55 protein-coding genes (1 of these 55 only partly in view) are annotated in these 56,115 nt (G+C 63.5%); 23 read left to right on the top strand and 32 right to left on the bottom strand.

Features of this window, described 5'->3' with window-relative positions:
* From ptsN to lptC, 6 genes are all read right to left on the bottom strand, one after another.
* Positions 1-276, bottom strand: the 5' portion of a protein-coding gene (gene ptsN, locus FJV77_RS23565) for a PTS IIA-like nitrogen regulatory protein PtsN (protein ID WP_135898701.1). It extends 189 nt beyond the left edge of the window; only the first 276 of its 465 coding nucleotides appear in the window; it begins with the start codon at positions 274-276; the stop codon falls past the left edge of the window.
* A gap of 106 nt (positions 277-382) precedes the next feature.
* The gene (gene raiA / locus FJV77_RS23560; protein WP_142869001.1) at positions 383-967 is read right to left on the bottom strand and encodes a ribosome-associated translation inhibitor RaiA; all 585 of its coding nucleotides are present in this window, start codon (positions 965-967) and stop codon (positions 383-385) included.
* A 396-nt stretch (positions 968-1,363) separates the two neighbouring features.
* The gene (rpoN, locus tag FJV77_RS23555; RefSeq protein ID WP_142869000.1) at positions 1,364-2,890 is read right to left on the bottom strand and encodes an RNA polymerase factor sigma-54; all 1,527 of its coding nucleotides are present in this window, start codon (positions 2,888-2,890) and stop codon (positions 1,364-1,366) included.
* 215 nt (positions 2,891-3,105) lie between these two features.
* Complete coding sequence (gene lptB, locus FJV77_RS23550; protein WP_023700100.1) at positions 3,106-3,924, bottom strand: LPS export ABC transporter ATP-binding protein; 819 nt, start codon at positions 3,922-3,924, stop codon at positions 3,106-3,108.
* Positions 3,921-4,505 carry an LptA/OstA family protein gene (locus FJV77_RS23545; protein ID WP_142868999.1) on the bottom strand — a complete coding sequence of 195 codons (585 nt, stop codon included), beginning with the start codon at positions 4,503-4,505 and terminating at the stop codon, positions 3,921-3,923. Before FJV77_RS23545 ends, lptB begins: the two co-directional genes overlap by 4 nt.
* Positions 4,492-5,205, bottom strand: a complete 714-nt coding sequence (gene lptC, locus FJV77_RS23540; protein ID WP_142868998.1) for an LPS export ABC transporter periplasmic protein LptC — start codon at positions 5,203-5,205, stop codon at positions 4,492-4,494. Before lptC ends, FJV77_RS23545 begins: the two co-directional genes overlap by 14 nt.
* Before the next feature lie 297 nt (positions 5,206-5,502).
* On the opposite strand from lptC, the gene sppA reads away from it, so the two are divergent.
* From sppA to FJV77_RS23520, 4 genes are all read left to right on the top strand, one after another.
* A complete protein-coding gene (sppA, locus tag FJV77_RS23535; protein WP_142868997.1) occupies positions 5,503-6,459 on the top strand; it encodes a signal peptide peptidase SppA in 957 nt (318 codons plus the stop codon).
* Positions 6,460-6,539: 80 nt separating this feature from the next.
* On the top strand, positions 6,540-6,824 hold the full coding sequence (locus tag FJV77_RS23530; protein WP_006200394.1) for an integration host factor subunit beta: 285 nt from the start codon (positions 6,540-6,542) through the stop codon (positions 6,822-6,824).
* A 55-nt stretch (positions 6,825-6,879) separates the two neighbouring features.
* On the top strand, positions 6,880-7,224 hold the full coding sequence (locus FJV77_RS23525; RefSeq protein WP_142868996.1) for a LapA family protein: 345 nt from the start codon (positions 6,880-6,882) through the stop codon (positions 7,222-7,224).
* Between the two features lie 31 nt (positions 7,225-7,255).
* Positions 7,256-8,221 carry an ornithine cyclodeaminase family protein gene (locus FJV77_RS23520; RefSeq protein WP_142868995.1) on the top strand — a complete coding sequence of 322 codons (966 nt, stop codon included), beginning with the start codon at positions 7,256-7,258 and terminating at the stop codon, positions 8,219-8,221.
* Here FJV77_RS23520 and FJV77_RS23515 read toward each other — a convergent pair.
* From FJV77_RS23515 to FJV77_RS23500, 4 genes are all read right to left on the bottom strand, one after another.
* A complete protein-coding gene (locus tag FJV77_RS23515) occupies positions 8,211-8,645 on the bottom strand; it encodes a VOC family protein (protein ID WP_142868994.1) in 435 nt (144 codons plus the stop codon). The two genes, FJV77_RS23520 and FJV77_RS23515, sit on opposite strands and share 11 nt — an antisense overlap.
* 118 nt (positions 8,646-8,763) lie before the next feature.
* Positions 8,764-9,198, bottom strand: a complete 435-nt coding sequence (locus tag FJV77_RS23510) for an EVE domain-containing protein (protein WP_142868993.1) — start codon at positions 9,196-9,198, stop codon at positions 8,764-8,766.
* Complete coding sequence (locus FJV77_RS23505; RefSeq protein WP_142868992.1) at positions 9,195-9,575, bottom strand: VOC family protein; 381 nt, start codon at positions 9,573-9,575, stop codon at positions 9,195-9,197. Before FJV77_RS23505 ends, FJV77_RS23510 begins: the two co-directional genes overlap by 4 nt.
* Positions 9,576-9,665: 90 nt before the next feature.
* Entirely contained in the window at positions 9,666-10,364 is a 699-nt protein-coding gene (locus FJV77_RS23500) for a YafY family protein (RefSeq protein WP_142868991.1), read from the bottom strand.
* Between the two features lie 127 nt (positions 10,365-10,491).
* Here FJV77_RS23500 and FJV77_RS23495 point away from each other — a divergent pair, with 127 nt between their 5' ends.
* The 6 genes from FJV77_RS23495 (at position 10,492) to FJV77_RS23470 (ending at position 17,500) form a co-directional block, all read left to right on the top strand.
* Positions 10,492-11,568 (top strand): class I SAM-dependent rRNA methyltransferase, encoded by a 1,077-nt coding sequence (locus tag FJV77_RS23495; protein ID WP_142868990.1) that lies wholly within the window; start codon positions 10,492-10,494, stop codon positions 11,566-11,568.
* 17 nt (positions 11,569-11,585) lie between these two features.
* Positions 11,586-12,443 (top strand): RNA methyltransferase, encoded by an 858-nt coding sequence (locus FJV77_RS23490; RefSeq protein ID WP_142868989.1) that lies wholly within the window; start codon positions 11,586-11,588, stop codon positions 12,441-12,443.
* Positions 12,440-12,928 (top strand): signal peptidase II, encoded by a 489-nt coding sequence (lspA, locus tag FJV77_RS23485; RefSeq protein ID WP_142868988.1) that lies wholly within the window; start codon positions 12,440-12,442, stop codon positions 12,926-12,928. Before FJV77_RS23490 ends, lspA begins: the two co-directional genes overlap by 4 nt.
* A gap of 95 nt (positions 12,929-13,023) precedes the next feature.
* Complete coding sequence (locus FJV77_RS23480) at positions 13,024-14,013, top strand: MDR family oxidoreductase (RefSeq protein ID WP_142868987.1); 990 nt, start codon at positions 13,024-13,026, stop codon at positions 14,011-14,013.
* Between the two features lie 143 nt (positions 14,014-14,156).
* Entirely contained in the window at positions 14,157-16,448 is a 2,292-nt protein-coding gene (locus FJV77_RS23475; protein ID WP_142868986.1) for an ATP-binding protein, read from the top strand.
* A gap of 164 nt (positions 16,449-16,612) precedes the next feature.
* Positions 16,613-17,500, top strand: coding sequence for a GNAT family N-acetyltransferase (locus FJV77_RS23470; RefSeq protein WP_142868985.1), 888 nt, complete (start codon positions 16,613-16,615; stop codon positions 17,498-17,500).
* Between the two features lie 129 nt (positions 17,501-17,629).
* Here the strand turns inward: FJV77_RS23470 and FJV77_RS23465 are convergent, their stop codons facing one another.
* Positions 17,630-18,262: a trimeric intracellular cation channel family protein gene (locus FJV77_RS23465; protein WP_142868984.1), complete on the bottom strand. Its 633-nt coding sequence runs from the start codon at positions 18,260-18,262 to the stop codon at positions 17,630-17,632.
* A 105-nt stretch (positions 18,263-18,367) separates the two neighbouring features.
* Positions 18,368-18,997: a nucleotide exchange factor GrpE gene (gene grpE / locus FJV77_RS23460; protein WP_112562714.1), complete on the bottom strand. Its 630-nt coding sequence runs from the start codon at positions 18,995-18,997 to the stop codon at positions 18,368-18,370.
* A gap of 239 nt (positions 18,998-19,236) precedes the next feature.
* Here grpE and FJV77_RS23455 point away from each other — a divergent pair, with 239 nt between their 5' ends.
* Both FJV77_RS23455 and FJV77_RS23450 read left to right on the top strand, forming a co-directional pair.
* Positions 19,237-19,437, top strand: coding sequence for a hypothetical protein (locus tag FJV77_RS23455; RefSeq protein WP_142868983.1), 201 nt, complete (start codon positions 19,237-19,239; stop codon positions 19,435-19,437).
* Positions 19,438-19,521: 84 nt separating this feature from the next.
* Positions 19,522-20,544: a fatty acid desaturase gene (locus FJV77_RS23450; RefSeq protein ID WP_142868982.1), complete on the top strand. Its 1,023-nt coding sequence runs from the start codon at positions 19,522-19,524 to the stop codon at positions 20,542-20,544.
* A gap of 59 nt (positions 20,545-20,603) precedes the next feature.
* On the opposite strand, the gene FJV77_RS23445 is transcribed toward FJV77_RS23450, so the two are convergent.
* The 7 genes from FJV77_RS23445 to cysG all read right to left on the bottom strand — a co-directional run bounded on the left by FJV77_RS23445 (position 20,604) and on the right by cysG (position 27,963).
* Positions 20,604-21,224 (bottom strand): DJ-1/PfpI family protein, encoded by a 621-nt coding sequence (locus FJV77_RS23445; protein WP_142868981.1) that lies wholly within the window; start codon positions 21,222-21,224, stop codon positions 20,604-20,606.
* Between the two features lie 195 nt (positions 21,225-21,419).
* Positions 21,420-23,027 carry a GMC family oxidoreductase N-terminal domain-containing protein gene (locus FJV77_RS23440; RefSeq protein WP_142868980.1) on the bottom strand — a complete coding sequence of 536 codons (1,608 nt, stop codon included), beginning with the start codon at positions 23,025-23,027 and terminating at the stop codon, positions 21,420-21,422.
* 96 nt (positions 23,028-23,123) lie between these two features.
* The gene (locus tag FJV77_RS23435; protein WP_142868979.1) at positions 23,124-23,657 is read right to left on the bottom strand and encodes a DUF934 domain-containing protein; all 534 of its coding nucleotides are present in this window, start codon (positions 23,655-23,657) and stop codon (positions 23,124-23,126) included.
* Between the two features lie 119 nt (positions 23,658-23,776).
* Complete coding sequence (locus FJV77_RS23430; protein WP_142868978.1) at positions 23,777-24,541, bottom strand: phosphoadenylyl-sulfate reductase; 765 nt, start codon at positions 24,539-24,541, stop codon at positions 23,777-23,779.
* Entirely contained in the window at positions 24,516-26,186 is a 1,671-nt protein-coding gene (locus FJV77_RS23425; protein ID WP_142868977.1) for a nitrite/sulfite reductase, read from the bottom strand. The genes FJV77_RS23430 and FJV77_RS23425 overlap by 26 nt, the downstream gene beginning before the upstream one ends.
* Before the next feature lie 35 nt (positions 26,187-26,221).
* Entirely contained in the window at positions 26,222-26,515 is a 294-nt protein-coding gene (locus FJV77_RS23420; RefSeq protein WP_142868976.1) for a DUF2849 domain-containing protein, read from the bottom strand.
* Positions 26,512-27,963, bottom strand: a complete 1,452-nt coding sequence (cysG, locus tag FJV77_RS23415) for a siroheme synthase CysG (RefSeq protein WP_142868975.1) — start codon at positions 27,961-27,963, stop codon at positions 26,512-26,514. The genes FJV77_RS23420 and cysG overlap by 4 nt, the downstream gene beginning before the upstream one ends.
* Here cysG and FJV77_RS23410 point away from each other — a divergent pair.
* The 3 genes from FJV77_RS23410 to FJV77_RS33065 all read left to right on the top strand — a co-directional run bounded on the left by FJV77_RS23410 (position 27,962) and on the right by FJV77_RS33065 (position 29,264).
* Positions 27,962-28,162 (top strand): hypothetical protein, encoded by a 201-nt coding sequence (locus tag FJV77_RS23410; protein WP_142868974.1) that lies wholly within the window; start codon positions 27,962-27,964, stop codon positions 28,160-28,162. The two genes, cysG and FJV77_RS23410, sit on opposite strands and share 2 nt — an antisense overlap.
* 212 nt (positions 28,163-28,374) lie before the next feature.
* Positions 28,375-28,824, top strand: a complete 450-nt coding sequence (locus FJV77_RS23405; RefSeq protein ID WP_142868973.1) for a host attachment family protein — start codon at positions 28,375-28,377, stop codon at positions 28,822-28,824.
* Between the two features lie 206 nt (positions 28,825-29,030).
* Positions 29,031-29,264 carry a hypothetical protein gene (locus FJV77_RS33065; protein ID WP_246691369.1) on the top strand — a complete coding sequence of 78 codons (234 nt, stop codon included), beginning with the start codon at positions 29,031-29,033 and terminating at the stop codon, positions 29,262-29,264.
* 22 nt (positions 29,265-29,286) lie between these two features.
* Here the strand turns inward: FJV77_RS33065 and FJV77_RS23400 are convergent, their stop codons facing one another.
* On the bottom strand, positions 29,287-30,096 hold the full coding sequence (locus FJV77_RS23400; protein ID WP_142868972.1) for a helix-turn-helix transcriptional regulator: 810 nt from the start codon (positions 30,094-30,096) through the stop codon (positions 29,287-29,289).
* Between the two features lie 99 nt (positions 30,097-30,195).
* Between FJV77_RS23400 and FJV77_RS23395 the strand changes: the two genes are divergently transcribed.
* On the top strand, positions 30,196-31,113 hold the full coding sequence (locus FJV77_RS23395) for a zinc-binding dehydrogenase (RefSeq protein WP_142868971.1): 918 nt from the start codon (positions 30,196-30,198) through the stop codon (positions 31,111-31,113).
* 9 nt (positions 31,114-31,122) lie between these two features.
* Here the strand turns inward: FJV77_RS23395 and FJV77_RS23390 are convergent, their stop codons facing one another.
* The 8 genes from FJV77_RS23390 to FJV77_RS23355 all read right to left on the bottom strand — a co-directional run bounded on the left by FJV77_RS23390 (position 31,123) and on the right by FJV77_RS23355 (position 38,085).
* Positions 31,123-31,875, bottom strand: a complete 753-nt coding sequence (locus tag FJV77_RS23390; protein ID WP_142868970.1) for an SDR family oxidoreductase — start codon at positions 31,873-31,875, stop codon at positions 31,123-31,125.
* A 63-nt stretch (positions 31,876-31,938) separates the two neighbouring features.
* Positions 31,939-34,206 (bottom strand): transglycosylase domain-containing protein, encoded by a 2,268-nt coding sequence (locus FJV77_RS23385; protein ID WP_142868969.1) that lies wholly within the window; start codon positions 34,204-34,206, stop codon positions 31,939-31,941.
* 357 nt (positions 34,207-34,563) lie between these two features.
* Complete coding sequence (locus FJV77_RS23380) at positions 34,564-34,944, bottom strand: hypothetical protein (RefSeq protein ID WP_112562746.1); 381 nt, start codon at positions 34,942-34,944, stop codon at positions 34,564-34,566.
* Positions 34,945-35,108: 164 nt separating this feature from the next.
* Positions 35,109-35,255: a hypothetical protein gene (locus FJV77_RS23375; RefSeq protein WP_019861232.1), complete on the bottom strand. Its 147-nt coding sequence runs from the start codon at positions 35,253-35,255 to the stop codon at positions 35,109-35,111.
* 24 nt (positions 35,256-35,279) lie between these two features.
* Positions 35,280-35,534, bottom strand: coding sequence for a GlsB/YeaQ/YmgE family stress response membrane protein (locus FJV77_RS23370; protein WP_112562748.1), 255 nt, complete (start codon positions 35,532-35,534; stop codon positions 35,280-35,282).
* Between the two features lie 107 nt (positions 35,535-35,641).
* Positions 35,642-35,848: a hypothetical protein gene (locus FJV77_RS23365; RefSeq protein ID WP_142868968.1), complete on the bottom strand. Its 207-nt coding sequence runs from the start codon at positions 35,846-35,848 to the stop codon at positions 35,642-35,644.
* A gap of 95 nt (positions 35,849-35,943) precedes the next feature.
* On the bottom strand, positions 35,944-36,564 hold the full coding sequence (locus tag FJV77_RS23360; protein WP_142868967.1) for a ribonuclease D: 621 nt from the start codon (positions 36,562-36,564) through the stop codon (positions 35,944-35,946).
* A 135-nt stretch (positions 36,565-36,699) separates the two neighbouring features.
* Positions 36,700-38,085 (bottom strand): dipeptidase, encoded by a 1,386-nt coding sequence (locus tag FJV77_RS23355; RefSeq protein WP_142868966.1) that lies wholly within the window; start codon positions 38,083-38,085, stop codon positions 36,700-36,702.
* A gap of 441 nt (positions 38,086-38,526) precedes the next feature.
* Here FJV77_RS23355 and polA point away from each other — a divergent pair, with 441 nt between their 5' ends.
* Positions 38,527-41,475 carry a DNA polymerase I gene (gene polA, locus FJV77_RS23350; RefSeq protein WP_185970405.1) on the top strand — a complete coding sequence of 983 codons (2,949 nt, stop codon included), beginning with the start codon at positions 38,527-38,529 and terminating at the stop codon, positions 41,473-41,475.
* Positions 41,476-41,496: 21 nt separating this feature from the next.
* Here the strand turns inward: polA and FJV77_RS23345 are convergent, their stop codons facing one another.
* Positions 41,497-41,901 (bottom strand): Fur family transcriptional regulator, encoded by a 405-nt coding sequence (locus tag FJV77_RS23345; protein WP_112562754.1) that lies wholly within the window; start codon positions 41,899-41,901, stop codon positions 41,497-41,499.
* A 229-nt stretch (positions 41,902-42,130) separates the two neighbouring features.
* On the opposite strand from FJV77_RS23345, the gene FJV77_RS23340 reads away from it, so the two are divergent.
* From FJV77_RS23340 to amrB, 5 genes are all read left to right on the top strand, one after another.
* The gene (locus FJV77_RS23340) at positions 42,131-44,350 is read left to right on the top strand and encodes a caspase family protein (RefSeq protein ID WP_142868964.1); all 2,220 of its coding nucleotides are present in this window, start codon (positions 42,131-42,133) and stop codon (positions 44,348-44,350) included.
* Positions 44,351-44,454: 104 nt separating this feature from the next.
* Positions 44,455-44,847, top strand: coding sequence for a hypothetical protein (locus tag FJV77_RS23335; RefSeq protein ID WP_142868963.1), 393 nt, complete (start codon positions 44,455-44,457; stop codon positions 44,845-44,847).
* On the top strand, positions 44,844-45,554 hold the full coding sequence (locus tag FJV77_RS23330) for a hypothetical protein (RefSeq protein ID WP_142868962.1): 711 nt from the start codon (positions 44,844-44,846) through the stop codon (positions 45,552-45,554). The genes FJV77_RS23335 and FJV77_RS23330 overlap by 4 nt, the downstream gene beginning before the upstream one ends.
* Before the next feature lie 12 nt (positions 45,555-45,566).
* Positions 45,567-48,590 carry a caspase family protein gene (locus FJV77_RS23325; protein ID WP_142868961.1) on the top strand — a complete coding sequence of 1,008 codons (3,024 nt, stop codon included), beginning with the start codon at positions 45,567-45,569 and terminating at the stop codon, positions 48,588-48,590.
* On the top strand, positions 48,587-50,272 hold the full coding sequence (gene amrB / locus FJV77_RS23320) for an AmmeMemoRadiSam system protein B (RefSeq protein ID WP_142868960.1): 1,686 nt from the start codon (positions 48,587-48,589) through the stop codon (positions 50,270-50,272). The genes FJV77_RS23325 and amrB overlap by 4 nt, the downstream gene beginning before the upstream one ends.
* 22 nt (positions 50,273-50,294) lie before the next feature.
* On the opposite strand, the gene FJV77_RS23315 is transcribed toward amrB, so the two are convergent.
* A complete protein-coding gene (locus tag FJV77_RS23315; protein WP_246691364.1) occupies positions 50,295-52,094 on the bottom strand; it encodes a hypothetical protein in 1,800 nt (599 codons plus the stop codon).
* Between the two features lie 186 nt (positions 52,095-52,280).
* Positions 52,281-53,360 carry a serine protease gene (locus tag FJV77_RS23310; protein ID WP_142868958.1) on the bottom strand — a complete coding sequence of 360 codons (1,080 nt, stop codon included), beginning with the start codon at positions 53,358-53,360 and terminating at the stop codon, positions 52,281-52,283.
* A 400-nt stretch (positions 53,361-53,760) separates the two neighbouring features.
* Between FJV77_RS23310 and FJV77_RS23305 the strand changes: the two genes are divergently transcribed.
* Positions 53,761-54,852 (top strand): trypsin-like serine protease, encoded by a 1,092-nt coding sequence (locus FJV77_RS23305; protein WP_142868957.1) that lies wholly within the window; start codon positions 53,761-53,763, stop codon positions 54,850-54,852.
* 87 nt (positions 54,853-54,939) lie between these two features.
* Here FJV77_RS23305 and mgrA read toward each other — a convergent pair whose 3' ends face one another.
* Positions 54,940-55,986, bottom strand: coding sequence for an L-glyceraldehyde 3-phosphate reductase (gene mgrA, locus FJV77_RS23300; RefSeq protein ID WP_142868956.1), 1,047 nt, complete (start codon positions 55,984-55,986; stop codon positions 54,940-54,942).
* Positions 55,987-56,115: the final 129 nt, after the last annotated feature.

The following is a 56,115-nucleotide window of genomic DNA, read 5'->3' as shown; positions in this document are numbered from 1 at the left end:
GTCCAGCGCCTCGAAATCAACCGGCGTCTCCAGCCGGGCAAAGACGCCGGCGATGCGCTTGACCCCGGCGAGCTTGCCGTGCGGAATGGCGATGCCGTTGCCGACGCCGGTGGAGCCCAGCCGTTCGCGCTGCAGGATGGTGTCGAACACTTCGCGCTCCGGAATGCCCGAAATCGCCGCCGCTCTCTCGGACAGCAATTGCAGAAGCTGCTTTTTGGAGTTCGCCTTCAACGCCGGCAAGATCGCCGGAACGTTGATAAGATCGCTCAGATCCATGCTTGAAAATCCCTTATTCGCCTGCCGTCGCCAGTCCTCGCCCCTCGCGCGGCCGGCTATTATCTCTGTGCGACCATTGCCGTCACGCCCGTGCGACCCATTGTCGTCACGCCTGTGCGACTTTGGTGGTGGACGGGTCGATCCAGCCGATATTTCCGTCCGGCCGCCGATAGACGATGTTGAGGTGGTCGTTTCCGGCGTTGCGGAAGACGAAGACCGGGCTCTCCTTGGTGTCGAGCTCGATGACTGCCGACGCCACCGACATGGTCTGCAGCGTCATGGTTGATTCGGCGACGATGGCCGGGGCGAAATCCTCCGGAAACTCCTCGTCGTCGTCGGCAAGCGGCGCCATCACCGTATAGGCGATGTCGGTGATTTCACCATTGCCATTGCCTGAATTGTGCGATTTCAGACGGCGCTTGTAGCGCCGAAGCCGCGTTTCGAGGCGATCCGCCGCCGCCTCGAAGGCAAGCGTTGGATCCTGAGCATCGCCGGTCGCCTGCAGCGAAGCGCCGGAATCCAGCCTGATCATGCAATCGGCCGAATAGCGCGACCCCGATTTGATGACGGTGACATGCCCTGAAAAACCGCGATCGAAATATTTACCGATCGCCTCGCCGACACGATCGGTGATGCGCGTACGAAACGCATCGCCGATATCCATGTGCTTTCCCGATATGCGCAGCTTCATCTGAAAACTGACCTTCCTTGCTCAGGCTTCAAACTGGCCAGAGTTTATACTCGTGGTCCGTGCGCACAAGCTTTGCGGCGTCAACTCGCGCCGATTTTAGATCCGAACTTTCCGGTTGATCACAATCCGCCTTCTTGGCCGTCCCGCGGCCTTCATCGTGACGGACCATCCGCATGCGGGCCGCAAGCCCGTCTCATGCGGGCGGGCTTCTAGACACTTCATTGCGGCTTGTCAATGAAGGTCTAGAGTTGCGGAAATCCAGCCATAGCAAAAGGCCCTGCCGGGCAAGCAGAACTGGAGCAATTCCAGGAAAAATGTGATCGGTTTTTCCGTCCGGAATTGCGTAAAAACAAAGAGATAGAGCGGTTCGCCGTTTCCATGAAACGGTGAACCGTTCTAACGCCCAGCGCTGGCCAGCGCGCGCTTTTCACGCCGCCGCTGCACTGATGAGGGAATGTTCATGCCCTCGCGGTATTTGGCCACCGTGCGCCTGGCAATATCGACGCCGCTTTCCTTCAACATGTCGACGATGGCGTCATCGGACAGCACGTCGGCGGGCTTTTCCTCATCGATCAGCTGCTTGATGCGGTCGCGCACCGCTTCCGAGGAGTGCGCGTCGCCGCCGCCTGAGGCGGCGATCGAGGCGGTGAAGAAATAGCGCAGCTCGAACACGCCGCGCGGCGTCAGCATGTATTTGTTGGCCGTCACCCGGCTGACGGTCGATTCATGCATGCCGATGGCATCGGCCACCGTGCGCAGGTTGAGCGGCCTGAGATGGCGCACGCCATGAACCAGAAAGGCGTCCTGCTGGCGCACGATTTCCGACGCCACTTTCAGGATCGTCTTTGCCCGCTGGTCGAGGCTGCGCGTCAGCCAATTGGCGTTCTGCAGGCACTCGGCCAAAAAATCCTTCTCCGCCTGGTTCTTGGCCTGCGGCGAGACCTGGGCGAAATAGATGTGGTCCACCAGCACGCGCGGCAGCGTCTCGGCATTGAGCTCGACCGTCCAGCTGCCGTCATTGGCCGCCCGCACCTCGACATCGGCGACAATGGCGTCGCTGGTGCCGACCGAGAACGCCATGCCCGGGCGAGGGTCGAGCGCGCGGATTTCGGCCAGCATGTCGAGGAGATCCTCCTCGTCGACCCCGCAGAGCCGCTTCAGCGTCTGGAAATCGCGCCGCGCCAGGAGTTCGAGGTTGCCGATCAGCGTCTTCATCGCCGGATCGAGGCGATCGCGCACGGCAAGCTGCAGCGACAGGCACTCGGCAAGGTCGCGCGCAAACAGGCCGACCGGCTCGAATGTCTGGCAAACGGCCAGCACCTTGGCCACCATGGCCTGATCGGCGCCCAGCCGTCTCGCGATGTCTGCCGGGTCGGCGCGCAGATAACCGGCCTCGTCCAGGCCATCAGCCAGTTCGCCGGCGATCAGCCTTGCGGCCGGATCGGCAAAGGCAAGCGCGATCTGCTCGCCGACATGCTGGCGGAGCGTGATGGCCGCGGCCGCCATGTCGCCAACGTCGAAGCTTTCGGACGAGCCGGACGAACCATTGCCGGTGGCCGACTTCCACTGCGCCGTCAGGTCGGGACCGAGTCGCTCGCTGGTGCCGGGATCGTCTGGAAACAGGTTTTCCAGCGAGCTGTCGAGCTTGTCCGAGATCGCTTCGGCGCTCCACGCCGTCTCGCTCTCGAACCAGTCGCCATCGGCGGCAGGCTCAGGCGCGGTGTCGCCCTTCTGCACCTGGTCACTTGCCGCATCTTCCTGGGGCTCGGCGCGCTCCAGCAACGGATTGCGCTCGATCTCGTCGTCGATGAAATGGTCGAGCTCGATATGGGTGAGCTGCAGCAGCCTGATCGACTGCATCAGCTGCGGCGTCATCACCAGCGACTGGGATTGTCGTAGCTGTAATTTCGCCGCCAGCGCCATGGTTTGGTTTCAAACGCCCTTCTGCACCCGGAAGCCTACACATCAGAAGCTGCCGAAAAATGAATTTTTCCGACCCTCCATAGAAACTGGCCCGGCTTTTGCTTGTCAAGGAGAATGGCAGCAAAAGGGCCCTTGCGGAGCATTATCTCACGCAAAATCGGAGAAAAAGGCCCGGCGGGGCGGCAAAAAATCGCGTCAGGAAACAAATTTCACGCTCAGAGCGTGAAACCCTCGCCGAGATAAAGCCGCCGCACATCCGGGTTCGCCACCACTTCGTCGGCGCGGCCATGCGTCAGCACCTGGCCGGCATGGATAATGTAGGCGCGGTCGATGAGGCCGAGCGTTTCGCGCACATTGTGGTCCGTGATGAGCACGCCGATGCCGCGCGCCGTCAGATGGCGCACAAGTTGCTGGATATCGGCGACGGCAATCGGGTCAATGCCGGCGAAAGGCTCGTCGAGAAGCATGTACGCCGGCCGCGTCGCCAGGGCGCGGGCGATTTCCAGGCGCCGCCGCTCGCCGCCGGACAGCGACATGGACGGTGACTTGCGCAGATGGCTGATGTGGAATTCCTCGAGCAGTTCGTCGAGATTGCGCTCGCGCACCTTACGGTCCTTCTCGACCACCTCGAGCACGGCGCGAATATTCTGCTCGACATTGAGGCCGCGGAAGATCGACGCTTCCTGCGGCAGATAGCCGATGCCGAGGCGCGCGCGGCGGTACATCGGCATCGAGGTGACGTCGAAACCGTCGATCTCGATCGTGCCTTCGTCGACCGGCACCAGGCCGGTGACCATGTAGAAACAGGTGGTCTTGCCGGCGCCGTTCGGGCCGAGCAGCCCGACGGCCTCGCCGGCGCGCACACCGATGGTGACGCCGCTGACCACCTTGCGACCCTTGTAGCTCTTGGTCAGACCCTTGGCGATCAGGGTGCCCTTGAACTTCGCGGAATCGACGGTGACTGTGGCCGGTGCAGCAAGTTTGCTGGCCGCCCGTCCCGGAAGGCGGGTCAGCAGCGAAGATACGCCAGTCATTCGGGCTTCGGCGCCTCGGATTTCGGGGGCGGTGTCATCGACATGATGACTCGCCCGCCGCAGCCATCGACCTGAGCCAGGCCGCTTTTCATCTGCACGGTGAGCTTGCAGCCCTTGAGCACATTGGGGCCTTGGGACAGCACGACTTCATTGCCCGACAGGACGAGAACCTGCGTCTTCATGTCGAACGTCGCGTTGTCGCCGGTGGCGATCTGGTCATTCGACTTGATGTAGACTTTGTTTTTGACGACCAGGTGATCGATGTTGGCCGAACCTGTCATCGCCGAAGCGCCGGCGGCGGTACCCTTGGCGGCGTTGGGGTCCTTGACGTAGTAGACCTCCATACTGCCGGCCTTGAGCAGCGTCGGCCCTTGCGTCACGGTGACGTTGCCGCTGAACAGCGCCATGCTGTCGGCTTGGCGGACCTCGAGCTTGTCGCTCTCGATCTGGATCGGCTGGTCGCCCGACAGTTTGAGCCCGGATTGGCTGCTGGCGCTGGACTGGGCCCAGGACGGCGCCATACCCAGCAACAGCAAGGCCGAAGCTGCGGCGACAAGCCGTGCCGAATTACTGGGACGCATTCGATTCTCCGCTCTTTGCCTCTGCCGCCTTCATAGTGGCCGGATCGATGTGAACGCTTACCTTATTTTCGAAAACGACAACCTTGCCATTTTCCTCGACCGACATCGAACCCGCCGTGATCCGCGAGCCGTCACGGCTGACATCGACCGGATCACCTGTCTTCATAGAACCTTTGCCCATGTCGAGGAAGACCGATTTGAACGTGGCAGCGACGCCGTCGGTGGTGGTGACGGTGACGTCGCTGGTCATGTCCATCGTGTTGGCGTTTCTGTTATAGATGCCGCGCTTGGCGTCGACGATCGCCACATTGTCGGCCGTCAGCGGTAGTTTGGCATGGATGCCTTCGAGTTCGATGATGTCCTGCTTGCCGACGTCCTGGATGGCGCGCAGCGCCGTCAGCGAATAGGGCAGCTTCTGCTTGGTGAAGCCATTGAGCTTGGGATTGGCCATCACCAGCTTGCCGTTGGCAAAGGCGGTGCCTTCTGCCTGTATTGAGATCGAGACCGGCGCCGCGAGATAGGAATAAACCGGAAAGGCTACCGCGATAGCAGCGGCAAGCACCGGCACGGCAAACTTCAGCACGCGCACGCGGCGCGAATGGCGCTGGGCGCGGTCGAAGGCGTCCCCGCGCGTGCCCGCGGGCGCCGTGGGCGCCAAGGCCGCATCGGCGTTGGTCGGTTCGTTCGATCGAGCTAGCATGACTGTCTTCTAATAAACCCTTGCCCGCCAAAACACCTGCTATAGGTGGGTTGCCGGCCCCCGCAAGCAAGCACAAGCGGAGGAAAACCGCAAAAATGTGACGACCGTTGTTTTTGCAAACGGAAATCAGGCGACACAATTTCGGCACTTCATAGCAGAAACGAACGCATCGCGTCATTTTTTCCTGAAATGCCGTACGCAGCCACGGTCGCTTCGCCGCAGGCCCGTGAGGAAGAGGTAGCCGGGCGCGGATGCTTGCTTTAAAAGCATCGCTTCCCACCGATTATGAGGCAGACCATGGCACTGAGAGCCGACGACCTGATCGACCGCCGCCGCTTGCGACGCAAGCTGACCTTCTGGCGCGGCGCTGCCATTGCCATCGTGGCGCTCGGGGTGATTGCGCTTGCAAGCTGGTTCTATGGCGAAGATCTCGGCGGCTCCTCGGTCAACCATATCGCCAAGGTCAGGATCGAAGGCACCATCACCGAGGACGAGGAACTGATCAAGCGACTGGAAACCATCCGCACATCCTCGCAGGTCAAGGGCGTCATCCTGGCCATCGATTCGCCCGGCGGCACCACGGTCGGCGGTGAATCGATCTATGAGGAGGTGCGCAAGCTCGCCGCCGACAAGCCGGTGGTGGCCGAGGTCGGCACGCTGGCCGCATCGGCCGGCTACATGATCGCCAGCGCCAGCGACCACATCGTCGCCCGCAAGACCTCGATCGTCGGCTCGATCGGCGTGCTCATCCAGTATCCCGATGTCAGTGGCCTGATGGACAAGGTCGGCATCAAGCTCGAAGAGGTGAAATCCTCGCCGCTCAAGGCCGCGCCCTCGCCCTTCAAGCCGACCAATGAAGACGAGCGCGCCATGGTCCGCAAGCTCATCCTCGACAGCTACGACTGGTTCGTCGGCATCGTCGCCGAGCGCCGCAAGATGACCCGCGAGCAGGCACTGGCCCTCGCCGACGGCTCGATCTTCACCGGCCGCCAGGGCCTTGCCAACGGTCTGATCGACGCTGTCGGCGGCGAAAGCGTGGCGATCGACTGGCTAGCGACCAAGGGCGTTGACGCCAAGCTCAAGGTGGTGGAATGGAAGGACACTGAACGGCGCGGCAGCTTCCTGTTCTCGAAAGCAGTAGCGCGCAGCGTCGGCAGCGCGCTCGGTCTGTCGGACTCGGGAAGCGACGTTCTTCACGAAATCGGCGCCGATCGCTTGTTTCTTGACGGTCTCGTTTCCGTCTGGCACCCTTGATTTGCCGTTTGGGGCGAGTAAAAAAGCAAATAAAATCATCCTGATAATTTGACCGCAGCGCTTTCACGGGGACCTTTCTGATGATCAAATCCGAGCTTGTGCAGATCATTGCCACGCGCAACCCGCATCTTTTCCTGCGCGACGTCGAAAACATCGTGGGGGCGATCTTCGACGAGATCACCGATGCCCTTGCGGAAGGCAACCGGGTCGAGTTGCGCGGCTTTGGCGCTTTTTCGGTGAAAAACCGCCCTGCCCGCACCGGCCGCAACCCGCGCACCGGCGAATCCGTCGAGGTCGAGGAGAAGTGGGTGCCGTTCTTCAAGACCGGCAAGGAATTGCGTGAACGGCTGAACGGCGGCAAATAAGCGCGGACTTGACGCGTCGGCCTTCTTAAAGGCCTGCCTTTCCCAAGGAATCTCTATGTTCAACCGTTTCATACTTATCGTGGTCTTCGTGCCGCTGGCCGTCATCCTGATTGCACTGGCCGTCGCCAACCGCGAGCTGGTCGCCTTCACGCTGGACCCGTTCAACCCCGGCAATCCAAAGCTGACGCTGAACTTGCCGCTGTTCATCTTCCTGTTCGTGGCGCTCGCCATCGGCATGGTCGTCGGCAGCCTGGCGACCTGGGTCAAGCAGGGCCGATATCGCAAGCTGGCGCGCCAGCGCGGCGTCGAGGCCGAGAATTTGCGCCAGGCGGTCAGCCGTGTGCCAGCCGCGCCGCAAGGCTCTCCCCCGGGGACGGCGCTGCCGAAGCCAACGGCCTGAAGCCGGCGCTTTTACCTTCGCGGAGTTTTGCATGCTGACCATTTCGGCCGACGCTGTCGACCAGGCGCTGACCTTTCCCGGACTGGTCGAGACATTGCGGACGGCCTTCCGCGAGGGTGCTGTACAACCTGTCCGACACCATCACGGCGTCGAGCGACCCGACGGCGCCACGTCCACGCTGCTTTTGATGCCGGCCTGGACCGACTTCCATGCCGCCGGCACCTCGGCGGGCGGCCATATCGGCGTCAAGATCGTCACCGTATCGCCCGACAACAACGCCATCGGCAAACCGGCTGTGATGGGGCTCTACCTCCTGCTCAACGGCGCCACAGGCGAGCCCGAGGCGCTGATCGACGGCCAGCGGCTGACGCAGTGGCGCACCGCTTGCGCCTCGGCGCTCGCCGCCTCCTATCTCGCCCGCGAGGACGCCTCGCGGCTCTTGGTGGTAGGCGCCGGCGCGCTGTCGCCATTCCTGGCCAAGGCGCATTCGGCGGTTCGGCCGATCAAGACCATCCGCATCTGGAACCGCACGCCCGCCAATGCCAAAAAGGTTGCGGCCGATTTGCGCAAGGAAGGTTTCAACGCTGAAGCTGCTAGCGATCTCGACGCCGAGCTTGCTCAGGCCGACATCGTCTCATCGGCGACGATCACGACGGCTCCGCTCGTCAAGGGTGCGCTGCTGAAGCCGGGCGCGCATGTCGATCTGGTCGGCGGCTTCACGCCGACCATGCGCGAAAGCGACGACGACGCGATCACGCGTGCCCGCATCTATGTCGACACCCGCGCCGGCGCCACCAAGGAAGCCGGTGACATCGTCCAGCCGCTCGCCTCCGGCGTGCTGAAGCCGGAGGCCATCGTCGCCGATCTGCATGAACTGGCGCGCGGCGAAAAACAAGGCCGGCAGAGCCCCGGTGAGATCACGCTGTTCAAGTCGGTCGGCGCAGCGCTTGAGGACCTCGCCGCCGGCATCGCCGTCTACAACGCTCTCAAGCCGTAGCGTCTGCCGCCGCTACGGCGCCAGCCTTGCGATCGAACTTCCGGATCGCTTCCGCGCTGACCGGGGTGAAGAAGTTCACCAGATTGCCGTCGGGGTCGCGCAGCATCAGCGATCGGTTGCCCCACGGCATCGTCGTCGGCGTCTGGACGAAGCCGCCGATGATTTTCGCCAGCCTGCTGTACTCCGCGTCGACATCGCCGACACGAAACTCGATGATCACTGAGCGATTGGCGGCCGGCTGCGCCACATCCGCCCCGAACAGCGCCAGCGTGCGCGTGCTGCCGATCGCCAGCGTGCAGGAGGGCGTTGCCAGCTCGGCGAAATCGTCGGTGAACCAGCTTGCGCTAAGCCCGGTGATCGTCTCGTAGAATGCCACCAGAGGTTTGATCTGGTCGGTGATGATGCGGATCGAGACGAAGTCCATATTATTCTCCTTGGGGAGGCGGCGGATCAGGTGACGATGCGCTTGTCGCACAAGGCTGCTGACAGCTTGGCGTCAGCAGCCTTGTCACCATGGCCGTGCCAATCCGGGAGCTGAAGACCTAGGCTGCCTTCGTGGTTTCGGCGCCCATCGCCTCGGCGATCAGCGAGAAATCATGCGCGGTGATTTCGAACAGGCCAAAGCGCAGCTGATAACCCCAGTTCGATTTGCCCGCGGTGAAGTCGAGTTGTTCGAGCAGCGGCTTGATTGGTGCTTCCTCAGCCTTGGCCCATGCGACATCCCTACGGAACGGCGTAAAGCCGGCGCCCATGTCGCCCTGGTAAGGTTCGCCTTCGCGCACGGTGCCGATCGCCGTGAAGGCCTGCAGGTGATCCTTCTCGCGCAGAATTGTGGTCGGCGAGTAGTAGACGATGCCGTCACCTGGCTTGATGCGGCGCAACGGCGCCGCCTTGCCGTGATTGACCTGCATGAAGCCGGCCTCGCGGCCGCGCCGCACATGTTCGGCGGAAGCCACCGCGATCCAATGGGCACTCATCCCTGTTCTCCGTCGTTCAGCCAATAAACGCGCAGCCGGTGGTTGTCGGGATCGAGCGCAACGAAGGTGCGGCCGAAATCCATGTCGGTCGGTGTTTGCAGGATGGCCAGGCCGTGCCCTGCCCAGTCCGTATGCGTGGCATCGACCGCTGCCGCGTTTTCGACCGCCAGCACCAGTTCGCCGCCACCGCCTGCCGCGGCAGCCGCCGGCTCCACCGTATGGCGCGACCAGAGGCCGAGCTTGAAGCCATTGTCGAGCACGAACAGCACAAAGGTCGGCGAAGTCTCCACCGGCTGGCGTCCCAACAGCGCGCTGTAAAAGGCGCCGCTCCGCTCTGGGCTGTCGACATAGAGGATGACGAAATTGGGGGTGTTCATGTCTGCTCTCCAGGGTTCGATTGGAGGAGCATACGCGGCCCCACTGTCAGATTCTGGCAGCAGCGGGTTTGCGAGCGCATGGAAAAAGTATCACGCGTCAGGCTGGCGCTTTGGCGCATCCAGCGTGACGCGCCATTCCTTCAGCATCGCCTGGCGGCGGCGCGGATAGCGGACGTCGGTGGCCTTCAGGTCGGACATCCGGTCGGCACGAAAGTGGCGGAAATCCTGGCGCGTCTCGCACCAGGCCACCATCACCCGCACCTTGTCGAAGAAGCCGATCGCAAACGGCCAGACCATGCGCTCGGACGCGGCGCCACCGGCATCGCGGTAGACAAAGCCGAGTTTTCGCTCATTGCGGATCGCCTGACGCACCACACCGAGGTCGATGCTCTCGACGGCATCGCCGCGCGGCCCGACGAGCAACGTGGTGGCATCGAGGTCTTCACGCAGATCGTCCGGCAGCACCGCGGCGATCTTGGCCAGCGCGTCGGTGGCGGCCGCCGACAGCCGCTTGTCCGGTTGTCTGGCAACCCAGCGCGATCCCAGCACAATGGCCTCGATCTCCTCGTCGGTGAACATCAGCGGCGGCAGCATGAAGCCGGGTTTCAGCACATAGCCCAGCCCCGCCTCGCCCTCGATCGGCGCGCCCTTCCCTTGCAGCGTTGCGATGTCGCGATAGAGCGTGCGGATCGACACATTCATCTCGCCGGCAAGCGTGTGGCCGCTGACCGGCCGGCGATGCCGGCGCAGGATCTGGATCAGGTCGAGCAGGCGTTCGGAACGGGACATCGCCCAGATTTGCCTGTTTCCTCAGGCGAGGTCCACCACCTCGGACATTCGTATGTTGGACCATTTTGTTTGCGCAGCCGGTGACCCTATGTCAAAAGCGGCCTGCCGCCTCCGGAGACGTTCCTGCTTGAAGTCTTTTCGCGACAAACGCCGCGACAACCGTCCGCCCGCAAAGGGCAGGGCCGAACACGTGCGGCCGCAGCCGGCCGCTGCGCCAGTCCGACCGGAAGCCAAGCGCCACGAAACAAACCCGGACGACCGGTCTGAGCCCAAGCCCGTGCCGCGCATCCTTGCGCGCCGCGACGGCGCCCTGCCCGCCGAACGCCTGCCGGTGATCCTCGAGGTGGCGCCCAATCAGGATTATGCGCTGCTCGACAGCGGTGCCGGCGAAAAACTCGAACAATACGGCCCTTATCGCATCGTGCGGCCCGAAGGCCAGGCGATCTGGCAAAAGGCCTTGCCGGCAAGGGACTGGGACCGCGCCGACGCCGTCTTCACCGGCGACACCGACGAGGAGGGAATCGGCCGCTGGCGTTTTCCGAAAATGCCGCTTGGCGAGACCTGGCCGATGAAGCATGACGGCATTGATTATCTCGGTCGCTTCACCTCGTTTCGCCATGTCGGCGTCTTTCCCGAGCAGGCTTCGCATTGGGACCATATGGCCGGCCTGATCGCGGCGGCGAAGCGCCCGGTCAAGGTGCTAAACCTGTTCGGCTACACCGGGCTCGCTTCTCTCGTGGCAGCCCGCGCGGGTGCCGAGGTCACCCATGTCGATGCCTCCAAGAAGGCGATCGGCTGGGCGCGTGAAAACCAGGAAATGGCCGGCCTCGGCAGCAAGCCGATCCGCTGGATCGTCGACGACGCGGTGAAATTCGCCGAGCGCGAGGAACGCCGCGGCAGCCGCTACGACATCATCCTGTTCGACCCGCCCGCCTATGGTCGCGGCCCAAAGGGCGAGGTCTGGCAATTGTTCGAGGATTTGCCCGGGCTGACCGACCTCTGCCGCGCGATCCTGACGCCGAAGCCGCTGGCAGTGGTGCTGACCGCCTATTCGATCCGCGCTTCGTTCTTCGCCATCCACGCCCTCATGCGCGACACCTTCGCCGGCATGGGCGGCACGGTTGAATCGGGCGAACTGATCATCCGCGAGCAATCCGCCGGCCGGGCGCTGTCGACATCGCTGTTTTCGCGCTGGGTGGCCTGAGTGCCCGGGAGTCATAAATGAATGAGCGGCACGCCGGCGCGCCGGGGCAGGTGAAGGAAGTCACCAGCCTCGCCAATCCGCTGATCAAGGACATCAAGGCGCTGGCGCAGAAGAAATTCCGCGACCAGCAGAATGCCTTCATGGCCGAAGGGCTGAAGCTGGTCATCGACGCGCTCGATCTCGGCTGGTCGATCAAGACGCTGGTTTTCGCCAAGGCCGGTCGTGGCAATCCGGCGGTCGAAAAGGTTGCGGCGCGCACGGTTGCCGCCGGCGGCACGGTTCTCGAAGTCTCCGAAAAAGTGCTGGTCGCCATCACCCGCCGCGACAATCCGCAAATGGTGGTCGGCGTTTTCCAGCAGAAACTTCTGCCGCTGAAGGACATCCGCGCCCGCGACGGCGATGTCTGGGTGGCGCTCGACCGGGTGCGCGATCCCGGCAATCTCGGCACTGTCATCCGCACCGTCGACGCCGTCGGCGCCAAGGGCGTCATCCTGGTCGGCGAAACCACCGACCCGTTTTCCGTCGAAACCGTGCGCGCCACCATGGGCTCGATCTTCGCCGTGCCGGTAACCAGGGCCACGCCGGACGCGTTCCTGGCCTGGCGAAACAGCTTTTCGGGCCTCGTCGTCGGAACCCACCTGAAAGGCGCCGTCGACTACCGCTCGGTCGATTTCTCCAGGGGTCCGGTGCTCCTGATGATGGGCAACGAGCAGCAAGGCTTGCCCGACAACCTGGCGGAAAGCTGCGACCGGCTGCTCCGGATTCCGCAGGCCGGCCGGGCCGATTCACTGAACCTGGCGGTCGCCACCGGAATCATGCTGTTCGAGATCCGGCGCGGCGCCCTGAAGCTTGCTCCCGAGGACGCCAAATCGTGAAATCATGGTCCCCCTATGCGCTGGTTGCCGTCGTCGCCTTTGCGCTCGACCAGTGGATAAAATACCTGGTCGAGACCAGCCTCGCCTTTCAGGAAAAGATTGACCTGGTGCCGTTCCTGGCGCTGTTTCGCACCTTCAACACCGGCATTGCCTTTTCGATGTTCGAGTCCTTCGGCGACACCGGTCTGGTGGTGATTGCGATTCTCGTCGTCGCTTTCGTGCTCTATCTCGCGACGCGTACGCCGCCCGGCCATGTGCTTGCCCGCATCGGCTTCGCGCTGATCATCGGCGGCGCGCTCGGCAATCTCGTCGACCGCGCTACGTATGGCCACGTCATCGACTACATCCTGTTCCACACGCAGACTTGGTCCTTCGCCATCTTCAACCTCGCCGACGCCTGCATCTCGGTCGGTGCGGCGCTGGTCGTCTTCGACGAGTTCATCGGCTGGCGGCGCGAGGCGAAGCCGGAAAGCCCCGACGCCTGAATGCTTCTTTCGACTGATTGACCTCGCCGGACCGCCGCCGCACAGTCCGGCCAGCCCTTGCCAGCCTTCACAGCTGTTCGACCGAGGAGAAAAAAGTGTCCGAGACCTTCAAAGCCATCCTCGTTTCGCGAGACGCCGAAAAGAAGCAGTCGGTCGAGATCGTCGACCTCAGCGAAGCCGAGCTGATGGAAGGCGATGTCACCGTTGCGGTCGAGGCGACGACGGTCAACTACAAGGACGGGCTGGCCATCACAGGCAAGGCGCCGGTGATCCGCCGCTGGCCGCTGGTGCCGGGCATCGATTTCGCCGGTACCGTTCTCTCGTCGTCGCACGCCGACTGGCGCAAGGGCGACAAGGTCATCCTCAACGGCTGGGGTGTCGGCGAAACGCATTTCGGCGCCTATGCCGGGCGCGCCCGTGTCAAGGGCGACTGGCTGGTGCCGTTGCCCGACGGCATCAGCGCCCACGATGCGATGGCGGTCGGCACCGCCGGCTATACGGCGATGCTGTGCGTCATGGCGCTGGAGCGGCACGGCATCCTGCCGGATCGCGGACCGGTGGTGGTGACGGGTGCCGCCGGCGGCGTCGGCTCGGTCGCGGTCTCGATCCTGTCCAGCCTCGGCTACCACGTCATCGCCTCGACCGGCCGCAACGCCGAGAGCCCCTATCTGATCGACCTCGGCGCCGCCGAAGTGATTTCGCGCGACGAACTCTCCCAGCCGGCCAAGCCGCTGGCCAAGGAGCGCTGGGCCGGCGGCATCGATGCCGTCGGCAGCCACACTCTGGCCAATGTGCTGTCGATGACCGCCTACGGCGGCGCGGTCGCCGCTTGCGGCCTGGCCGGCGGCATGGATCTGCCGTCGAGCGTGGCGCCGTTCATCCTGCGTGGCGTCTCGCTGCTTGGCATCGATTCGGTGATGGCGCCCAAGGCGGTGCGCCTGGAGGCCTGGCGCCGCATCGGCAGCGATCTCAATCTGGAAAAGCTCGCCGGCCTGTCGACGACCATCGGCTTCGACGGCATCATCGCCGCCGCTCACGACATCGTCGAGGGCAAGATCAGGGGCCGCGTGGTGGTGGATATGTGAGGCTCGGAAGCATGATCCCGAAAAGGGAATCCGGTATTCGGAAAAGATCATGCGATGCGGAAAACCGCCAAAAATGCATGACCGCTAAAATTCGAACGATCCGCCGCGCTTTTCCATAATCTCTATCTGGCAAGGATTTCCGCATGATCGCGGAGTCCGCCAGGAAAGAGAAAAACCGTGCCGAAAGCGTCGACGGGCCGAGCCCGGCAACGCCGAAGCGGCAGCATGTTGTCCCACCGCCGCTGGCGCCGGATTTTCCGCGCGCCACGCACGAGGGCCTGCTGTTCTTGACCGTGGTCGCCAGTGTCGTGCTGGCGGGCCTGTCCCACCTCACCGGCGCGCCGATCTTCATCACGCTCGGCCTGCTGGCGACCGGCCTTGGCGGGGTCGCCATGCATCTGCGCGGCCGCCGCACCGTACATCGCGCGACCGCCTTGCTCGACGAAACCGCCGCCCGCAGCCGCGCCGAGATCGAGACGCTTGCCGACCGCATGTGGGAAATGCAGGAGAGCGAGGAGCGTTTTCGCGGCTTGATCGATGCGCTCGGCGATCTCGTCGTCCACCGCGACCGCGACGGCCACATCGTCTATGCCAACAAGGTTTTCGCCAGCCTCGTCGGAATCGATCAGCGCGATCTTGCCAGCAGGACGCTGGCTGACCTAGGCATCGATGTCGGTATCGTTCCCGACGCCGCCTTTTCGGATCACGAATGCCTGAGTTCCACCGACGTCTCCATCCGCACACCGAGCGGCCCGCGCTGGTTCTCGTGGATCGAACTGTCGGTGCGCGACAAGGATAGCGGCGCCGTTTCGCACCGGGCGATTGCCCGCGACATCACCGCCCGCAAACGTGCCGAATCCTCGCTCATCACAGCGCGCGAGCGCGCTGAATATGCCAGCCAGGCCAAGTCGCGCTTCCTCGCCACCGTCAGCCATGAGATCCGCACGCCGATGAACGGCATCATGGGGATGGCCAAGCTGCTGGCCGACACCAATCTGTCGCCGGAGCAGCGCACCTATGTCAGCGCCGTCTCGACCTCGGCCAGCGCGCTTTTGGCGCTCATCGAGGACCTGCTCGATTATTCCAAGATCGAGGCCGGCCGCTTCGACCCGGAGCCGCAGCCGACATCGTTGCGTGAGATTGCCGACAACATCATCGAACTGATGGCGGCGAAAGCCTTCGCCAAGAACATCGGTCTCGGCTGTCACGTCGAGCCCGACGTGCCGCAGATGATCATGGCCGATCCGGGAAGAGTGAGGCAAGTGCTGCTCAACCTGATCGGCAATGCGATCAAGTTCACCGACGCCGGCGGCGTGCTGGTTTCCGTTGCACGGGCCCGCACCGAGACCAGCGACCGCATCTGCTTCACCGTCGCCGACACGGGCCCTGGCCTGCGCGAAGAGGATATGGAGCGCATCTTCGAGGAGTTCGAACAGTCCGACGGCACCTCGACCCGCACCCATGGCGGCGCCGGCCTCGGCCTTGCCATATCGAGGCGCCTGGTGACCGCCATGGGCGGCGCCATTTCAGTGTCGAGCCGGCTTGGTGAGGGATCGGAATTCGTCTTCGAGCTCCCGGCCACAGGAGCCACCGAAGCGCCGCAGAACCGGCAGAACATCCTCGCCGGCCGGCGCGCCGTGATCGTGTCGAAGAACGCTGTCGAGGCCAATGCCATCGCCCGCACCATTCGCGCCTATGGCGGCGCCGTCGATGTGGCCGCGACCGCTGCCCAGGCGACGCCTTTCACCGAACATTGCGACGTGCTGTTGATCGACGCCGCTACGGAAGATAGCGACGGCAGGCTGCTCAAGCGCCTGCGCCAGAGCGGCTTTGCCGATTGCGAGGCGATCACGCTGATCGCGCCGACCGACCGCGGCATGCTTGGCGAATTCCGCGCCAGCGGCTACGCCACCTTCCTGGCAAGGCCGGTGCGCGGCGAAACGCTGCTGCGCGTGTTGTTGACCAGCCATGCTCCTGCTTTACCCCTGCCCACGAAGCCGGAAAAAAGCGGCGCGTCGTCGCTTCGCGCCGCTGGCGCGCGCCATCAAGGCCTGTCGGTGCTGATTGCCGAAGACAACGACATCAACGCCATGCTGGCCCGCGCCACCCTCTTGAAGGCAGGCCACCGGGTCAAGGTGGTCGGCAACGGCAAGGCGGCGGTCGAGGCGATAACCGAAGCCGGGCTGAAACATCGCTTTGACGTGGTGCTGATGGATCTGCACATGCCGGTCATGGACGGGCTGGACGCAATCGCGGCCATCCGCCGCCACGAGGAAGAAATGGCCGTGCCGCCGGTTCCGATCATGGTGCTTTCGGCCGACAGCCAGGAAAAGACCCGCCACACAGTGCTTGCCCATGGCGCCAGCGGCTTCGTCACCAAGCCGTTAGACCCCGACGCTTTGGTCCATGCCGTCGAAGGCCAGGTGGCCGCCTGAGGCCGCCCCAACGTGCTCTCTGCCGCCACGTAAGGTAGCCGGTTGAGGGTTTTCGCCAGCCGACGAAGTATTGCCCGCTACGCCGTATCACGGTACTGTCACAATCCTGTTGCACCTACACCGTATCCCCGTGCCAAGAGGGATGGCTCGAAGGAGAATCACTCGTGCATACAGTTATGCCGGAATGTGACACTCGGCCCAACGCAGGCGGTGCTTTGCTCGCCGCGCGTAACGCCGATGCCGTCGCAACAGGCGCACCGCTGGGCCGGATCGGTAATCTCGAGGTGCGGCTTGCCCGCAACGAAGCCGAGATCGCTGCCGCGCAGGAAGTGCGCTACCGGGTATTTTATGACGAGCTTGGCGCCAGGAAGGACCTGTTCCAGGCACAGGATCGGCGTGATGCCGACCGTTTCGACCCGCTCTGCGACCATCTGCTGGTGCTGGACACCTCGATTTCCGGACCCGAGCATCGCCGCATCGTCGGCACTTATCGGCTGCTGCGGCAAGAAATCGCAGCGACCGCCGGCGGCTTCTATTCCGAAGGCGAGTTCGAGTTGACAAAGCTGATTGCCCGTCATCCCGGACAGCGCTTCCTTGAGCTCGGCCGCTCCTGCGTTCTTAAGGAATACCGCTCCAAGCGCACCATCGAGGCGCTGTGGCAAGGCATCTGGGCCTATATCAAGCACTATGAGATCGGTGTGATGACCGGCTGTGCCTCGTTCCACGGCACGGTGCCGGCGGCGCATGCCGAGGCGCTTACCTATCTTGCCCATCACTGCCGCACCAACTCAGCCTGGGATGTGCGGGCTGTGTCCGGGCGCTATTGCTCGATGGACCTGATGCCGATCGAGGCGGTAAACGCCAAGGCGGCGATCGCGGCCATGCCGCCGCTGGTCAAGGGCTATCTGCGCGTCGGCGCCCGCATCGGCGACGGCTGCGTCATCGACCGCGAATTCTCCACCGTCGATGTGTTCGTGGTGATGCCGGTCAAGGAAATCGGCGCCCGCTACGTCAACTATTATGGCGGCGAAGCGCAGCGCTTTGCGGCGTGAGGCAGTAGGCAGTAGGCAGTAGGCAGTAGGCAGTAGGCAGTAGGCAGTAGGCAGTAGGCAGTAGGGAAGGCTGCCGGAGTTCGTGACTACTGACTATTCCCTACTCACCAATCCCTACTCACTTCCCCCTTACGGAATATCCTCCGGCCGCCGTCCCGGCCGGCTCTTGTAGGACGGAAACGTCCAGCCGAATTTGAGCGCACCGCCACGCACCAGGAAAGCCGCGACAAAGCCGGCAAGGTCCGAGGCGAGCGGCGGCAATCCGATAAGATCGCCAAGTGTGTAGAGGCCGGCGCCCGCCAGCGCCGCGCTGACGTAGATTTCGGGCCTCAGCAGCACTGATGGCTCGCCGGCCAGCAGATCGCGCAGGATGCCACCGAATGTGGCGGTCAGCACGCCCATAATGACGGAGACGACCGGGGAACCGGTAATGGCCAGCCCCTTGGCCGCGCCCATCACCGAAAAGGCCGCCAATCCGATGGCATCGAGCCAGAGCAGCCATTTCCAGCGGGATTCGACGCGGTGGGCAGTAAAGAAGACCAGCACCGCAACCACTGCGCAGATCAGCACATAGCCTGAGTTGCCGACCCAAAAGACGGGCAGGTTGAGGATGACGTCGCGCAGCGTGCCGCCGCCGATGCCGGTGACGCTGGCCAGGAACAGGAAACCGATAATGTCGAGCTGCTTGCGCGAAGCCGCCAGCGCCCCGGTCGCCGCAAAGACGGCGACGCCAGCATAGTCGAGGAGGTCGATGGGATTCATGGGCTGAGCGAATAGTGAGTAGCGAATAGTGAGTAGGGGAATAGCACGAAGCCACAGATTAGTATCAGTCCCCTACTCGCTAGTCCCTATTCGCTACTCGCTCTCTCACGCATCCTTCTCGGCCTGCTCGTTCACCGGACCCGGCTCGACAGGCGCCTCGGCGGCCGCGATCTTGGGGCCGCCCTTGGCGACGCCGACCATGGCGGGCCGCAGCACGCGCTCGCCGATCGAATAGCCCGGCTGCACGACCTGGACCACGGTGTTGGCTGGCACGTCGGGATTGGGCACCTCGAACATCGCCTGGTGGAAATTCGGGTCGAACTTCTCGCCTTCCGGCTCGAGCTTCTTGACCCCGTGCCGCTCCAGCGCCGACAGCATGGCGCGCTCGGTGATCTCGACGCCGTCGATCAGCGCCTTGAAGCCGGCATCTCCGGCTGCCTTGGCCTCGGCCGGGATGGCATCGAGCGCGCGGCGCAGATTGTCCGACACCGACAGCATGTCGCGGGCGAAATTGGCCACCGCATAGGCGCGCGCGTCATGCACGTCGCGGGCGGTGCGGCGGCGCAGATTTTCCATCTCTGCCGCCACGCGCAGCGCGCGGTCCTTCAGCTCTTCATTTTCCTTCAGCAGCCGCACCAGCGCTTCATAGTCGCCGTCAATGCCGCCTTGCGTGCGCTCGGCCTCGGCCGTTTCGATATCCTCGGGCGCGCGTTCGTCTTTTGCCTGGTCGCTCATCGCCGTTTCCCGTCATTCGAATGGTTTGGATTTGCGCCCGATATCGAGGTTTGGCGGTCAAAAATCAAGGGGCAAGCGATGCTTGGGGCCGTTCAGAGGACCTTGGCACGGATCGCGAGGGTCTTTCGAAATTAATTCAAATTTTACCGTGATTGCCGGCTTTGCTTGCCAATACCGCGCTATGGGGGAACCATTCCGTGGCTGGAGGAGTTTCGAAGCCAATACAGGATTTTGGGACAATGACAGGCAAGAACGGCAACAGGAGCGAAGAGCTCGCCGCCGATATCAAGCGCCAGTTCGGCACCGAGGCAACGAAGCGCTTCCTGCGCAGCTTGCCGGCATTCCGCACCGAGGCCGACATTCCGGAGCATTTTCGGGATCTGCTCGACCGTCTGGACGGCATAGAAGCCAGCGTGGCAGGCGGCCAACGCCGGCTATAGCGATGCAATCGCGCGACAATTACGCGCAGTAATTTAGCGTGAGCTTGTCCTTGCGGCAGCGGGGAGGCCCGCCTATGCTTCCTGATGAACATGATTTCCCCCGAGACGGCCGCCAACAGCAAGCGCGCCTGGTTGAAGATTCTGGCGCGCTACAAAAAGCCCGACCGGCGGCGTAGCACCCTGGAACTGGCCATCACCCTCATTCCTTTCGTCACGCTGTGGGCGCTCTCTTCGGCTGCGTATTCCTACGGCCACTGGTGGGGTCTGATCCTCATCCTTCCCGCCGCCGGCTTTCTGGTGCGGATCTTCATGATCCAGCACGATTGCGGCCACGGCTCCTTCTTCGCCAACCGCACCGCCGACGACTGGATTGGCCGCGCGCTGGGCGTGCTGACACTGACGCCCTACGACTGCTGGCGCCGCGCTCATGCAGTGCATCATGCTAGCGCCGGCAACCTCGACGAGCGCGGCATGGGCGACATCAGGACGCTGACCCTGGCCGAGTACCGGCGCCTGTCATGGCGCGGGCGCCTTGCCTATCGTCTTTACCGCCATCCGCTGGTGATGTTCGGCCTCGGGCCGATCTGGCTGTTCATCTTCGAGCAGAGACTGCCGATCGGCATGATGCGCGGCGGGCTGACGCCCTGGGTGTCGTCGATGACCACCAATCTCGCCATTGCGATTGCCGCAGCCCTTCTCATCTGGTGGATCGGCCCCGGCGCTTTCCTGGTCGTCCATCTGCCCATCGTTGTCCTCGCCGGTTCGGCCGGCATCTGGCTATTCTACGTCCAGCACCAGTTCGAGGAGACGGAATGGGCGAAAGACGAAGAGTGGGAGTTCCAGCGTGCCGCGCTGCACGGCTCGTCCTATTATGACCTGCCGCCGGTGCTGAACTGGTTCACCGGCAATATCGGCGTCCACCACGTCCACCATCTCTCGGCCAAGGTGCCGGGCTACAGGCTGCAGGAAGTGCTGCGCGACTATCCGGAACTGCGCGGCATCGGCCGCGTCACGCTGCTCGACAGCCTGCGCTGCGTCAAGCTGGCGCTTTGGGACGAGAAGCGCCGCAAGCTGATCTCGTTTCGCGAGGCGCGGGCTATGGCCTGAAATAATCCGCCGCGCCAAGGCGCGGCGGATTTCCAGAACCGGCTATTTCCAAAAGCTGCTCAGGCGGCCTTGCGCTCGTCGCGCATCAGAGCCTTGCCATCGCGGATTTCGGTGCCGAGCACCTTCAGACATTCGCGCATGAAGGCGGCGAGGCCGGGCCAGCCCTTGGCCGACACCAGATTGCCGTCGACATGGGCGCCGGTCGGCGCGACATCGATGTAGATGCCGCCGGCAAGCGTCACCTCCGGCTCGCAATATTGCAGCGCCGCGACTTCCCTGCCGCGCACCACGCCGTCGACCGCGATCAGGATCTGCACACCGTGGCAGATGGTGAAGATCGGCTTGCCGGTCTCGTGGAAATGCCTGACCAACGCCTGCACCCTTTTGTCGATGCGGATATATTCGGGACCACGCCCGCCGGCGGCATAGACGGCATCATATTGAGCCGGATCGACCTCGGAAAACGTCTTGTTGAGGATGTAATCGTGGCCGAGCTTTTCGGTGTAGGTCTGGTGGCCCTCGAAATCGTGCAGCGAGGTCTTCAATATGTCGCCGGCCTTCTTGTCGGGACAGACGACGTGGACGGTGTGGCCAACCGCATGCATCGCCTGTTCAAAGACGAAAATCTCATACTCCTCGCTGAACTCGCCAACGAGCATCAATATCTTCTTGCCTGCCATGCCGGTCTCCTCCCTTGCTGGCCATTATTTCGGATCGCGAAATAATGGCCCTATCCTAAGGGCAGGCTCGCGAAAGGAAAAGCCCAAATCGCACAATTGGTCTGACCAGATTGAAGTTTGCTAGACGTGAGTTGGGCGGCTTATCAGCGCAGTCAGGGGGAAACGGCAAAGTTGGTCCGACCACGAGGCGAGAAATCAGGCAGCGGCCCTGATCATATCAGCCGCCTTTTCGGCAATCATGATGGTCGGCGCATTGGTATTGCCGCCGATCAGCGTCGGCATCACCGAGGCGTCGACGACACGCAGCCCCTGTAGTCCGCGCACCTTGAGCTGCGGATCGACGACGGCCATGGCGTCGACGCCCATCTTGCAGGTGCCGGCCGGGTGATAGATCGTGTCGGCGCGAGCGCGGATATGGGCCATCAGCTCGGCATCGCTGGAAACGCCGGCGGTATAGATCTCCCTGTCGCGGTACTTTGCCAGCGCCGGCGCCTCCAAAATGCCGCGCATCATCCTGGCACCCTTGAGCAGCAGGTCCCCGTCCCGTTCGTCGGATAAAAAGCGCGGATCGATGCGCGGCGGCGCCAGCGGGTCCGGGCTCGACAGGCCGACCTCGCCGCGCGAATGCGGCCGAAGCACGCAGACATGGCAGGAAAAACCGTAGCCCAGATGCAGCTTGCGCCCATGATCGTCGACGATGGCGATACAGAAATGCAGTTGCAAATCGGGCCGGTCGACCGCCGGATCGGATTTGAGGAAGGCGCCACCTTCCGCATAGGGCGTGGCGATCATGCCGGTGCCGTTTCTGCGCCAGCGCATTATGTGCCTGAGCAGGCCGGGCAGACCGCGCAGACCGATGCCCATCATGTCGGCATCCTTCGACGTCCAGGCCAGGATGAAATCGAGATGGTCTTGCAGGTTCTTCCCGACGCCGGGCAGTTCGTGCGTGACGGCAATGCCGTGCCCGGCAAGCTCGTCGGCCGGACCGATGCCGGATAGGAGCAGGAGCTGCGGCGAGCCGAAGGCGCCGCCGCAGACGATGACCTCGCGCCTGGCCTTGGCCACGGCCTCGCTGTTGCCCTTGCGGTACCGAACCCCGGTGGCGCGCTTGCCGTCTAGCACAATGCCGGTGGCATGCGCGCCGGTGATGACGGTGAGGTTCGGCCGGCTCATCGCCGGATGCAGATAGGCGGCGGCTGCCGAGCAGCGTTCGCCATTTCGGTCCCCACCCCAGAATTGCGTGACCTGATAAAGCCCCGCCCCTTCCTGTTCCGGCCCGTTGAAATCATCATTGCGGCGGATCTGGTTTTCGCCACAAGCCTCGACAAAGGCGCGCGCGATCGGGCGCGGCTCCTGCTGTTCGCCGACCCTGAGCGGCCCGTCGCTGCCGTGCAGCGCATCCGCGCCGCGCTGGTTGCCTTCGGCGCGCTTGAAATAGGGCAGCACCTCGCCCCACGACCAGCCCTGGCAGCCGAGACCGGCCCATTCGTCGTAATCGCCGCGATGCCCTCGCGTGTAGAGCATGGCATTGATGGCGCTGGAGCCGCCAAGCGCCTTGCCGCGCGGCTGGTAGCCCTTGCGGCCGCCAAGCCCTTGCTGCGGCACCGTTTGCAATCCCCAATTGTTGATCTTCGGCCGGCCAGGCAGCAGCGCGATGATGCCCGCCGGCGCCCGGATGAGCAGGTTCCTGCCCTCGCCGCCCGCTTCGATCAGGCAGACGGTTTTCGACGCATCTTCCGAGAGCCGTGCGGCAAGCGTGCAGCCGGCAGACCCGCCACCGGCAATGACATAGTCGAAATCCATGGCTCCTCCCCTGGCGTCACGCGGATGTTTCCGTCTGGACCGCCAAGAGAAGGCTCGATTTCAGCTGATGTAAAGGCGGGTGGAATTACCGCTGCGTCAGCTGTTGCGAACGCGCCGCCAGGAGTATTTCGGCCCCTTCGGCTCAGACGCTTCGGTCGGCTGATAATACAGCCCGAGCCCGCCGACGCGGCCTTCTTCCAGGCGCTTCAGCAGCACCGGGTTGGAAATCTCGAACTCGTCGAAGCCGAGCCGCAGCATATGCGGCAGTTGGTCGACAAGAACTTGCCCGGTGGCACGGACCGCGCCCTCGAAATGGTAACGGCTGCGCAGTAGCTCGCCCTTGGAGAAGGAGCGGCCATCGTTGAAGGCCGGAAAGGCCAGCGCCACCAGCGACAGCTGGTCGAGCAGATCGGCAATCTTCTCCAGCTGGTCGCCTGGCTGCAGCACCACGCCAAGCCGCTCCTTTGCCGAGCGCCGCACCTCCGCATCAAGGCCGAGAAACGCCTGCAGTGGCAGGACAAAGCGGCCGTTGCCGGCCAGCGCATCGGCGCTTTCGGCATGGCTCCACTCGTCTTCGCGAAAACCCTCCGGGGTCCAGAGCCGGGTCTCCGGTGTCGTCGGTTCAGTCATCAGAAATTCCTAAAGCCCAAAAAATCGAAAGTCCGCTGAAGGCCAGTCCACAAGAAACCGGCGGCGTCCGAGTGGAAGCCGCCGTTTGCAGGCCGGTCTCACCTGAATATCAACATATCCTATAGCGATGCGTCGGTCAGCGACTTCTCCAGCCCCGACAGATGGATGCCGCACTCGGTCTTGGCGTGTCCGGCCCAGCGGCCGCTGCGCGCATCCTCGCCCGGCTGCACCGGCTGCGTGCACGGGAAGCAGCCGATCGACAGATAACCATAGGCGACCAGCGGATTTTCGCGCAGCGCATGCGCGCGCATGTAGTCGGCCTGGTCCGACGTCGTCCAATGCGCCAGCGGATTGATGCGCACGCGTGGGCCGACCGCCTCGAACACGGGCAACGCTGCCCGCGTCGAGGCCTGGAAGCGCTTGCGGCCGGTGAACCAGGCGCGGAAGGGCGCCACGCCCCGCGCCAGCGGCTCGACCTTGCGCACGTCGCAGCAGGCGTCGGTGTTGCTCTGGTGCAGAGTGCCGGTCGGATCGATCCGTTCGAGCGCTGCCTCTTCCGGCTTGATCACCCTGATGTTGGTCAGGCCGAAATCGGCGGCGAGCGCATCGCGGTAGCCGAGCGTCTCCTCGAAATGCTTGCCGGTGTCGAGGAAGATGACAGGCAGCGTGCGGTCGACCTTGGCGATCATGTGCAGCAGCACTGCAGAGTCCGCGCCGAACGACGACACCGCCGCGATCTCATCGTGAAACAGCTCGCGAGCGGCGCGTTCGATGATCTCGAGCGGGCTCAGATGCCCATAGAGCGCGTCGAAGCCCGCCGCTTTCGCGGCGATGCTGTCGTCGACGTCGACGATACGGTCAAGCGGCCTTGGTTTCGCCAGCATAGAGCGCCTCCTTGAACGGCGCGGGACCGACACGGCGGTAGGCGTCGATAAAACGTTCACTGGGACTGACCCGAAGGCCGAGATAGGTGTCGACGATCTGCTCGATGGCGTCGGTGATCTCTTCCGAGGAAAAGCCGCGGCCGATGATCTCGCCGACCGAGGTGTTCTCGTCGGCCGAGCCGCCCAGCGTTACCTGGTACAGCTCGGAGCCTTTCTTCTCGACACCGAGAATGCCGATATGGCCGACATGGTGGTGGCCACAGGCATTGATGCAGCCGGAGATCTTCAGCTTCAATTCGCCGATCTCGCGCTGCCGCTCGAGCGAGGCGAAGCGAAGCGAGATTTCCTGGGCAATCGGGATCGAACGCGCGGTCGCCAGCGCGCAATAGTCGAGACCAGGACAGGAAATGATGTCGCTGATCAGATTGGAATTGGCCGTCGCCAGCCCGATATCGACCAGCGCGTCATAAACCGCCTTGAGGTCGGCGCGCGCCACATGCGGCAGGATGAGGTTCTGCTCATGGCTGACGCGCAATTCATCGAAGGCGTATTTCTCGGCGATGTCGGCGACAGCTTCCATCTGGCTGTCGGTGGCGTCGCCCGGCACCTCGCCAATGCCCTTCAGCGAAATCGTCACCGCCGCATAGTCGGGATGGCGATGCGTCACGACATTCTGGTCGAGCCAGTCCGAGAAGCTCTTTGAATCCAACCGTGCAAGCTTGACCGCCGCGTCGCCTTCCGGCCGATCCACCAGCTGAGGCGGCGCGAAATAGGCGTCGATGGCGCGGATGTCGGCGTCCGGCAGCTTCAGCTCTGCGTCCTTCAGTTCCTGCCACTCGGCCTCGACCTGGCGGGTGATTTCCTCGACGCCGGTCTCGTGCACCAGGATCTTGATGCGCGCCTTGTATTTGTTGTCGCGGCGGCCATAGAGATTGTAAACGCGCAGGATCGCCGTGCAGTAGGACAGAAGGTCGGCTTCCGGCAGGAAATCGCGGATCTTCTTGGCCACCATCGGCGTACGGCCCTGGCCGCCACCGACATAGACGGCAAAGCCGAGTTCGCCGGCCGCGTTCTTCTTCAGATGCAGGCCGATATCATGCGTCTGGATGGCGGCGCGGTCGCGCTCGGCCCCGGTCACCGCGATCTTGAATTTTCTGGGCAGGAACGAGAATTCCGGATGCACCGACGACCACTGCCGCAAGATTTCGGCATAGGGGCGCGGATCGGCGACCTCGTCGGCGGCGGCGCCGGCAAAATGATCGGCGGTGACATTGCGGATGCAATTGCCGCTAGTCTGGATGGCGTGCATCTCGACGCTAGCGAGATCGGCCAGGATCGCCGGAATGTCCGACAGCGCCGGCCAATTGAACTGGATGTTCTGGCGCGTGGTGAAGTGGCCGTAGCCCTTGTCGTATTTGCGCGCGATGTGACCGAGCATGCGCAACTGCTTGCCGTTCAGCGTGCCATAGGGCACGGCGATGCGTAGCATGTAGGCGTGCAGCTGCAGGTAGACGCCGTTCATCAGCCGCAGCGGCCGGAACTGGTCCTCGGTGATCTCGCCGGACAGCCGACGCTCGACCTGGTCGCTGAACTCGGCGACGCGGGCCTGGACAAAATCGTGGTCGAACTCATCGTAACGGTACATGCTTCGTCTTTCAGGGCGCGTCCGCCCGTATTTTGTTACGCTGCCCGCGCAGCCTGCTTGCCCAGGTCTTCGCGGATGGTGGGGCCGGCGGCGCGGATCTTTTCGCGCAGCCGCACCGGCTCGACGACGCCATTGACGACCTCAGCGTCGATCAGATTGACGTCGACGACTTCATTGTCGGCATAGGCCTTGGCGCCGATAGCCTCGAGGCGATCCTCGGCCACCTTGTCATGGGCGAGATCGGCGTGGTTCACCGTCTCGGCCCAGCCGCCATCGGCATACCAGACGGCGATTCCGTCGGTGAGGCGGTTTGCGGTCAGTATCTTCATGGTTCGACCTCTGCGGCGGCCGCGTTGGCGGCGCTCTCAAGACTATGTGCCGCGAGCGGCTCGGAACGTTCAAAGTTGGCGCCGGCAACCGCATCGCCAATGATGGTCATGACCGGTCCGGTCAGATCGGCGCGCGCCTCCAGCGACGGCAGGTCGGCCAGCGTGCCGTGGAAACGGCGGCGGCTCTGCAGGCTGGCATTCTCGACCACGGCGACCGCCGTATCCGGCGACAGGCCGGCCTCGATCAGCCGCCCTGCAACCTCGGCCGCGACCGAGCGACCCATATAGACGGCGACGGTGGCGCCGGATATGGCGAGCTTGGCCCAGTCCGGCAGCGAGTTGCCCTTGAGATCATGGCCGGTGGTGAACACCATCGACGACGATACGCCGCGCAATGTCAGCGGCAGTTCGAAATCGGCGGCGGCAGCAAAGGCAGCGGTGACGCCGGGGACAACGTCATAGGCGATGCCGGCATCTCGGAGTGCTGCCATCTCCTCACCGGCGCGGCCGAACACCAGCGGGTCGCCCGACTTCAGCCGCACGACACGCTTCCCCTCGCGGCCAAGCTCGACCAGCAGCGCGGTGATTTCGGCCTGGCTCTTGGTATGGCAGCCCTTGCGTTTTCCCACAGGCAGCCGCTCGGCGTCGCGGCGGCCCATGGCGACGATCGCCTCCGGCACCAGCGCGTCATATACGATGACGTCGGCTTCCATCAGCAAGCGATGCGCGCGCAGCGTCAGAAGATCCTCAGCGCCCGGCCCGGCGCCAACCAGGGCGATGTGCCCCGAAGCCGGAGCCTTCGACAGCAGCAGATCGGCGGCGGCGTCGTGCGCCTGCGAAAGGTCGCCGGCTTCGACGGCGCGCGCCGGCGCGCCCTGGAAAAAACTGCCCCAGAACTGGCGGCGGGCATTGCCTTTCGGCAGCAGCTTTTCGGCGGCGCCACGAAACGAGGCGGCAAGCGTTGCCAGCGGCCCGAGCGAGGGCGACAGCATGCGGTCGATGCGGCTGCGGAGCATCTGCGCCAGCACCGGGCCGGCGCCTTCGGTGCCGATGGCGATGGCGACGGGCGCGCGGTTGACCAGCGCCGGGGTAAAGAAATCGCACAGCTCCGGCCGGTCGACAGCATTGACCGGAATGCCAAGCCGGCGCGCATCTTCGGCGACGCGGCGATCGAGCGCCTCGTCGCCGCTGGCGGCAAACACCATGACCGTGCTTTCGAGATGTGCGGCATCGTAAGGCGCTGAGATGTGGGTGGCGCCGGTCGCGGCGATGAAGCTCAGCAGTTCGGCGTCGGCGATCTCAGCGATGATGCGCAGTATCGCGCTCGACTGATCGAGCAGCCGCGCCTTGGCCAAAGCCTCGGCGCCGCCGCCGACGATGGCCACGGCTTCGCCCTCGACCCGCAGGAAGACGGGGAAAGCGTTGAGCTTGGGATTGGCCTGCGGCATGACGAACAGATTCCGGAACAAGGTGGCAGTTTTACGCGCGAGCGTGAAAAAGCTGAAGGAACCCACTCGCGCATCCCCTGACGGGAGGCAATCGGTTTTCCGCAAGCCGGAAGGCCAAGAGAAAAATATTCCATATCCGCACGTCGAGCGGATTCAAGCTGCTGCCGCAGGCCTTGTTCTGCGGCTCTTTTATCCGTGAGTTGCCCGAGCCGCAAAATTGTTTTTTCTAAATTCTACCAATTTAGTAGATTAAAGCCGTCGACCATGCCGCCGGGGCGGTTGAATCGCCACAGAGATGGCCGTTGCCGGCCCTCGGCAAACCATGGAACGTTCCCGCTCCGCCGCGCGTTCTGACCTTGCCGAAACAGACAAATCGTCGGCTGAGCTGAACCCTTCAAGCAGGAGCGCGCAATGAACAAAATCAATCTGAAACATGGCCTTCTGGTCATTGTGGCCGATGGCGAGAAGGCGCTGTTCCTCAAGAACGAAGGCGACAACCTCTACCCGAACCTGCAGCTCTTCCAGGAGATGAAGCAGGACAATCCGGCAACGCGCGAGCAAGGCAGCGACAGCCCCGGCCGCTACAATGACGGCCCCTCCATGCATCGCAGCGCCGTCGAGGACACCGACTGGCACCGGCAGGGCAAGGAGCGCTTTGCCGAAGAGATCGCCGAGCGGCTCTACAAGCTCGCCCATCACGGCATCTTCGACGACATCGTGCTGATCGCGCCGCCGCTGGTGCTCGGCGCCATGCGCAAGAAACTGCACAAGGAAGTCACCGACAAGGTGCAGGCCGAGATACCAAAGACGTTGACCAACCATGCCGTGATCGACATCGAGGCCATGCTGCAAGCGGCCTGACACCCAACCGGGTTGCCCATCCGACATCCGCTATCAGGCGCGCGCAGCGGTTCTGCTGCGCGCGCCTTTGGTTCTTCAGCACCTCTGGCCAGCAATCTCCGGCTTGCGGGTTGCATCGCCGGCGCACCCTCCACCATATTGGAAAAGGCGGCGGCTTCGGGCGGCGCACCCCGACATCACGGTTCTTGAAAGGCGCTCCATAGACAATGCCGCATGACACGCCCCTTATCGCCACCATCGTCGCCGGTCTGGGGCTGGCATTCATCTTCGGGCACTTGCCAACCGATTTCGCATCCCGCCGCTGGTCGGCTATCTCGTCGCCGGCGTGCTGGTCGGGCCGAACCATGGGCGAACGCGAAATCGCCCGCGGCATCGTGGAAGAGGTGCTGGGGCAAAAGCCTATGCCGCGCCCCGAAGCCCTTGGACCCACCCCGGCCTGAGGCTTGCCCACAGGCGCGTTAATTACGCCACGAAGGCAGAGCCGCCATTTTGCGCGACGCTCGCGAGGTACTTTGCCGGCGGCTTGCCAAGCGCCTTCTTGAACATGGTGATGAAGGCGGTGACGGAGCCATAGCCGAGATCGCTCGAGACCTGCTGCACGCTGGCGCCGGAGGCCAGCTCCCTTATGGCGACGATCAAATGCAGTTGCTGGCGCCAGCGGCCGAAGCTCAGGCCGGTCTCCTTGACCACGAGACGAGCGAGGCTGGTTTCTGAGAGCGCGACGCGGTTGGCCCATTCGGCAAGAGTGCTGCGGTCGGCAGGGTCTTGCGCCAACGCTTCGGCGATCCGCCGCAACCGCGGTTCGGCGGAGATCGGCAAATGCAGTTGCTGGACCGGCATGCGCGGCAGTTCGGAGAGCAGAATTCGGGCCAAGAGTTCGTCCCTCGCCTCATCCTCCCCCAGGCGATCGGACAGCTCGATGATCAGTTCGCGCAGCAGCGGCGAGATCGACAGCGTGCAGCACCGGTCCGGCAGCTCGGCGGCCCCCGGCTCGATGTAGACGAAGAAAATCCGCGCATTGGCCGTCGCGATGTTGCTGTGTTCCATGCCGCCGGGAATCCACACCCCGCAATGCGGCGGCACCATCCACAGGCCGCCGGGGACGCGGCATGTTACGCCCCCGCCGAGCGCGAAGACGAGCTGGCCCTTGCGGTGCCAGTGGGCAGCCACTTCCACCTTGGTGTCGGTGACGTCGACGCGCACAGCAATCGCCGGTGCGACCACGTCATCGACATCGAAATTCACCCAGGGGTAGCGAAGAGGCTGTCTCATGATTGACGGCTTTTAGCGACTATTCGCCACGATAGCTAAATTCTTTGGTCGAGGAAGTCGATAGGATCCGGTCCGCAAACCAGCTGGAAGGTACGACCCATGCGCGCCCTCGTCATGTCTCCCGACAGCACCACCGGGCTCAAATTCGCCGAGGTCGATGAACCCCAGCCGCTCGCGAACGAGGCACTTGTCTCGGTCCACGCAACCTCGTTGAACCGTGGCGAGTTGCGCCTGCTCACCATACGTCCGGCGGGCTGGATACCCGGCCAGGACGTGGTTGGAATTGTCGAGCGGGCAGCAGCTGACGGCACCGGGCCTGCCGTTGGCGCCCGGATTGTGGCTTTGGTCGACGAAGCCGGCTGGGCCGAACGTGTCGCCGCTCCGACAGACCGTCTTGCAGTCGTACCGGATGAGGTCAGCGTCACTTCCGCCGCCACGCTTCCGGTTGCGGGCACGACGGCGCTGAGGGTCTTGCGCCATGGCGGTGACCTTGCAGGCCAGCAGGTATTGATCACCGGCGCCAGCGGTGCGGTCGGCCGTTTCCAGATCCAGATCGCTCGCGAGCAAGGCGCCTCGGTGACAGCCATCGCCGCCGCCCGGCATGCAGGGGATCTGCGCGGCCTCGGAGCCGAGGAGGTCGTCGAGTCCATCGAATTGGCCAAGGGGCTGTTTTCGCTGATCACTGAGTCGGTCGGCGGCCAAAGCCTCGCCCACGCGATCGAACGCGTCGCACCAGGCGGCACCATCGTCATGTTCGGCTCGAGCAGCGGCCAACTGACGCCAATTGGCTTCAGACAGTTCGTTCCCGGCCACGAGGGGGCGAGGCTTCAGACCTTCGCCTACTACACATCAGGCGCAGGCATCGGTGCCGATATCGCTTCGCTGCTCACGCTGGTTGCAACTGGCCGGCTGGAAACCCGCGTGTCCCTGACCCTGCCGTGGACAGACATCGCCCAGGCCCTGGATGCACTGCGAGCGCGCAGCTTCAGCGGCAAGGCTGTGCTCACCATAGCCTGAAATCAGCGCTCAGACGTGCTGGCCGCCATTGATGTGGATTTCCGAGCCCGTCACATAGGACGCCTGCTGCGAGCACAGGAAGTAGATGATGTCGGCGACTTCCGACGTGGCGCCGAGGCGCCTAAGCGGGATCGTCTCGACGATCTTGTCGGTGCCCGGCGACAGGATCGCGGTGTCGATCTCGCCTGGCGCAATCGCATTGACGCGGATGCCATGCGGGCCGAAATCATGCGCCATTTCGCGTGTCAGCGAGCCGAGCGCTGCCTTCGAGGTCGCATAGGCGGTGCCGGCGAAAGGATGCACGCGGGTGCCGGCGATCGACGTCACGTTGACGATCGAGCCCCTGGCCGCCGCCAATTCCTTGAAGAGGCCACGCGCCAGCATTATCGGCGCGAAGAAATTGACCTGGAACACGTCGCGCCAGACATGCATCGGCGTATCGATCGAGTTCATGCGGCTGTTGCCGTCCTTGAGCTTCGGCGAAATGCCGGCATTGTTGACCAGCGCATGCAACTGCCCGCCATGCGCTTCGAGCCGATGACGGATTTCGGAGACGGCGATGCCGACATCCTCCTGGTCAGCAAGGTCGACCTTGATGTGGTCCTCTGGACCTGCCGGCCACGGGCAATCCTCGGCGAAAGCCTGCCTGGAACAAGTGATCACCCGCCAGCCCTCACGCGAAAAGCGCTTGACCGTCGCATGGCCGATGCCACGGCTGGCGCCGGTCAGCACGATGGTTTTTCTGGTGTCGGTCTCGGCCATGTCGCTGTCTCCAGCCGGACATGTAGCGGAACGCGGTTGGCGTGGCGAGTGGCGAGTTGACGCTCAGCCGCCGCCGAGAATATCCAGGATCGACGTCTTGCGCTTCTTGGTCGGGCCGCCGACGCTGCCGGGCGGCACCGGGTGCTTGATCGAGGCGGTGGTGCCGCCATCGCCTGGCATGTCGAAGCCGTCGGCATCGACGGTTTCGGCCGGACGGCGGACCGGCGCTTGTGCCGGGGCTGCAGCGGGCGCCGGGGCAGGCTCCGAACGGCCGACGGCCACGGCAGGCTGAGGTGCTGCCTGGTTGTTGTCGACTGAGGGAATATCGTCGGGGACGATAGTATCAGGCGGTGTCGACTTCCACGTACCGGGCAGCGGCCTGACCGGCACGCCCTCATGCGCGGCGACCATGAATTCGTGCCAGGCTTGTGCCGGCAATGCGCCGCCGGTGACCTTCTTCATCGGGCTGCCGTCATCATTGCCGAACCACACGCCGGTGGTGAGGTTTGCGGTGTAGCCAACGAACCAGGCGTCGCGCGAATTCTGGCTGGTGCCAGTCTTGCCGGCCGACGGCCAGGCAAAGGCCGCCTTCTTCGCCGTACCGATCTCGACCGTGCCGGTCATCATCGAATTCATCATGCCGACGATGTCTTGCTTGACGACGCGCGGCGCACCGCCACCACTGTCGTCATAGAGCACCTTGCCTTCGGTCGTGGTGATGCGGCGGATGAAGTGGATATCTGGCTTGTAGCCACCATTGGCGAACGGCACATAGGCCGATGTCAGCTCTAGCGGTGTCACTTCCGAAGTGCCGAGCGCGATCGAGGTGTTGGCCGTCAGTTCCGACTGGATGCCCATGCGGTGCGCCGCCTCGACCACCGCGTCGGGGCCGACCTCCATGGTCAGCTGTGCCGCGACCGAATTCAGCGACTTCGCCAAAGCGGTCGCCAACGTCACCTTGCCAAAATACTTGCCGCCGTAATTGTCCGGCGTCCACTTGCCGATCTTGATCGGCGCGTCATTGCGCACGCTGTCGGGCGTGCGGCCGGCCTCGAGCGCGGCCATATAGACGAACGGCTTGAATGCCGAGCCGGGCTGGCGGCGCGCTTCGGAGGCGCGGTCGAACTGGCTGGTCGAATAATCGTAGCCGCCGACCATGGCGCGCACCGCGCCGGAATTGTCGATCGACACCAGCGCACCCTGGCTGACATTGAGCTTCTTGCCGCTCTCGTCGATCAGCCGGCGGATCGACTGTTCAGCAAGTTTCTGCAGGTTCAGGTCGACGGTGGTGTCGACGACGATGTCGCTGCGCACGTCGCCGATCAGGTCGGGCAGTTCCTCCATGATGGTGTCGGCGACATAGTTTTCCGAACCGGTCCAGTAGGATGGCGCGCGCGTTGCCGGCGCGCTCATCGCCGAGGTCAGTTCCTTGGCGCTGATCTTGCCTTCGTCGCGCATGGCGGCGAGCACCAGCTGCGAGCGCTGTTCCGCCGCCTTGGGATCGCGCGCCGGCGACAGCCGCGACGGCGCCTTCAGCAGGCCGGCCAGCAGCGCTGCCTCGGACAACGTGACATCGCGCGCGCTCTTGCCGAAATAGCGGCGCGAGGCTGCCTCGACGCCATAGGCGCCCGAGCCGAAATAGACCCGGTTGAGGTACATTTCGAGGATCTGGTCCTTGGTATGCTTGTGCTCCAGCCAAAGCGACAGCAGCACTTCCTGTACCTTGCGCTCCAGCGTGCGGTCGGGCTTCAGGAACAGGTTCTTGGCCAGCTGCTGGGTCAGCGTCGAGCCGCCCTGCGAGAAATGCCCGCCGAGCACATTGGTCACCATGGCGCGCGACAGGCCGATCGGATCGATGCCGAAATGCGAATAGAAGCGGCGGTCCTCGATGGCGATGACGGCCTCGGGAATGTAGGGCGACATTTCGTGCAGGCCGACCGCCTCGCCGCCGCTCATACCTCTGTTGGCAAGCAGCTGGCCGTCGACCGAGACGATCTTGATGTTGGGCGCGCGGTCGGGGATCGACCAGGTGGTGGCCGCCGGCATCTTGGCGCCGTAATAGACGACAATGCCGGCCACCGCGATGCCGCCCCAGATGCAGAGCACGAAGCACCAGTAGAGCATCCGGGCCATAACGCCGAACAGGCCGCGCCGGGGTTTGCCGCGCCTGCCGCGCGACGACTTCGCCTTCGACGATTTGCGTTTGGCGGAGGCTTTGCGGTTGCTCGGCACGACGCGGTCCTCCTCGCTCACCGAAAGACCCGGCTGGGATCGCGCCTGCGGCGGTCCCTCGAAACTGGGCTCGATGCGGCTGTCTCTGCGGTTCGCCATGCCTGCGCTTGCTGCCCCCGGTGCCTATGGCGCTCCGGTTGCAGAGTAGATGCGGCGATTTAAGGGCGGGTTAAGTCGGAAAAATTCAAGGCGATTGATAATCAAATGCTTGGGGTCCGGCAGTGATCGCGCTGTTCGAGCCCCTGATTTTGGCGCTGGAAAGCAGTCGCGCCGGCCGCGAAGGAACAATCCTCGCATGGCATTTTGTCCGGGCGCCATGGCCCGAGCCATTCTCAGCCGTGACCAGGCAGTCGCGGACATGTTCCGCGTTGGGGCGCGATCGCAAATGGTCGCGGCTTCGCGTTCGACCGCGCCCCAAAATCACCCGTCACCAGGTAATCACCTGGTGGACGTGCGTCAGCCGATCGCCGCACGAACCGAGAGCGCTGCCCTGGACGATTGCATAACCTCGCCGACATGGCAGTAGCAGACGATCTCGTGCAGTTGGTGGTCGGTCAGCTCGAAGAAGCGCTTGGCTTCGCCATAGCTGTCGTCTTTCAGACCTTCGTCGTGCAATATGGGGTCCGTGAAGGCAACCGCTATCGGCGAGCCATCGCCTCGCATCACATCGCGCTCCGGCGGGGCACGGTATTCAGTCCCGGCGAGCGCGGTCAGGAGCCGGCTGGGCTCACGTTCAAGAAGCTCGGCCCAACGTACGAGACGTTGGGTTCGGCTCATTACCGGCTGTGTGTTGACCTCGGCCACTGCATGCAGTTGGTCCAGTGTTTGGTGTTTCATGGCAACCTCCTAGTAGTAGGTTGACCCCAAACTCCCTATATCGACATCATAGCGCCGAAGCGTCGATCCGTCATTCGAATTCCATGTCGGGGCAACCGCGGGAGACCTCGCCAATGCCTTTTTACATGCAGCCAGCCGGCGCCCCGCCGCCGTCGACGGCAGGCTCAGTTCTGCTGGATCGAAATGCCCTTGTCGTCGATCTTGAGCTCGACGCCTTTCGGCTTGGTCTGCTCGCGGTAGACATAGACGCCGAGCGCGATGACCACGACGACGAGCGCGCCAATGATGAGATAGAGCGTGTTCTGCTTCACGGCGCGCCTTTGTCGTCTTGAGCTTCAGGCTCGTTTCAGGACCTTGACCAGCACCAGAAGAATGACGGCGCCGATCGTGGCGTTGATGATGGCAGCGAGAATGCCGCCGCCGATGGCAAAGCCGAGCCTTGGGAACAGCCAGCCGGCGATCAAGGCGCCGATAATGCCGACGACGATGTTGCCGATCAGGCCGAAGCCGAAGCCCGAGACGATGAGACCGGCGAGCCAGCCGGCAATGGCGCCGATGATCAGGAAGATGAGAAGGCTTTCGATGCCCATGGCGAGTCCCTCCAGGATGAGAGGCGGCTGCGGAGCGGACGGCCCCGAATCGGCCTCATTTTCAACGGCTTCACGCTATGCGAAAGCACATCAACCCGCCAGCGGGCTCACTGATCGTCGTCATCGTCACTGGAGGCAGGCCGCCAGCTGGTCGGGTCGACCTTCTTCTGGGTGTCGCTGTCTGTGTAGACCCACCAGGCGCCGTCGCGGTACTGCCCGACGGATTCGCTGACGACACCGGCGCCGTCCTTCCACAGCACAGTGACCTTGGACCCGTCCGTCGGGGCGGTTGCTATCGGCTTTCGGTCTGCCATGTCATCCCCTCTATGCGCAGAACAAGTAGCTGCAGCCGACAGAACGCTGCCACTCCCATCCGGTTCCAGAGCTGCGGCCCAGAACACCCTAACCATCAGCTGTGCGCAAAAATATCCTCTTCGTCCCAGCCCATCAGATCGAGCTTGGCACGCGTCGGCAGGAAGCGGAAGCAGGCGTCGGCTTCCTTGGTCCGCCCGTCCCGCGCCAGCCGTCCGGCCAGTACATCGCGCAGCCGGTGCAGATAGAGCACGTCGGACGCGGCATATTCGAGCTGTTCGGGCGACAAGGTCTCGGCCGCCCAGTCCGACGATTGCTGCACCTTCGACAGGCCGACGCCGAGCAGTTCGAAGCAGATGTCCTTCAGCCCGTGCCGGTCCGTATAGGTGCGGGTCAGCCGCGAAGCGATCTTGGTGCAGAACACCGGCTCCGGCATGACGCCGAAGGCATTGCAGAGCACGGCGAGGTCGAAACGGCCATAATGGAACAGTTTGGTGATGCCGCGATTGCGCAGCAGGCTGACCAGGTTCGGCGCCTTCTTCTGGCCGGGCGCGATCTGGATCACATCGGCGGAGCCATCACCCGGCGAGATCTGAACCACGCAAAGCCGGTCGCGGTGCGGCTTCAGCCCCAGCGTCTCGGTGTCGATGGCCACCGCGTCGACATTGTAGTGAGACAGGTCGGGCAGATCGTTCTTGTGGAAGCGGATGTCGCTCATTGTCTTCTCCGGATCGCGGCCTGCAGCGCCGCGCATCTCTTAAGATGCGCAAAGGACGCTGCAGCATATTAAACTTGTCGGTCGTCCTCGCCGCGATCCGCTGAAAAATCAACCAGAAATTGGTTTCCCGCTGCTTCAGCGCGTCAGCGCATCGAGAATGCGCGCCCAGGAGCGCTGGCCCTTGTGGAAGGAGGTCAGCTCGTATTTCTCGTTGGGCGAGTGGATGCGGTCATCGTCGAGGCCGAAGCCGACCAGCAGCGATTCCATGCCGAGATAGGTTTGGAAGTCGCCAACGACGGGAATGGAGCCCCCGCTGCCCGTCGTCACCGCCGGCTTCGGCCATTCATCCGACAACGCATTCTTGGCCTTGGCCAGGAAGGGCGAGTCGTAGGAAAGCTGGATCGCCGGCGAGCCGCCATGCGGGTGGAACTCGACCGAACAGTCCGCGGGAATCCGCTCCCTGACGAATTTCTGGAACGCGGCGCGGATCTTTTCGGGGTTCTGCTTGTGGACGAGGCGAAAGGAGATTTTTGCCGACGCTTCCGCGGCGATCACCGTCTTGAACCCCTTGCCGGTATAGCCGCCGATAATGCCGTTGAACTCTGCCGTCGGCCGGGCCCAGGTCAGCTCGAGCACCGAGCGGCCCTTTTCGCCTGATGGGATCGACAGGCCGATAGGCCCGAGAAAGGTCTCGGCGGTCTCGCCGAGCGTCTCCCACGATTTCAGGATCTGCGACGGCGTCTCCTCAACGCCGTCATAGAAACCGGGGATGATGATGTGGCCGTTCTCGTCATGGATGTCGGCCAGGATTTTCGCCAGGATGCGGATCGGATTGGCGGCGGCACCGCCATAAAGACCGGAATGCAGGTCGCGATCGGCCGCCTTGACCGTGATCTCCTCGCCGACCAGACCGCGCAGACCGACGCAGATCGACGGCGTCTCGCGGTCCCACATGCCGGTATCGCAGACCAGGGCGAAATCGGCCTTGAGCTCGTCTGCATTGGCCTCGAGGAACGGCTTCAGCGACGGCGAACCGGATTCTTCCTCGCCTTCGAACAGGATGGTGATGCGGCAGGGCAGATTGCCATGCACCTGCTTCCAGGCGCGGCAGGCCTCGACGAAGGTCATCAGCTGCCCCTTGTCGTCGGCCGAGCCGCGGCCGGTGATCACCTTGTGGCCCGGTTCGATCTCCTTCACCGCCGGCGCGAACGGATCGCTCTCCCAAAGCTCGATCGGATCGACCGGCTGCACGTCGTAATGGCCATAAAACAGCACATGCGGCGAACCGGCGGGGCCTTCATGATGCGCAACCACCATAGGGTGTCCTGGCGTGTCGCGCACGGACGCGTCGAAGCCGATCAGCTTGAGCTCCGATACCAGCCATTCGGCGGCCTTGCGGCAGTCGGCGGCATAGTCGGAATCGGTGGAGATCGACTTGATGCGGAGCAGGCCGAACAGGCGCTCCAGACTCTGGTCGAGATTTTTATCGAGACGGTCGAGGACGGGGGAAATGGTGGACATTATTGCGGGCCTTTCTTTTCGGTGCCGGGACCGTAAAGGCAGCGCATCAAAACGAAAAGCCCGCGATCGTTAGACCACTGGCTGGAATTTGCTTGTTGAAAGGCAAAAAAGAGCCGCCGTGGTGGAGGGGGAACCACGGCGGCCTTTACTCGAAACGTTGCGGCAGCCCGGAGAGGGGGGATAGGCTGCCGCAGTTGTCCGGGATAGGCGGGGGACGGGCCTTGCTCCGGACTCGGCGAAAACTGCCGATGACATGTATTTGTGTCTTCGAACGTGGCGTTTCAAGGGCACGAAGATTACACTTTTGTAACATGGTTGTGAGCGGCCGAGGTCCATAACGAGGCATTCACAGGCAGCCTCTGTCAGGATGGCGCCGCAACGCCTGTTGGAAGCGTGCCTTTGCCATGGACCGCGCCGCCCTGCCGCGCTATCCCTGCCGGCATGAAAAAAGGCGATCATCTCTTCCTTATCGACGGCTCCGGCTACATTTTTCGTGCCTATCACGCGCTGCCGCCGCTGACCCGCAAATCCGATGGGCTGCCGGTCGGCGCGGTGTCCGGCTTCTGCAACATGCTGTGGAAGCTGATGCAGGATGCCCGCAACACCGATGTAGGCATTGTGCCGACGCATTTCGCGGTCATTTTCGATTATTCATCGAAAACCTTCCGCAACGAGCTCTACCCGGAATACAAGGCCAACCGCAACGCGCCGCCCGAAGACCTGATCCCGCAATTCGGCCTGATCCGCCAGGCTACCATCGCCTTCAACCTGCCCTGCATCGAGATGGAAGGGTTCGAGGCCGACGACCTCATCGCCACCTATTGCAAGCTTGCCTGCGAGGCCGGCGGCGACACTACCATCATCTCCTCGGACAAGGATCTGATGCAGCTGGTCGGCCCCACGGTCGGCATGTACGACCCGATGAAGGATCGCCAGATCGGCATCCCCGAAGTCATCGAGAAATGGGGCGTGCCGCCGGAAAAGATGATCGACCTGCAGGCGCTCACCGGCGACTCCGTCGACAATGTGCCGGGTGTGCCTGGCATCGGACCGAAGACGGCAGCGCAATTGCTGGAACAGTTCGGCGACCTCGACGGGCTGCTGGCGCGCGCCGGCGAGATCAAGCAGGACAAAAGGCGTGAATCCATCATCGCCAATGCCGACAAGGCGCGTATATCGCGCCAGCTGGTGACGCTGAAGAATGACGTGCCGGTGACCGACGGGCTCGACGATTTCGTGCTGCACGCACCCGACGGGCCGAAGCTGATCGGCTTCCTCAAGACCATGGAATTCACCTCGCTGACCCGCCGCGTGGCCGAGGCGACCAGCACCGAAGCCGGCGATGTCCAAGCCGTCGCTGTCACCGTCGAGCGCGCCGACACCGCGCATGGCCCCGATGTCGGGTCGGGCGCACCAGCAATTGCTCGCGGCGGCGGAACCAACGATGCAGCACAGGCTGAAGCCAAGGCCGATACCGCCAAGGCCGGCGATACCCCTTCCCTGCTTTCAGCACTTCGTCTCGAAGCGGCGTCCGCCGCCAGGATCGACCCCGCCGCCTATGTCGCCATCCGCGATACGGCAGCGCTCAAGACCTGGCTGGCCCAGGCCAAGGAGACCGGCATCGTCGCTTTCGACACCGAGGCGACGTCTTCCGACCCGATGCTGGCCGATCTCATCGGTTTCTCCCTGGCGATCGGACCCGGCCGCGCCGCCTATGTGCCGCTGGCGCACAAGAGCGGCGCTGGCGACTTGCTCGGTGGCGGCACGCTGGAGAACCAGATTCCGGTCCGCGAGGCGCTGGCGCTGCTGAAGCCGCTGCTCGAGGACAAATCGGTGCTCAAGATCGCCCAGGACGCCAAATACGACATCGTCGTGATGAGCCGCCACGGCATCGACATCGCGCCCTTCGACGACACCATGCTGATCTCCTACGTACTCGACGCCGGCACCGGCCATCACACTTTGGCCTCGCTTGCCGACAAATGGCTTGGCCATGCGACGACCCCGCTCAAGGAGCTCGCCGGTTCGGGAAGGAGCTCCATCGGCTTCGAACAGGTCGATATCGAGAGAGCGACCACCTACGCTGCAGGCCATGCCGACGTGGCCTTGCGGCTGTGGCAGGTGCTGAAGCCGCGGCTGGCCGCCAAGGGGCTGGTCTCGGTCTATGAGCGGCTGGAGCGGCCGCTGGTGCCGGTTCTGGCCAGGATGGAGCAGCGCGGCATCTCGGTCGACCGCCAGATCCTGTCGCGTCTCTCCGGCGAGTTGGCGCAAGGTGCGGCGCGGCTGGAAGAGGAAATCTACGGCCTCATCGGCGAGCGCATCAACATCGGTTCGCCAAAGCAGCTCGGCGACATCCTGTTCGGCCGCATGGGTCTGCCCGGCGGTTCCAAGACCAAGACCGGGCAATGGTCGACCTCGGCGCAGCTTCTGGAAGATCTCGCCGCCGAAGGCCACGAACTGCCGCGCAAGATCGTCGACTGGCGCCAGCTGACCAAGCTGAAATCGACCTACACCGACGCCCTGCCCGGCTTCATCCACCCCGACACCAAGCGCGTCCACACCTCCTATGCGCTGGCCGCGACGACGACGGGCCGGCTGTCATCATCCGATCCCAATCTGCAGAACATCCCGGTGCGCACCGCCGAAGGCCGCAAGATCCGGACGGCCTTCATCGCCAACAGGGGCCAGAAACTGGTTTCGGCCGACTACAGCCAGATCGAACTCCGCGTGCTTGCGCATGTCGCCGAGATTCCGCAGCTGACGCAAGCTTTTGCCGACGGCGTCGACATCCATGCCGTCACCGCCTCGGAAATGTTTTCCGTGCCGGTCGAAGGCATGCCTTCGGAAGTGCGCCGCCGCGCCAAGGCGATCAATTTCGGCATCATCTACGGCATTTCGGCCTTTGGGCTGGCCAACCAGCTGTCGATCCCGCGCGAGGAAGCCGGCGCCTACATCAAGAAGTATTTCGAGCGTTTCCCCGGCATTCGCGACTATATCGAGGCGACCAAGGCCTATGCGCGCGAACATGGCTTCGTCGAAACCATCTTCGGCCGCCGCATCCACTATCCGGAGATCCGGTCGTCAAACCCGTCGATCCGCGCCTTCAACGAGCGCGCCTCGATCAACGCCAGGCTGCAAGGCACCGCCGCCGACATCATCCGCCGCGCCATGGTGCACATGGACGAAGCGCTGGAGAAGGCCGGCCTGTCCGCCCGCATGCTCTTGCAGGTGCATGACGAACTGATCTTCGAGACGGTGGAAGCGGAAGTCGAAGCGACCATCCCCGTGGTGCGCCGCGTCATGGAAAACGCGCCGATGCCGGCAATCTCGATGTCGGTGCCGCTGCATGTCGACGCTAGGGCCGCGAACAACTGGGACGAGGCGCATTAGCGTCTCGCCGTAGCTGCGTACCTAGGCAGCCTCTGCCCTACACTTCGCGCACGTCCCGCGAAACTCGATCACCGCCTTCTTGGCGGCGAACCCTGTCGAGCGCACCCATTCGTCGAGCCGGTGGTCAACATCGTGATCCGACATCTCCGTCACCTGCCCACAGGTGTCGCAGATGGCAAAAGCGGTCATTGAGTGGCTGTGGTCGTGCGGTTCGGCGCAGGCGACGAAGGAGTTGAGGCTTTCCAGCCGGTGCACGAAGCCTGACTTCACCAGGCTGTCGAGCGCGCGGTAGACCTGCAGCGGCGCGCGGAAACCGCGCTCGCGCAGCTGGTCGAGCAGCGTATAGGCGCTGAGCGGTCCGCTGGCGGCCTCGAGCTTCTCGAGCACGCTCAGCTGATTCTTCGTCAGCACATCCCTTGCCGCCATGATCCTGTTTCCGATCTTTCCGCACCGCCTGCACGGCATTTCTGTCATGCGCAGTCTCTATGCCCTTGAGATAGCGATGAACCGGGCTTTTTGCCACTGTTTCCGTTATCGCCATCGACACCATGACCACCACCGGCGGTTGACGGCACTGACCACATTCAAAATACTGACAAAATCCTCGGCAAAGGGTGCCGCACTTGGAAATTCGATCGGGCTTGGGGAAGCAATCATGATCAAATTGACACGACGGACGCTGCTCGTCGGCACGTCGGCGCTTGTGGCCGCCGGTACGGTTTCGTTCCGCACCCTCGCCGCTTCGCGCACGTACCATGCGCTGCTGGTAGCCTGCACCGACTATCCCAACCTGCCGCAGAAGAACTGGCTGATCGGTCCGAAGAACGATGCCGGCCTGGTGCGCGACTATCTCCTGAAGAACACGCCCGAACCGGTGAAGTTCGCCGCTGAGAACGTGACCTTGCTCGCCAAGGACGTCGAAGGCGCCAATGGCCCGCCGACGCATGCGGCGATCAAGGCCGCTCTTGCCGACCTCGCCGGCAAGGTGCAACGCGACGATTTCGTCTATCTGCACCTGTCCGGCCACGGCGCCCAGCAGCCGCAGGCCAAGGCTGGCGACGAGACCGACGGCCTCGACGAGATTTTCCTGCCCTCCGACATCAACAAATGGATCAACCGCGAAGAGGGCGTGCCGAACGCGCTGGTCGACAATGAGGTCGGCGCCGCACTCGACGCCATCCGCGACAAGGGCGCCTTTGTCTGGGTCGTGTTCGACTGCTGCCATTCCGGAACCGCAACGCGCGCCGCCGAGATCGACGACGAACTGGAACGCAAGGTCGAATTCGCCGATCTCGTCGGCGGCGATGACGCGGCCAAAGCTGCAGCCGTGAAGGTCTATGACGACATCTCGGCCAGCACATCGCGCGGTTTCGACGAGAATGGCGCCCGCAAGCCGGCCTTCAACCTGACGCCGACCGGCGCCGAGCCGATCGCCAGGGGCAAGCTGGTCGCCTTCTATGCCGCGCAGACGGTCGAGACGACGCCCGAAATGCCGCTGCCCAAGGGCACCCCCGACGCGCCGCGCTTTGGTCTGTTCACCTTCACCCTCCTGTCGAAGCTGGCCGAGAACCCCAACGTCACCTATCGCCAGCTCGGCCAGGCCGTGCTGCAGCAATATTCGGCCGACGGCCGCACAAGGCCGACGCCTTTGTTCGAGGGTGAACTCGATGCCCGCGTGTTCGGCACCGACAAGACCGATGCCGTCATGCAATGGCCAATTGCCGTCAAGGATGGCGATGTCGCGATCGGCGCAGGGCTGCTCCAGGGGCTTACCCCCGGCAGCAAGCTCGCCATCCTGCCTTCGGCGCTGTCGAAACTGTCCGACGCGGTCGGCTATCTCGAAGTGCAATCGGCGAGGAACCTGGAAAGCAACCTCAAGCCGGTCGAGTTCGACGGCAAGCCGGCGCTTGCGCCGACGGCGGTACCCGCCGGCGCCTATGCATGCGTTGCCGAACTTGCCGTCGACTACAAGCTGCTGGTGGCAAAGCCGGCGCCGACCGCAGGGCTCGAAAAGGAAACCGAACTCGCCAATTCGGTTCTGGATGAACTGGCGGCAAAGCCCAATTCCGGCTTCCACATCGCGCTGGTCGAGCCCGGCAAGAGCGCCGATCTACGTCTGGCGGTGCTGCGCGAAAAGTCCATTGCCGGCGCCGCCGCAGATGCGACCGACGAGCCGGCGCTATGGTTCCTGCCGGCGTCGGGCGACATCAGCTTGAAGGACGGCAGCAAGCCGCCGCGCATCGTCATCCATCCGGATGGCCGCGATAAGCTCGCCGAAAACACAGCCAAGAACCTGACCACGATCTTTCGCGCCACGGGCCTGTCGCGGCTCGCCGCCGCGTCCGACTACCGACCGGACGAGGTCAGCGTCCAGTTCCTCATCAAGCGCCAGGACAGCGGCGCGATGGAGCCGATCGAATCGTCGACCGTGCCGCGCGTTTCGCCGGGCGACCAGGTGCACATTGCGGCCAGGAACGAGTCCGACGAATTCGTCGACATCAACGTGCTCTATATCGGCAGCGACTATTCGATCACTCACATCGTCTCCGAGCGGCTGGCGCCGATCAACCAGCAGGCTGACCAGGGACTGAAGGAAGGCCTGCTCGCCTTCACCGACACCAGCTTCGGCATGGAGCGCATGATTGCCGTGCTGACCGAGGCGCCGCCGCAGAGCGAGAAAGAGGATTTGGGCTTCCTTGCCCAGGAAGGTGTCCGCTCCGTGACGCGAGCCGCCTCGGCGACGCCGGGCTTCTCAGACATGCTGGCCGACATCGGCATGGCGCCGGCGACACGCTCGGTGATGCGGCTTGCCGACAAGAGCGGTCCGAAGGGCGCGGTGATGATCTTCCCGATGGAGACGGTGCCGCGCGCCTGAGCTGCAACGGACTGACATCCTTTGTCGGCTCTTGCGCCAAGGCCATGATATATGAACATTTCCCGGATCGCGGCGTCTCGATGTGCCGCGGCAGGATGCAAAAGATGAGGACATCCGTGACTATCCCCGTGCTTTCCTGGCGTGCAGCGACTGCCGGCCTTGCCGCCGGCCTGTTGCTGGCCGCCAATGCCTCGGCGGACGAAACCTGCGGCTTGTGCGTCAAGCAGGTCGTCACCAATTCCGAGCTCGCCACCTGCTTTCTCGACCAGTATGACCAGATCGCCAAGACCGGCAGCACGGCCGTCGTCGTCGATCTCTCCAACTGCGCCTCGCGCGGTGTGGTCGAGCCCTTGCCGTCACCCAACAAGGCGGCTGCCGAACCGGACGTGCAGTTCATGATTTCGCGCACGCAGCTCGATTGCCTGAAAGAGAAACTGGAGGCGCCCGGCATCGTGCTCGATCCCTCCGCCACCATCCAACTGGACAGCTGCGGATGAAAAAGCCGGGGGGCACTGCAACACAAAAACGGCCGGCCCTGCCGGTGCCGGCATCGAACAAGAAGCCGGAGACCTTGCCGGAAACCACCGAAGGTTTTCCGTGGCCGAGCAGCCACGAGATCAAGAAGGAATCCAACCCGTTCACCGACCGCGACTGGCGCATGCTGGCCTATGCCTGGTCGGGCCTCGCCGTGCGGCTGGCGATCATCTTCACCCTCGCCTTCTCGGTCTTCCAGTTTCTGGCAAACCAGGAACAGAAGCGCGTCGAGCAGACGATGTCGCTGGTCGAGCTCTGGGAAAGCAAGGATTTTCAGCAGGCACAACGCGCGCTCAAGGAGCGGCTGGCGGCGCTCAACGCCAAATATGACAATCTGCTCAGCGCCACGCCGTCGCCAACCGAGGAACAGGTGTTCCGGCAACGCATCGGCATCGAGGCAATGACGGCCGGGGGCGGCACCATGCCGATCGCCGATTTCAACGACAATTTCGACCGCATCGTCTATTTCCTCAACCGTCTCTCCATCTGCGTCGAGGGCAAGCTCTGCTCGCGCGATGTTGCCGACGCCTATTTCCGCGACTATGCCGTGTCGTTCTGGAGCTACTTTGCCGGCTACATAGAAAAGGAACGCAAGACCGGTTCCGCGAACTATGCCCAAGCGATCGAAAACTATGTGCGCCACGGCTCGCCTCCCGCTGAATCCAAATAGCGGCGCAATAAGATGCCGGGCAGCTCTTATCCCTTGCGTGCTTTCCGGTGGCTGATCGTGGTCGGTCTTCTGGCGCTGGCGTCGACCGCGCGTGCCGAAGACCTCGATTTCCATCTCGATCTCAACACCGGCGGTCACAGTGCGAGGGTGACCGACCTTGCCTTCACGCCGGACGGCCAGGAACTGGTCTCGTCGTCGGACGACAAGACTATCCGCATCTGGGACTGGCAGAGTGGGGTGACGCTGCGCACCATTCGCGGCTATCTCGGTAACGGCAATGACGGCAAGATCTTTGCGATCGCCGTGTCGCCGGACGGCAAGACCATCGCCGCCGGCGGCTATTTCGGCGCCGGCATCGGCGACAAGCCGCCCTATGGCGATGTCAGGCTGTTCGATTTCGCTACCGGCAAGATCAAGGCCGTGCTCAAGGGCGCCGACTACGCGATCTATGATGTCGCCTTCTCGCCGGACGGAAGCATGCTGGCCGCCGGCGGTGGCGATGGCTTCGTCTATCTCTGGCGGGTGGACGACAAATCCGCTTCGGGCTGGACGCTGGCCACAAAACTCGATGCCGATACCTGGCGCGTCGAGAAGCTTGCCTTTGCCGCAGCGGGAACCCGGCTGGCGGCGACGACCACCGACAATGGCATACGGCTCTGGGACGTCGCCAAGGCAGAGGAAATCCCGCTGCCAGCCGAGGCCGAACCGCTGCGCGACGTCAGCGTCGCCGCACTCGCTGTCTCGCTGGATGGCAGCCTCTTCGCCACCGGCAGCAAGGATGGTGATGTCCAGCTCTGGCAGGCCAGCGACGGCAAGTTCGTTCGCGCCATGCCGAAGCAGGATTTCCAGATCGGCGCGCTGAGCTTCGCCACAGGTTCGCGGCTTGTGGCGTCGTGCAGCTATCGCTGCGCCGACAAGCATCGCACGGTGGTCTGGAATACGGATAGCGGCGAGCAAGTTCACGACTATCGCGGCCATGACGGCACGGTCTTTGCCGGCGCCAGCAATGCCGACGGTTCGCTGGTGGCGACCGCCGGCGGCACCCGCAATGCCATCCAGGTCTGGGACCCCGCGACCGGCGAGCGCAAGGCGCTGTTGCAAGGGGTCGGCGAACCGGTGACGGCGGTCGGCATCGATGCGGTGAGCAACTCCATCGCCTGGGGCAATGCCAACCCCTGCCCCGAACGCGTGTCCTGTCCCGAGCTTCAGGGCACGCTGGACAAGGTGCTGGCGCTACCGACGGCCGAGCGGTTCTTCGAGGACCCGGAGGCCTTGGCGCAACAGAGCGCCTATGCCCGCGCCGTACTGGCCGACAGTGACTGGTCGCTTCGTGCTGTCCCCGGCGGCAAGGACGGCCTGGAAAATGCCGTGCTGGAAATCGCGAACGGCGGCAAGACAGTGCACAGCATCGAGAACGCCGCCACCAATGGTTTCGTCCATTCGGCCTACACCCTGATTAGCAACGGTCTTGGCCTGGTCACCGGCGGCAGCGACGGCACGCTGCTGGAGTACAAAACCGCGACCGCCGCGGTGTCAGGCGAATTCACCGGCCACACCGCCGAAATCAACGCTATTGCCGCCTCCGAGAAGGAAGGACTGCTGATCACCGGCAGCGCCGACCAGACCGTGCGGCTGTGGAACTTGAAGACGCACAAACTGATCGTCTCGATGTTTTTTGCCGGCTCTGAATGGATCGTCTGGATGCCGCAGGGCTACTATTATTCCTCCGCCGACGGCGACAAATTGATCGGCTGGCAGGTCAATCAGGGCCGCGATCATGAGGGACGTTTCATCAGCGCCGGCCAGTTGAAGAAATACCTCTGGAGCCCGGAAATGGTGCGCCGGGCCATTGTCCTGCGCAGCGCCGAACAGGCGGTCCAGGAAATGCGGCCCGGCGTCGACCGCGAGCTGGAAAAGCTGCTTTCGCGCAAGCCGCCGGAATTCGGCATCAAGCTAGCTGACGACCAGAGCAATGTGCGCGAGGGCTATGTCGCCGTCGAGATCACAGGCGCGCAAGAAGCCGGCGCCGATGTCGCAGGCTTTTCGATCCTGTCGAACAGCCGCAATGTCGGCGATGTCACGGCACGCTCGGTCGATGGCGGCAAGAGCACTATTGTCGAAGTGCCGGTCGAGAATGGCGAAAACACTATCCGCATCACCGGCACCAACGAATTCGGCTACCTGACCGAGCGCAGCGTCACAGCCTTGGCCCGGAAAACCGAAAAGCCCGCCAACAAGGGCAAGCTCTACGTCGCCGTGATCGGCGTCGACAAATATCCTTTCCTGACCAATGCCTGCGCCGGCCGCGGCTGCGATCTGCGCTACCCCGTCGACGACGCCAGCGAATTCCTCAAGGTGATCTCGCAGAAATCCGCGCCTCTGTTCTCATCGATGGAGACACTGGTGCTGGTTAACCGCGAAGCGCTGGATGAGGCGCCCGACGCCGGCAAGGACGTGTTCAAGGTCGCCAGCGCCGACGGCATCCTGGAGCCGGATTCCGACACGATCGACGACCAGCTCGCCGATTTCCTCGACAAACCGGGCGAGAACGACACCACCATCATTTTCGTCGCCGGCCACGGCATCAACATCGACGAGGACTATTATTTCATCCCCACCGATGGCCGCAAACAGGACGCCGAGCGCTGGAAGCGCTCCTCGCTGGTCGACTGGGGCGACATCCAGAAATCGGTCGAGCGGGCCAAGGGCATGCGTTTCATGCTGCTCGACACCTGCCATGCCGCCAATGCCTTCAACCCGCGCCTGGAAAAGGATGCGCAGGACGCGCGCATCGTCGTCTTCTCGGCCACCGCCGCCAACAACACCGCCGCCGAACTGCCGGAGCTCGGCCATGGCGTCTTCACCTATTCGATCCTCGAAGGCCTGCGCGGCCGGGCCAAGACCTCCGATGGCGGCGTGACGCTGTTCGGCCTCGCCGACTACATTTCGCGCGAGGTGCTGCGGCTGACCGCAGCGAAGCAGAAGCCGTTCTACTATGTCGGCGGCGTCGAGAACATTGTTTTGGCTGAGCCATGAGCGCACGTTTGCTGGCGCTTGCCGTGCTTTGGCTGGTCGCCGTCGGTGCGTCGCCGGCAGCCCCCGTCGCCTGCCCACCAGGCGACGCCAATTTCCCATCCTTCTACGACGACCCCACCCTCTTCACCGACGCCATCGCCGACGTCGCCAAGATCGAGCCTTCCAACCAACGTCTCACCGGCATCACCGTGCCGCACCACCTGCTCGCAGCCGATCTGGTCGCACTCGGTTTCCACGCCGCGTCCGGCTTCCGCTACAAGCGCATCGTCATCCTGTCGCCAGATCATTTCCACAAGACGCAAAAACTCTTCGCCACGACCACGCACGGCTTCGACACGGTGCTTGGTCCGGTCTCGGCCGACGCGGCGGCCGCGCGCCTTCTCGAAACAAACAGCGACATGGTCGAGGAGTCCTGCCTGTTTGCCAAGGAACATGGCGTGCAGGCCATGCTGCCGTTCCTGCATCACTATTTTCCCGAGGCCGAAATCGTTCCCGTAGCAATGTCGGTGAAAGCCAAACGCGGCGACTGGGACCGGCTGGCAGAGGCGCTGAGAGCGATCGTCGACAAGGACACGCTGATCGTCGAATCCACCGATTTCTCGCACTATCTGCCGCAGCATGAGGCGCAGCGTTTCGACCAGCAGACATTGAACATGCTCGCCGCCGGCTCGCTCGACGGTATTGCCGCGCTGCAGCAGCCAGCGCACGCCGATTCGGTCGGCGCGCTTTACATCCAGACCAGGCTGCAGCGCGAACTGTTCGGCGCTGCGCCGCTGGTCGTCGCCAACGAGAATTCGCAGGCGCATTCGAGCGACTATGTCGAGCGCACCACCAGCTATGTCGTGGCATTGTTCGGCGCCTTCGGTCCCGGTTTCAACAACCCGACACGGCCCGACGACAAGCTCTATTATTTCGCCGGCGACGTGAGTTTCGGCCGCGTCATGAAAAAGGTCCTGGTCCGCGACGGCATTGCCGAGAAGATCGTCGACAGCGTGCTGGCTTTGACCAGGTCGCGGCCGCTGATCGTCAACCTCGAAGGCGTCATCCTGCCCAACGTTCCCGAAGCGATCGACGACATGACACTGGCAATGCCAACAGACCTCGCCATCGGCATGCTGAAGAAATTAAAGGTCGCCGCCGTCAGCCTTGCCAACAACCATGCCTATGACCTCGGCCCGTCCGGCTATGCCGAGACGCTGGGCGCGCTCGATGCGGCCGGTATCGCCCATTTCGGCCAGGGCGAGACCGAGGCGCTTGCCGATCTCGACATTGTCGGACTGACCGACATCGACACCAACGGCTCCAGAAACACCGACCTTTTGACGCCTGCCTTGCTCGACCGGCTGTTGCACGACAAGGCCGAGAGGCCGGTGGTCGCCTTCGTCCATTGGGGTCGCGAGTACAAGACCGAGCCGTCGCCGCGCGAGGAGATGCTGGCCGACCAGATGCGGCTGCGCGGTGTGTCGGCCATTGTCGGCGGCCATCCGCATGTGTCGAGCGAAGCGATCCTGCCGCTCGCCGGCGGCGATGTGGCGGAAATCTATTCGCTCGGGAATTTCCTGTTCGACCAGAAGGCCGAGCGATCGTCCGGGTCGATGCTGGAACTCAGGGTTTTCAGCCAGGGTACGATCTTTGCCCGGCTGATCCCGCTGCCCAATTATTTCGAGATGGGCTCCAGATAGAGCCATTCCGGGAAGCGGTGGTTCAGCACCCCTGCAGGTCTTCCGGCAAATAGCACACGGCCGGCTTGGTCCTGGTCTCGAACAGGGATTGCTTCGGCCGGAAATAGAAGAATGTGGTGGGCTTGCTCTCGCGCGTGCTGCCATCAGCGAAATGGGCAGCGATGCTGAAGCGATGGATCGACGACATCGACGACCACATTTTCAGCCGCGCCGAGTAGGCGCTGAGGTTCTTGTTGCCGCGCACCGGCATGGGGATGCTGTAATCGGTCTTGCCGATCGGGAATTCAATGTTCTGGTAGCGCAGCGCTTCGGGCGAGGCGCCGCCGCCATCGCCGCATTCGGCGAGCGATTCGGGAACCTCGATGCTGACCAGCGAAACGACGACGCGAAATGGCTCGCTCTGCTGGTAGACAGCACCCTGATCGTCGGCCCAGGAATAATCGAGCTTGCCGATCCCGGTGACGCTCATCTTCTCGATGCTGCCGCTGATATAATCGGCAACATCGCCGAACTTGACCTTGTTGGCCACCTGGGCGCGGCAGACGTCAAGTGCGTCCCTCGACGGGCAAGTGAAGCGCTGGGTCTCGAGCGTGGTCGTATCGACGCCGGCCTCGGCCAGCACATTCTTGACCGAGACGTCGACGCCGTCGCCGAAATTGCCGATGTCCTTCGTGAACACGCGGCTCGGCTCGCCGGTCACGTTGTCTTCCTCGTCGGTCCTGGTGAACTGGATCGACATCTTCATGTCCTTGGCGTCGCCCCAGCCATTGTTGACGATCGAGAAATCGGGGCGGAATCCGACACAGCCATAGTGCTCGCTGATCGACAGCATTGGTTTGCGATAGGCTTCGCTGGAAGCAACTTTCATTTCCAGGCTGTCAAGCTTGACCCGCGACTGATCGGTGGTCTTGAGGTCGACTTCGGCGAAGGCCGGCGCCTGCTCCCAATCCATGCCGTCATAGACATTGCCGGTACGAACCTGCCCGGTGCCGTTCCAGGCATCGTTGTATTCGTCCGACACCGGATAGATCGCGATGTCTTCGTCGCGCACCAGATGCTGGTACTGCATGTCGGCCTGCTGCGTCATGCGCTGGTCGACGGCAATGCCGATTTCGACCTTGTCCGCGGCGCCGCCGCCGGTTTGCGCCTTCAGCAGCCCGCCCACCCTGGCATCGGCCAGCACATCAGGGCGCGCCCCACCGATCTCCTTGCCCATCGCCCATTGCGACCAGTAGACGGTGCCGCCCGGCAGCCGGGTGCGGCCCTTGCCGTTCTTCAACCCGTCGGCAAATGAGCCGGCGAATATTTCGCCAGTCTTCGTCTCCAGCCGGCCTTGGCCACTTGGCACACCGGCCGTGAATTGCCCTTCATAGCGATTGCCGTCGGCGTCGATGTGGATGCCGTGGCCATCGAGCTGGCCGGCGACCCAATGGCCGTCGAGTATCTCGCCTGAACGCAGTTCCAGCCGGCCCTGCCCGTCGGGCCGGCTATTCCTGATCTCGCCGAAATAGCTGGAATAGATGGTCTTGGGGTCATAACTCGCAGAGCCGCGTACCCGCCAGACCAGCCTGCCCTTGCCGTTGACGGTGCCGTCGGCACCAACCGTCTGGTCCGGAGACTGGCCGGCGGCCGGCTCCCAGACGAAATCGAGACCGAGTTCCGGATGGAAATCCCAGACCCGCACGTTTTTGCGTAGCACCGAACGCGTCTGGCTCTGGTAGAGGATTTGTACCCGCTCGGCCCAGGCGCCAGGTGAGGCGCCACCTTGATCGGCCGCCGCCGGAAAACATATCAGCGCGGCCAGCATGGATGCAGCCGCCATCGCTTTGACCCCGAAGATCACCCCTGCCCACGCCATCGTTCCCAACCCCTTGGATCGCCTAGCGTAAGCGCCACTGGAAAACTGTGCAAGGGAGTGATTTCGATACAAAAAACCGGCGGCGGGACTTTCCCGCCGCCGGTTTGGTATTGCCGGTTCTCGCCGCTATTTGCCGGCGAAAGATCGGGCCTATTTGTACAGGCTGTTGATCCACTCGACGTTGGCGGCGTTCAGGCGCACGGCCGTGTTGGCATTCGGGCTTTCGGCCACGTTGACGCCGGTGACGACCCGCTGCTTGGCGCCATTGTCATAGGCGTAGACCGAGCTGCCGCTCGACCCCGGATAGGTGTCGCAGTCGTATTGGAAATACTCCACGCCGATATTTTCGGCCTGCACTTCGCAGGTCGCCTTCCACATCGTGCCCATCGGCTTGTCGCCGGGATACCCGACGATGTTGGCGGTGAAATCGCCCAGGTTCTCGTAGTTGGCATAACCCAGCCAGCCGAGATTGGTGCCGATATCCTGCTTCAGCGTGATGATGCCGAGGTCCCACGGAATGACCGAGCCGTAGTAGCCCTGATAATTGTCGATGAAGCCCTGCAGGATATAGACGCTCTCATAGCTGAAAGCGCCGAACGGTGCATCGTCTGCCGTGTTGCCGTTGAGCGACGGCACGAAGATGACGTCGTCGAGCCAGGCCTTGTCTTCATTGCTGTAAAGGCAATGCGCGGCGGTGAGCACCGTGCGCGGACCGATCAAGGTCCCCGAGCAGCTGCCATAACCGCTCTTGGCTTTGCCTTCGATATAGCCGATCGCGGTGAACGGGTAGGTCTTGGTGTTCTTGATCTGCTCGCGGTCGTCTGCCCCGAACACCTGGCGGCCGGCTTCGTCGCCGCCCGTCAGCCCGGTCTTGTCGGCGGCCGGTGCGTTGGCCGGCGCATTCAGTTCCTTGATGACAAGGTCCTTCAGCGTCTCGCCGGCATCGATCTTGATGTCCTTGCCATCGGCGGAACGGCCGACGATGCCATAGGATTTGACCGCCGTTGCCTCGTCGGTCAGAGGCGCTGCCCGGCTGGCTTCATCTTCGGTCAGCTTCGGCGGTGCGATCGGTTTTGCCCGCCCAGGCTGGTAGTCGCCCGTCCCGACATCGCGCATGCTTTCGCCGTTGCCGGCATTCGCGGAGCCGGGATCGGCGGCGAAGGCAGGTATCGTCCACATTGCGGTGGATAGCAATGCGGACGCAATGATAGTGCTTGTCAGTTTTGTCATGGTGAGACTCTCCCAAAAGTCAGCAAGGAGTGGATCAAAATACAGAAATATTGTCGAGATCGTGGTGGCGTTAAAAAATCAGTTTGGTTACCCGCCCGTGTCGGATCATGTTCCGGACGGTCTCGTTAAAGCCCTCCGCCAAACGCACCCGCGTCGATATACTGCCTAAAATAATCCAACATTGGCAATGACAAATCGCTTCCACGTAGCCCGTGGGGGGCTATAGGGTTTGGGTGGGTTCTGCCCGACGGGCACGATTAGCAAAAGTGGTGTTTCGGTTTTATGACCGTTCGCGCGCCGTTCGATATGGCGCAAGGTGCGAGCGGCGTACCGGTTCGCTCAGGCTGATTTTGCGCTAGCTTGGCATCGCCCGCCAATTTTCATCTCAGGAGGTTTCAAGGTGAACATTTTCCATCGGTTCAGGCCGCTCGCCGCTGCATCGCTGTTGGGCATCGCGGCTGCCTTTCCCGCCGTCAACGCGCTGCATGCGGCAGACGCCGCCGTCAGGCCGGAAGCGGCGGTCTCGCCGATACAGCGCGTCGCGGAAGCCCGGGACAAGGCCAAGGCCGAGAACCCCGACGGTGCCGACCGCGTCTATGGCGGCAAGGAAGCTGACAAGGGCGCCTATCCATTCCAGGTGGCGCTGCTGACCACCGCGCGGCTGGATCCTAGCCCGGCCTCACAGCCGAATGCGCAATTCTGTGGCGGCAGCCTGATTGCACCGCAATGGGTGCTGACGGCGGCGCACTGCCTCAACGACAAGGGCCGGCCGATTTCGCCCGAGACGGTGACCGTGCTGACCGGTGCCACCGATCTCACCGAAGGCAAGCGCTACAAGGTGGTCGGGGTCATCGTCAACGAGGGCTACAGCGAACAGACGCTGGATAATGATCTCGGGCTGCTCCGGCTCGCGGAGCCCGCTGATGCGCCGATTATCAAGATCACCAATGAGCCGACACCCGACAGCGGCAAAACCACTGTGATCGGCTGGGGCAAGATGCAGGACGGCACCTTCCCGACCGCGCTGATGGTCGCCGATCTCGATCTCGAGCCGAGCGCAGCCTGCAACAGCGGCATCAAGTCGATCTATGCTCATGACCTCAAGGCGGCGCTCAGCGACCTCTCGCACCGCATGCGCTATTCGGAAAAGGGCATCGACGCCGCCGCCAACGCGATCGCCGCCGACATGTCCGATCCGCTGACCAAGAACATGATCTGCGCCGGTACCGACAGCGGCGAACGCGACGCCTGCAATGGCGACAGCGGCGGGCCGCTGTTCATGACCGGCGCCGACGGTCCGGTCCAGGTCGGCGTCGTCTCCTGGGGCGAAGGTCCGTCCGACGGCACCGCTGCCTGCGGCCACAAGAACGCCTATGGCATCTACACGCGGCTGGCCAACTACACCGGCTGGATCGAGGAGAAGATGAAGACCCCGGCTCCGGCTGCCGCGGCAGCGCCCAAGGCTGGCCTCGGCACCGCCAAGAAGCCCTGAGGACCAGAGCGGTTCATCGTTTCATGAAAATGCAAACGGCGGGATCCTCCCGCCGCTTTGACTCGTATCGTTTGCCGGCTGTGTAGCTCACTTGCGCGGCGGACCTTTGCGTTCCGCCGAAGCCGCCCACAGATTGATGTCGGACTCGCGTGCGTAGGTGTCGATCTCGGCGAGCTCGGCGTCGCTGAACTCGAGCACCTTGAGCGCTCCGACGCAGTCCTCGACCTGTTCCGGCCGGCTGGCGCCGATCAGCGCCGAGGTCACCCGGCCCTTGCGCAGCACCCAGGCCAAAGCCATCTGCGCCAGCGTCTGGCCGCGTCGGCCGGCGATCGCGTTCAGCGCCTGGATGTTGGCGATGGTCTTGTCGTTGATGAAGGCGGGCCGCAACGACTTGCCCTGGCTGGCGCGGCTGCCCTCGGGAATGCCGCCAAGATATTTGTCGGTCAGCATGCCTTGCGCCAGCGGCGAGAACACGATCGAGCCGACGCCCAGCCCTTCCAGCGTATCGAGCAGCCCATCTTCTTCGACCCAGCGGTTGAGCATCGAATAGCTCGGCTGATGGATGATGCAGGGCGTGCCGAGCTGCTTCAAAATATCCGCCGCCTCGCGCGTGCGCTGCGAATTGTAGGACGAGATGCCGGCATAGAGCGCCTTGCCCGAACGCACCGCATGATCGAGCGCGCCCATCGTTTCTTCCAGCGGCGTGTCGGGGTCGAAGCGATGCGAATAGAAGATGTCGACATAGTCGAGCCCCATCCGCTTCAGGCTCTGGTCGAGGCTGGCCAGCACATATTTGCGGCTGCCCCATTCGCCATAAGGGCCGGCCCACATCTCGTAGCCGGCCTTGGTCGAGATGATCAGTTCGTCGCGATAGCCGGCGAAGTCGTTGCGAAGGATGTCGCCAAAGGCGATTTCGGCCGAGCCGGGCGGTGGACCGTAATTGTTGGCCAGATCGAAATGGGTGATGCCGAGATCGAAAGCCTTGCGCGCAATCGCCTGCTTGGTCTTGTGTGGCGTGTCGTTGCCGAAATTGTGCCATAGGCCGAGCGAGATCGCCGGCAGTTTCAGGCCGGACCGCCCGCACCTGTTATAGACCATTTTCTCATAGCGGTTTTCAGCCGGCTGCCAGCGCATGGGTACATATCCTGGATTGAATGGGTGTCGGCGCGCGCGCGCCGACACCCGTCTACCAAATTTGTGCTTAGCCAACACCCCTTTTGCGTCCTTGACGCCGCGCGCCGCCGGCCGCGCGCAGGTGGTCTG

Source organism: Mesorhizobium sp. WSM4306, from assembly GCF_007003975.1.
In the GTDB taxonomy this organism is placed as follows: Bacteria; Pseudomonadota; Alphaproteobacteria; order Rhizobiales; family Rhizobiaceae; genus Mesorhizobium.
Note: the sequence above shows the minus strand (reverse complement) of the source record. Positions and strands in the feature narration are given on the sequence as shown.

Bases quoted from the DNA above. Each gene is read 5' to 3' on its own strand.
- raiA (WP_142869001.1), bottom strand. From the start codon at position 967: ATGAAGCTGCGCATATCGGGAAAGCACATGGATATCGGCGATGCGTTT.
- rpoN (WP_142869000.1), bottom strand. From the start codon at position 2,890: ATGGCGCTGGCGGCGAAATTACAGCTACGACAATCCCAGTCGCTGGTG.
- lptB (WP_023700100.1), bottom strand. From the start codon at position 3,924: ATGACTGGCGTATCTTCGCTGCTGACCCGCCTTCCGGGACGGGCGGCC.
- FJV77_RS23545 (WP_142868999.1), bottom strand. From the start codon at position 4,505: ATGCGTCCCAGTAATTCGGCACGGCTTGTCGCCGCAGCTTCGGCCTTG.
- lptC (WP_142868998.1), bottom strand. From the start codon at position 5,205: ATGCTAGCTCGATCGAACGAACCGACCAACGCCGATGCGGCCTTGGCG.
- sppA (WP_142868997.1), top strand. From the start codon at position 5,503: ATGGCACTGAGAGCCGACGACCTGATCGACCGCCGCCGCTTGCGACGC.
- FJV77_RS23530 (WP_006200394.1), top strand. From the start codon at position 6,540: ATGATCAAATCCGAGCTTGTGCAGATCATTGCCACGCGCAACCCGCAT.
- FJV77_RS23525 (WP_142868996.1), top strand. From the start codon at position 6,880: ATGTTCAACCGTTTCATACTTATCGTGGTCTTCGTGCCGCTGGCCGTC.
- FJV77_RS23520 (WP_142868995.1), top strand. From the start codon at position 7,256: ATGCTGACCATTTCGGCCGACGCTGTCGACCAGGCGCTGACCTTTCCC.
- FJV77_RS23515 (WP_142868994.1), bottom strand. From the start codon at position 8,645: ATGGACTTCGTCTCGATCCGCATCATCACCGACCAGATCAAACCTCTG.
- FJV77_RS23510 (WP_142868993.1), bottom strand. From the start codon at position 9,198: ATGAGTGCCCATTGGATCGCGGTGGCTTCCGCCGAACATGTGCGGCGC.
- FJV77_RS23505 (WP_142868992.1), bottom strand. From the start codon at position 9,575: ATGAACACCCCCAATTTCGTCATCCTCTATGTCGACAGCCCAGAGCGG.
- FJV77_RS23500 (WP_142868991.1), bottom strand. From the start codon at position 10,364: ATGTCCCGTTCCGAACGCCTGCTCGACCTGATCCAGATCCTGCGCCGG.
- FJV77_RS23490 (WP_142868989.1), top strand. From the start codon at position 11,586: ATGAATGAGCGGCACGCCGGCGCGCCGGGGCAGGTGAAGGAAGTCACC.
- FJV77_RS23475 (WP_142868986.1), top strand. From the start codon at position 14,157: ATGATCGCGGAGTCCGCCAGGAAAGAGAAAAACCGTGCCGAAAGCGTC.
- FJV77_RS23465 (WP_142868984.1), bottom strand. From the start codon at position 18,262: ATGAATCCCATCGACCTCCTCGACTATGCTGGCGTCGCCGTCTTTGCG.
- grpE (WP_112562714.1), bottom strand. From the start codon at position 18,997: ATGAGCGACCAGGCAAAAGACGAACGCGCGCCCGAGGATATCGAAACG.
- FJV77_RS23455 (WP_142868983.1), top strand. From the start codon at position 19,237: ATGACAGGCAAGAACGGCAACAGGAGCGAAGAGCTCGCCGCCGATATC.
- FJV77_RS23450 (WP_142868982.1), top strand. From the start codon at position 19,522: ATGAACATGATTTCCCCCGAGACGGCCGCCAACAGCAAGCGCGCCTGG.
- FJV77_RS23445 (WP_142868981.1), bottom strand. From the start codon at position 21,224: ATGGCAGGCAAGAAGATATTGATGCTCGTTGGCGAGTTCAGCGAGGAG.
- FJV77_RS23440 (WP_142868980.1), bottom strand. From the start codon at position 23,027: ATGGATTTCGACTATGTCATTGCCGGTGGCGGGTCTGCCGGCTGCACG.
- FJV77_RS23435 (WP_142868979.1), bottom strand. From the start codon at position 23,657: ATGACTGAACCGACGACACCGGAGACCCGGCTCTGGACCCCGGAGGGT.
- FJV77_RS23430 (WP_142868978.1), bottom strand. From the start codon at position 24,541: ATGCTGGCGAAACCAAGGCCGCTTGACCGTATCGTCGACGTCGACGAC.
- FJV77_RS23425 (WP_142868977.1), bottom strand. From the start codon at position 26,186: ATGTACCGTTACGATGAGTTCGACCACGATTTTGTCCAGGCCCGCGTC.
- FJV77_RS23420 (WP_142868976.1), bottom strand. From the start codon at position 26,515: ATGAAGATACTGACCGCAAACCGCCTCACCGACGGAATCGCCGTCTGG.
- FJV77_RS23410 (WP_142868974.1), top strand. From the start codon at position 27,962: ATGACGAACAGATTCCGGAACAAGGTGGCAGTTTTACGCGCGAGCGTG.
- cysG (WP_142868975.1), bottom strand. From the start codon at position 27,963: ATGCCGCAGGCCAATCCCAAGCTCAACGCTTTCCCCGTCTTCCTGCGG.
- FJV77_RS23405 (WP_142868973.1), top strand. From the start codon at position 28,375: ATGAACAAAATCAATCTGAAACATGGCCTTCTGGTCATTGTGGCCGAT.
- FJV77_RS33065 (WP_246691369.1), top strand. From the start codon at position 29,031: ATGCCGCATGACACGCCCCTTATCGCCACCATCGTCGCCGGTCTGGGG.
- FJV77_RS23400 (WP_142868972.1), bottom strand. From the start codon at position 30,096: ATGAGACAGCCTCTTCGCTACCCCTGGGTGAATTTCGATGTCGATGAC.
- FJV77_RS23395 (WP_142868971.1), top strand. From the start codon at position 30,196: ATGCGCGCCCTCGTCATGTCTCCCGACAGCACCACCGGGCTCAAATTC.
- FJV77_RS23390 (WP_142868970.1), bottom strand. From the start codon at position 31,875: ATGGCCGAGACCGACACCAGAAAAACCATCGTGCTGACCGGCGCCAGC.
- FJV77_RS23385 (WP_142868969.1), bottom strand. From the start codon at position 34,206: ATGGCGAACCGCAGAGACAGCCGCATCGAGCCCAGTTTCGAGGGACCG.
- FJV77_RS23380 (WP_112562746.1), bottom strand. From the start codon at position 34,944: ATGAAACACCAAACACTGGACCAACTGCATGCAGTGGCCGAGGTCAAC.
- FJV77_RS23370 (WP_112562748.1), bottom strand. From the start codon at position 35,534: ATGGGCATCGAAAGCCTTCTCATCTTCCTGATCATCGGCGCCATTGCC.
- FJV77_RS23365 (WP_142868968.1), bottom strand. From the start codon at position 35,848: ATGGCAGACCGAAAGCCGATAGCAACCGCCCCGACGGACGGGTCCAAG.
- FJV77_RS23360 (WP_142868967.1), bottom strand. From the start codon at position 36,564: ATGAGCGACATCCGCTTCCACAAGAACGATCTGCCCGACCTGTCTCAC.
- FJV77_RS23355 (WP_142868966.1), bottom strand. From the start codon at position 38,085: ATGTCCACCATTTCCCCCGTCCTCGACCGTCTCGATAAAAATCTCGAC.
- polA (WP_185970405.1), top strand. From the start codon at position 38,527: ATGAAAAAAGGCGATCATCTCTTCCTTATCGACGGCTCCGGCTACATT.
- FJV77_RS23345 (WP_112562754.1), bottom strand. From the start codon at position 41,901: ATGGCGGCAAGGGATGTGCTGACGAAGAATCAGCTGAGCGTGCTCGAG.
- FJV77_RS23340 (WP_142868964.1), top strand. From the start codon at position 42,131: ATGATCAAATTGACACGACGGACGCTGCTCGTCGGCACGTCGGCGCTT.
- FJV77_RS23335 (WP_142868963.1), top strand. From the start codon at position 44,455: ATGAGGACATCCGTGACTATCCCCGTGCTTTCCTGGCGTGCAGCGACT.
- FJV77_RS23330 (WP_142868962.1), top strand. From the start codon at position 44,844: ATGAAAAAGCCGGGGGGCACTGCAACACAAAAACGGCCGGCCCTGCCG.
- FJV77_RS23325 (WP_142868961.1), top strand. From the start codon at position 45,567: ATGCCGGGCAGCTCTTATCCCTTGCGTGCTTTCCGGTGGCTGATCGTG.
- amrB (WP_142868960.1), top strand. From the start codon at position 48,587: ATGAGCGCACGTTTGCTGGCGCTTGCCGTGCTTTGGCTGGTCGCCGTC.
- FJV77_RS23315 (WP_246691364.1), bottom strand. From the start codon at position 52,094: ATGGCGGCTGCATCCATGCTGGCCGCGCTGATATGTTTTCCGGCGGCG.
- FJV77_RS23310 (WP_142868958.1), bottom strand. From the start codon at position 53,360: ATGACAAAACTGACAAGCACTATCATTGCGTCCGCATTGCTATCCACC.
- mgrA (WP_142868956.1), bottom strand. From the start codon at position 55,986: ATGCGCTGGCAGCCGGCTGAAAACCGCTATGAGAAAATGGTCTATAAC.